The following is a 55,406-nucleotide window of genomic DNA, read 5'->3' as shown; positions in this document are numbered from 1 at the left end:
GGTCGGCCTGTTTCATCGGTGCGCTGCGCCGTGCCGGGCAGAAGTTCGAGATCCGCCTGCCCGAGGGGGTGGCGGTGGACGCCGAAGTGACGCTGGGCAATACCGCCGACGGCGGTTTCGCACTGGCCGCGCGGCTGACCGTACACCTGCCCGGGCTGGCCCAGGAAGACAAACAGAAGATGGTGGCCGAGGCGCACCAGATCTGCCCTTACTCCAAGGCGACCCGGGACAATATCGAAGTGGGCTTCGTGATCGTATAGCCGGTGGCGCCGATTGACGGGGCCGCCAGCCAACGCGGCCCGGCCCTTCAGTGGGCGACCAGACCGGCCAGTGCCTGGCGCAATGACGCAAGGTCGCTGAAGCGGCGCTCGCGCACCACCTTGCCCTCATCGAGCTCCAGCCATTGCACGCTGTCACGGTCGCCGCCGTAACCCTCGGCAACCAGGCCATCGCGGTCGAGCAGGATGCGGTAGCTGGCCGAGCGCATGTTCGGCACCAGCACGCGCTGGATCAGCCCGGGCACCCGGGCGATGTCGGCGATGAAGATCACATTGCGTGCGTCCAGATAGCCAGGCGGGGTGTGCTCCAGGGCGCTGTTGACCAGGCGCGCACTGCCGTAGCTGCGAGCGATCATCAGCACGCGGGTGCCGGTGTCGAGGCGATAGCTGGCCTCGAACTGGTCCTGGAGAACCCAGCCTTCCTGCGCGACCGGCTGGGCACTGGCCTGCAGGCTGCAGCAGGCCAGTGCCAGTGCCAGTGCCACGGCGTAACGGCGCATCACGGCGCCGTGCTCCGACCCCGCACAACCACCGGCACCATCCGCACATAGACCAGCTCGCTCACCAGTTCCACCAGTGTCTGGGTGATTACCGCCGCTGCAGCCAGCGTGCGCAGCTCCTGTGGCAGGGCCAGCGCCAGGGGCAGCACCACCAGCGAATTGCGCGTCGCGGCACTGAAGGCCACCGAGCGTGCTTCGCTCACGGGCAAGCGGAACAACCGCGCCGAAAGCGCGCCGATCACCGGCGCCAGCAGCGCGAATCCGATGTACACCGGGATCACCGGCAGCAGACGCTGCCAATCGCCCAGCACCACGGCGATCTGCGAGCCGATCACGGCGATCAGCACCAGCGCCATGGCCGGCACCGGCATCCATGCCCAGGCAGCGTTCCAGCGCGCAATGGCCTGCGAGCGGCGGGCTCCGGCACTGGTCAGCACGGCAAGGGCCATCGGCAGCGCGATAAGCAACATGAAGGCTTCGACGAAAGGTGCGATGGAGAGCGTGACCGGATTGTGCTCGCCGAGCATCAGGCCCAGGTACAGCGGCAGCAGGGCGAGTTGCACCAGCAGCAGTAGCGGTGTGGCGGCGAGGGTCAGTCGCGAGTCGCCCTTGCCCAGGTGGGTGAACACCACCACGTAGTCGATGCACGGGGTGAGCAGCACCAGCAGGGCACCGATCAGGATCGCCGGATGCTCGACCAGACCACGGGTAACGGCCCACACCAGTATCGGCACCAGTACGAAGTTGGCGAGCAGCAGGGCCGCCATGAAGCGGCGGTTGCCCAGGCCCTGGCGCAGGTCGAGGAAGGGGATCTGCAGGAACATCGCGTACATCAGCACGGCGATGGCGGGCGTTACCAGGGCCTGCAGATGACTGGCGCTTGCGGGAGCGAGCAGGCCGGCGACGATGGCCAGGACCACGGCGGCGAAGTAGAGGGGTATCTGCTGGGTTTCAAGCTGCTCTCGGGTCACGCGGCGTTCCTGTGGGCAAGTGTGAGGCGATGGCTGCTCAGGATAGAGGCTGTCGGGCCTTCGATGCCAGGGTTTGCCGGGGTGCGTCTACAGGTCGGCGGTCTCGGGTTGCGGGCGCTTGGCCCGCGCGCTGGGAGGCACAGGGGCTGGCTCGGCGAACCAGCGCGGCCAGGAGCTCTGGTGGCGCCCTCCCACTTCGACACAGGGGATCAACCTGTCCCTGAGCACCTGTGTCTGCCCGACCGAAACCGCCGTGCGGTACTTGCGGCTGTGGATGCATTCCCGGTCGCCGAATTCGCAGCGGTTCAGTTGCGTGCCGCCGCAGGGCCCATTGGCCAGACCCTTGGGGCAGGTTTCCGGGCAGATGTACAAGGTGTCTTCGAGCCGGCATTGCCCGCAGGTGTCGCAACCGATCAGCGGGCGCTTGAGGCTACGCTCCACGCTGTGCAGCACGCGCGCCGCTGCCGGTGTCGACCACAGCGACCGGCGCACGCTCCAGCCGAATGCCTTGCTCAACAGCGTTTCCCGGCTGAACAGCTGGTGGTGCATGGCCGACAGCAAATGGTAGCGAGCCTTTTCCGTAAACGACGCCTGGACCTGGCGCTGGCCTTGCTGCCAGTGATGCGCGGGTGGATGGAACGTGACCGGCGCCACGCCCGGCATCTGCCAGGCGGCGTCCCAGGCGCTGCGCCATTGCTCGAGGCTGTTGATGCGTGGCAGCCAGTCTTCCAGGGCCTGTTCCAGTTCGAGAAACTGGTCGAGTTCGTGCACGCCGGAGAGGTTGATTCCGGCGTAGCCCAGCAGCCGCAGGCCGATGATCTGCAAGGCCAGGCGCCCGGTGGCACGCTGCCTGGCGTGGGCCTTGGACACCGCCGCTTCGGCGGCGAGCAGCGCACGCATCGCAGGGCTTACGGTGACACCCGCCACATGTTCGAGCATCCCGGCGCGGCCATCGGTCAGCCCCATGATGCAGGCGAGCATGGGGCGAGGCGTGGGCTGGCGCTGCATCCAGTGCATGGCCTCGCGGTACTTCTGGAAGTCGAAGCCCAGTTGCAGGATGAAGAAGTCGACGCCGGCGGCGAGCTTCTTTTCGGCCTTGAAGTATTGCGCGCCGCCTTCTTCCTCGCGGTATTTGAATGGGTTCAATGCTGCACCGAGCAGCCAGTCGGGGCGCGCCTGGCGCACGATCTGCAGGGCTGCGACGGATTCGAGGTAACGCACCGGACGCTGGCCCGGCGTGTGGCCGGGCAGGCGGTCGCCGGTCAGCAACAGGAGCTGGTCAAGGCCTGCGGCGTCCATGCGTGGAAGCTGGGCGAGCAGGTCCTGGCGCTCGCGGTCCTTGCCCGAGAAATGCAAGAGGGTCGGCACTGGCGTGTCGAAGCTGCGGCTGGCGTCGAGCGGCGACATGTCGAGCGCACTGCCGACCCGGTCGCCGATGGACACTGCCAGCGGCCAGCCGCACAACTGTGCACGCGCCATGATGCGTTCCAGCTCGGCGAAGCGCTGGGCAGAAGGCTTGGGAACGAACTCCATGATGCAGACGAAGGAGCGTTCGTTGAGGGCTTGTCTGAGCAGGCTCATGGCAGCTTACCGGATGCGGGCAGGATGACAGTGTGGCTGGATTGGTGGGCAACGGGTTGTCTGCAAGCGTACGCGATTGATCTGGAACAGACACCTCGCTGCGTTGTTTAACATCTGGATACAAGCCGGGCTTTGTCATCGAGCTGGCGGGCTGCTTGGATGCTGCGCTCAGTGGATCGGATCTGCTTATGGTGCTGTCCTGGCATCTTCCCCGAACCTCGATAAATGGAGTTATTGATGAAGACCCTGGTAATCGGCGCCAGCAAAGGGCTGGGCAAGGCCCTGATGCAAGGCCTGGGCAACCCCGGCGACACCCTGATCGGCGTCGCCCGCGCCATTCCCTCGCCCGTCCCCGCCATCGCCGGTATCGACACCCGCTGGATCGAAGCCGACCTCAGCCACCCCGCGGCCGCTGTCGCCACCATCAGCGAGGCTGTGGCCGACCAAGGCATCGATACCCTGATCTACAACCTTGGCATCTGGGAGACCCTGGCTTTCGATCCCGCCTACGATTTTCTCGACGACCAGGACGCCCGGATCGAAACCATGGTGGGGTGCAACATCACGGCGACCATCCTGCTGATCAAGCGTCTGTTGCCACTGTTGCTGCAAAGCCGGCACCCACGCATTGTGCTGACGGGCTCGACCTCGGGCCTGCCGCGCAGCGGGCGGCCGGAAGTGACCTTCGGTGCCAGCAAGTTCGCCCTGCAAGGCATTGCCGACGCCCTGCGCGAGGGCTACCGCGACCAGCGTCTCGGGGTGACCTGCCTGAACCTTGGTTATCTCAATACCGAGGATGGCCTGGAGGTGCCGGTTGCAGAGGCTGCGCGGCGGGGGGAAGGGCAACTGATACCGCTGCACGATGTGGTGCAGGTGGTCAGGACGATTTTGTCGCTGTCGCCGTCCAGCTTCGTCAGGGAGCTGAGCTTGCCGGCGATTCTGGACGAACGGTTCTGAGGTTGGCGGTGTGATCTTCGCGGGCAGGCCCGTGAAGATCACACCACCGATTCAAGCGCAGCCTATCGCTCGATCGCCAACGCCACGCCCTGGCCGCCACCGATGCACAGTGTGGCCAGGCCTTTCTTCGCATCGCGCTTGATCATCTCGTGCAGCAAAGTCACCAGCACCCGGCAACCCGAGGCGCCGATGGGGTGGCCAAGGGCGATGGCGCCGCCGTTGACGTTGACCTTCGTCGCATCCCACGCCAGCTCCTTGCCCACTGCCAGGGCCTGGGCAGCGAAGGCTTCGTTGGCCTCGATCAGGTCAAGATCGGCCAACTGCCAGCCCGCCTTCTGCAGGCAACGCTGGGTCGCCGAGACTGGGCCGATGCCCATGATCGCAGGGTCTACACCGGCACTGGCGTAGCCGGTGATCCTGGCCAGCACCGGCAGGCCCAGGGCCTTGGCCTTGTCGACGCTCATCAGCAGCACGGCGGCGGCGCCGTCGTTGAGGCTCGAGGCATTGCCAGCGGTGACGCTGCCGTCTTTCCTGAAGGCGGCGCGCAGCTTGCCCAGCGACTCTGCGCTGGTGCCCGGGCGCGGTTGCTCGTCGGTGTCGAATACCAGCGCTTCGCCTTTTTTCTGCGGGATGTGGATCGGGGTGATCTCATCCTTGAAACGACCGCCTTCGATAGCGGCCACGGCCTTGCGCTGGGACTCGGCGGCAAAGGCGTCCTGCTGCTCGCGGGTGATGGCGTACTTGTCCACCAGGTTCTCGGCGGTGATGCCCATGTGGTAGTCGTTGAACGCATCCCACAGGCCGTCGGTGATCATGCTGTCGACCAACTGGCCATGGCCCATGCGCTGGCCGGTGCGGGCCGAGGGCAGTACGTAGGGCGCCAGGCTCATGCTTTCCTGGCCGCCTGCGATCACCACCTCGGCGTCGCCGCACCGAATCGCCTGGGCCGCCAGGTGCAGCGCCTTCAGGCCCGAGCCGCAGACCTTGTTCAAGGTCAGCGCCGGCACGGCGTGGGGCAGGCCGGCCTTGACCGCGGCCTGGCGGGCAGGGTTCTGGCCGGCGCCTGCTGTCAGCACCTGGCCGAGGATCACCTCGTCGACCTGCGCGGGGTCAAGGCCAGTCTGCTCGAGCAGGCGCTTGATCACCGCAGCACCGAGGTCGACGGCCGAGACATTGGCCAGCGCCCCCTGGAAACTGCCGATGGCAGTGCGGGTGGCGGCGACGATGGCGACTTCGTTCATTGTTGTTCTCCGGGAGGCGAAGTGGATCGCCACAGCATCACCGGCGAACGCTCATTTGAGAAGTTTGTTTTTCTTTGCGATTGATCGGGTTTGCAAATGAATGACTCTGCCGGGCTGAATCGCCGGTCTGCTCTACAGCTTTGGCTGCAAGGCGCTCGTTGCCCTTCATGACCTGTCACGGCGCATTTTGGCCTGACGCTCGAGTTCAGGTATGATATCGCCCCTTTTTCGATCCCCAGTCAGGCGATTTCCCATGACCAACCAGGCCGCCGAAGTCGCGAAGCGCCGCACTTTCGCAATCATCTCCCACCCCGACGCCGGTAAGACCACCATCACCGAGAAGCTGCTGCTGATGGGCAAGGCGATCTCCGTCGCGGGGACCGTGAAGTCGCGCAAGTCCGATCGCCATGCCACCTCCGACTGGATGGAAATGGAGAAGCAGCGCGGTATCTCGATCACCACCTCGGTGATGCAGTTCCCGTATCGCGAGCACATGATCAACCTGCTCGACACCCCCGGCCACGAAGACTTCTCCGAAGACACCTACCGCACCCTCACCGCGGTGGACTCGGCGCTGATGGTGCTCGACGGCGGCAAGGGCGTCGAGCCGCGGACCATCGCCCTGATGGACGTCTGCCGTCTGCGTGACACGCCGATCGTCAGCTTCATCAACAAACTCGACCGCGACATCCGCGACCCGATCGAGCTGCTCGACGAAATCGAGGCGGTGCTGAAGATCAAGGCCGCACCGATCACCTGGCCAATCGGTTGCTACCGCGACTTCAAGGGTGTGTACCACCTGGCCGGCGACTACATCATCGTCTACACCCCCGGCCACGGCCATGAGCGGACCGAGGTGAAGATCATCGAGAAGCTCGACTCCGATGAGGCCCGCGCCCACCTGGGTGATGAGTATGATCGCTTCCTCGAGCAACTGGAGCTGGTGCAGGGTGCGTGTCATGAGTTCGACCAGGACGAGTTCATCAACGGTCAGCTGACGCCGGTGTTCTTCGGCACCGCCCTGGGCAACTTCGGCGTCGACCATGTGCTCGACGCCGTGGTCGACTGGGCGCCGCGTCCGTTGGCGCGAGTGGCCCACGAACGCACCGTGGAGCCGGTGGAAGAGAAGTTCAGCGGCTTCGTGTTCAAGATCCAGGCGAATATGGACCCGAAGCACCGCGACCGTATCGCCTTCATGCGCATCTGCTCGGGCAAGTACGAGAAGGGCATGAAGATGCGCCATGTGCGTACCGGCAAGGATCTGCGCATCGGTGACGCGCTGACCTTCTTCTCGTCCGAGCGCGAGCAGCTCGAAGAGGCCTACGCCGGCGACATCATCGGCCTGCACAACCACGGCACGATCCAGATCGGCGACACCTTCAGCGAAGGCGAAGCGCTGGGCTTCACCGGTATCCCGCACTTCGCCCCGGAACTGTTCCGTCGCGTGCGCCTGAAGGATCCGCTGAAATCCAAGCAGTTGCGCCAGGGCCTGCAGCAGCTGGCCGAGGAGGGTGCGACCCAGGTGTTCTTCCCTGAGCGCAGCAACGACATCATCCTTGGCGCCGTCGGTGTGCTGCAGTTCGATGTGGTCGCCAGCCGTCTGAAGGAAGAGTACAAGGTCGAGTGTGCCTACGAGCCGATCACCGTCTGGTCGGCGCGCTGGATTACCTGCGACGACAAGAAGAAACTCGAGGAATTCCAGAACAAGGCCATGGAGAACCTCGCCATCGACGGCGGCGGTCACCTGACCTACCTGGCGCCGACCCGGGTCAACCTGTCGCTGATGGAAGAACGCTGGCCGGACATCAAGTTCCGCGCAACGCGCGAGCACCACTGATCGCTTGAACGGGGTGGCTGTGCCACCCCTGGTGCAGAAGCGCCTTCTACAGCAAGGGCCGCAAGCGGCCCTGTTTCAGTTCCCGGCCTTGATACTGGTCCAGATCCGCGTACGAATGCGGTCGATCTTCGCCGGCATCGCCTCCAGGGCGAACAGCTTGCCCATCATGTCCTGGGTCGGATACACCATGGTGTTGTTCTTCAGCGCCGGATCCACCAGCGAATCCGCCTTGGCGTTGCCGTTGGCGTACTGCACCGAGTTACTGATGTTGGCCATCACTTCAGGCTGCAGCAGGTAGTTCATGTAGGCGTAGCCCGCCTTCTCGTCGGGCGCATCGGCCGGCATGGCGACCATGTCGAACCACATCGGCGCACCTTCCTTGGGAATGGCATAGCCGACCTTCACCCCATTCTTCGCCGCATCGGCGTTGCTCTTGGCCTGCAGGATGTCGCCGGAGAAGCCCACCACCACACAGACGTTGCCGTTGGCCAGGTCGCCGATGTACTTGGACGAGTGGAAGTACTCGATGTAGGGGCGCGCCTTCATCAGCAAGGCCTTGGCCTTTTCGTAGTCTTCGGGGTTCTGGCTGTGGTGCGGCAGGCCGAGGTAGTTGAGGGCGATCGGCAGCAGTTCCGGACCGTTGTCCAGCACCGCGACACCGCAACTCTTGAGCTTGCTGATGTTCTCCGGCTTGAAGATCAGGTCCCAGGAGTCCACCGGGGCGTTGTCGCCCAGCACTGCCTTGACCTTGTCGATGTTGTAGCCGATGCCGGTGCTGCCCCACAGGTACGGGAAGCCGTACTGGTTGCCCGGGTCGTTCACCTCCAGCGCCTTGAGCAGCACCGGGTTGAGGTTCTGCCAGTTCGGCAGCTGGCTCTTGTCGAGTTTCTTCAGGGCCTTGCCCTGGGTCTGCCGGGCCATGAAGTGGTTGGAGGGAAACACCACGTCGTAGCCGGAATTGCCGGTCATCAGCTTGCCGTCGAGGGTCTCGTTGCTGTCGTACACGTCGTAGGTGGGCACGATGCCGGTGGCTTTCTGGAAGTTCTGCAGCGTGTCGGGCGCCACATAGCTGGACCAGTTGTAGATCTTTACCGAGTCGGCGGCGCTGGCGACGCCAGCAGCCAGCATCAGGGGGGCGAGGAGGAGTTTGCGCATGTCCGGTTTACCTTGCTTTGTCTGTTGTTATCGAAGAACGGCAGGCGATCAGCGGATCAGAAAATCAGTACGTAGGTCTTGCGCACGGTTTCCTGGATGTCCCAGATGCCAGTGCTGTTGGCCGGTAGCATCACTGCGTCTCCGGCTTCTATGACCAGGGGCTCGCCACCGTCAGGGGTGAAGGTGCAGCGGCCCTTGATGAAGTGGCAGAACTCCTGTTGCACGATCTGCCGACGCCAGCGGCCGGGGGTGCACTCCCAGATGCCGGTTTCGACGCCATCGCTGCGCTCGACACAGGTGACGGAGGTCACTGCGACGGGCTCGCCGAGAGGGACGGCAACCGGGTTGGACGTTTCCAGGACGGCGCTTTCGGTGTGCTTGAACTGGGTGATGCTCATGACTGCAGGGTCTCTTGTGGTAGTGGGTGCAACTCAGTGCATGAAACCTTCCATGAAGCCGGCCAGGCCGCTGGCCAGGCGTCGACGCCACGCCGGGCTGGCCGGGTTGGCGAGGGTGCGGTCCTCGTGGACGAAACTCTGGATGATCGCGTTGTAGCCTAGCCAACGGCAGGGCTCGGGTGGCCAACTGGCCAGGCTCGACAACGGTCGGTTGTCGTGCACCCAGGGCTGGGCGGTCAGTTCGTTGTGCTGGCCGAGAATCAGCGCCGCGAGCGTACGTCCGCCCAGGTTGGTGGCGCCGACACCTTCGCCGCCATAGCCTCCGGAAAGTGCCAGGCCGCGCTGGCGGTCGCACAGCATGTGCGGGCGGAAGCGCCGCGCCATGCCCAGGTTGCCGCCCCAGGAATGGGTGATGCGCACGTTCTTCAAGTGCGGGAACAGGTCGCTGAACAGGTAGCGGCGCAGCTCGATCTCGGCCTCGCTGAGGCTGAAGTCTTCGCGCAGGCGGCCACCGAAGCGATAGCCGCCGCGGGCGCCGAACACCAGGCGGTTGTCCAGGGTGCGCTGGCCGTAGGTGACCTGGCGGCTGCCTTCGCTGAAGGCCTGGCCCTGGCTCAGGCCGATCTGTTCCCAGGTCGACTCGGGCAGTGGCTCGGTGGCCACCAGCAGACTCTGTACCGGCAGTTGATGGCGCCCCAGCGGCGGCAGGCTGGCGGCATAGCCTTCGACTGCCGGCACCACCCACTGGCAGCGCACCTTGGCCTGGGCGGTACGCACCTCGCCGGTCTGCCAGTCGCTGGCCGCGGTGTTTTCATAGATCGGCACGCCCAGGCCTTCGACCACGCGTGCCAGCCCGCGCACCAGCTTGGCGGGGTGGATGGTCGCGACGTGGGGGCTGAAGATGGCGCCGTAGGCATTGCTGACCCGCAGCTGACCGGCCAGTTGCTCGGGTTTGAGCCAGCGGTAGTCGTCTTCGTTCATGCCCTGGCGGTAGAGGTCGTCGAGGTAGGCGCGCAGGCTGCGTTCCTGCTCCGGATAACGGGCCGCGCAGTAGATCACCCCACCCTTGCGGTAGTCGCAGTCGATGCCCTCGCGTTGCAGCACGCCGTGCACTTCGTCGGGAATGGCGTGCAGCAGGTCGATGCTGTCGCGGCGCTGCTGCGGGGAAAGGGTGGCGAGCAGGCGGTCTTCGCCCAGCAGGTTGCCCATCAGCCAGCCGCCATTGCGTCCGGAGGCGCCGAAGCCTGCGGTTTGTGCCTCGAGGATGGCGATGCGCAGGTGCGGAGCCTGGCGCTTGAGGTAGTAGGCGGTCCACAGGCCAGTGTAGCCGGCGCCGATGATGCACACGTCGACGTCCAGGTCCTGTTGCAGGGACGGACGGGCGTCCAGGGGCTCGTCGAGCTGGTCCATCCAGAGGCTGATCGTGCGCCAGGCTTGCATCGGGTACTGCTCCCACTTCCGTTCAAGGTTCTGGGATCGATGCTAGTGGCGTGGCCGCGTGGTTGTCTTACGTGCGTGCACGCAGAGAAATCTGCTTCAGGTAGGCCTTGGGCGAGAGCCCGGTATGTTCGCGGAAACACTTGTAGAAGGCCGACAGCGAATTGAACCCGGCATCGAAGGCCAGTTCGTCGATGGGGGCGCGGCAGTCGGCGCCGTCGAGCCCGGCCAGCAGGTGCTGCAGGCGGGCCTGGTTGACGTAGCGGTAGAAGCTCTGGCCCAGCACCTGGTTGAGCAGGTAGGAGATCTGGTTGCGGCTGTAGCCGCTCTCTTCGGCGACCTGCTGCAGGTCCAGTTCCGGGTCCAGGTAGGGGCGCTGGGCCTGGAAATAGTGCTCCAGGTCCTGGGCCATGGTGCTCAGCTGGCGGGGCGACAGGCCCAGGCGGCTGGTGGCCGGGCGCGGCCCCGAAGTGCTGGCGCCCTTGCCATCGCGGCGGATCAGCGTGCCGTACTCGTTGACCCGCCAGATCAGGTTGTCCTTGACGGTGATCGCCTCGCTGGACTGGAACGCCACCAGACCCTCACCGCCCTGGACCGTCACCTGGTACTGGATGAAGGCAGTGCAACCGTCGACGCGGATACGGTCGCTATGGACGATGTCCTCTCCGGCTTCGTGCGGCAGGGAAACACGTACGTACTCGCGCAGTTCGTCGAAGCCGAGCACGCGGTTCTGGAAAAAGTCGTGGTACTGGACGTCCGGGTGATACAGCGCCATTACCCCGTCCAGGTCACGGTGCTTCCAGCACAGGTGGTAGCGCATGACGACTTCCGCAGTGAGCGGTGTCTGGGCGGGGCCGTCTGGAAGAAGGGTGGCGGTCATGAGCCGATAATGCCTCTGGCCAAGCCAGGCGACAAGGGCGTGCGCCCCGACAGGTGAAGCATCGCGAACACCAGTACTGCATAACGCCCAGTTGCAAACCCGGGGTTCGGGCGATTCGCACGATCCTCGGAAAGCAGGTGCGTGTAACTCTTTGATTCATATGGATGTCATTTTTTGTCACAACTGGCATGGGCGCTGCACTGATCGAGTGGCAAACCAAAGGATGTTTTGCCAACCCTCATAAGGCGCCGAATCATGATTACCACTGCCGATCTGCCAACCGCTGTTTCCGAGGCCCCGAACCGCTCGGGCGTTTCCTGGGCCGCTATCTTTGCCGGTGCCGCTGCTGCGGCTGCCCTGTCGTTGATCCTGGTGATACTGGGCGCAGGCCTGGGCTTCGCGGCCTCATCACCCTGGGCGAACGAAGGGGCCAGTGCCAAGGCGCTGGGGATTTCCACCATCGTCTGGCTGCTGATTACCCAGATCCTGGCCTCTGGCCTCGGTGGGTACATGGCCGGTCGCCTGCGCGTGAAGTGGGCCAACCTGCATGGCGACGAGGTGTATTTCCGTGATACCGCGCACGGGTTCCTGTCCTGGGCCATCGCGACCCTGGTCACCGTGCTGATGGTCGTGTCGTCGGCAGGCGGGCTCGCCAGTGCCGGTGCTTCGGCAGGTGCTGCCGCCGCGTCGGGCGCCGTTGCCAGTGTTTCCATGAGCGATGACAAGAACAAGCCTTCAGGTGCTGCCGACCCAATGGGCTACTACGTGGATCGTCTGTTCCGTGGTGATGGCCCGGTCGCCGTCAGTGAGGATGCGGCCAATGGCGTGGCCAGCCGGATCCTGGTCCGCGGCCTGGCTGCCGACGGTGGCATGGCTGCCGAGGATCGTACCTACCTCGCCCAACTGGTGGCCCAGCGTACCCGCCTGACCCAGGCCGAGGCCCAGTCGCGCGTCGAGCAGGTGTACGAAGAAGCGCGCCAGGACGCGGCGCAGGCCAAGCAAGCCGCCCAGGAAGCGGCCGATACCGCGGCCAAGGTTGCGGCCTGGACCGCCATCTGGACGTTCATTGCTCTGCTGTGCGGTGCGTTCTTCGCAAGCTTCGCCGCGTTGTTCGGCGGTCGCCTGCGTGACCGTGCCCGCTGGATCGAGGAAGACCCTCGTGCGCTGCACGCCTCGACCACTGTTGTCCGTTAATTCGAATTCACCACTGGAGGAAACCTCATGCGCTCGATTCTGCTCTGGATGCTTGGCGTACCAATCCCGGTGATCATTCTGATCGCGATTTTCATGCACTGATGAAGAAGGGCCGCTGATGCGGCCCTTCTTGCAACTGCAAGGCCGCAGGAGCGGCCTTGTGCCGCTTTACAGGAACTGCTCCGCATAGTGGCAGGCCACCTGCCGAGTCCCGACCTGCCTGAATGCCGGAACCTCCTTGCCACAACGTTCCGTGGCATAGGGGCAGCGCTTGTGGAAAGCGCAGCCATCGGGCGGATTCAGCGGGTTGGGCAATTCGCCGGCGATGCGGATCTTCGGCTTGAGCGGATCCGGGTGGATCGCCGGGGTCGCCGAGAGCAGCGCCTGGGTGTACGGATGCAGGGGCTTTTCGTAGATATCCTCCTTCGGCCCCATTTCCGCCGGCCGGCCCAGGTACATCACCAGCACCTGGTCAGCCACATGGCGCACCACCGCGAGGTTGTGCGAGATGAACACGTAGGCGGTGTTGAACTCCTTCTGCAGGTCCATGAACAGGTTCAGCACCTGGGCCTGGATCGACACATCGAGCGCCGAGGTCGGTTCGTCCGCCACCAGCACCTTGGGCTGCAGCATCATCGCCCGGGCCAGGGCGATACGCTGACGCTGGCCGCCGGAGAACATGTGCGGGTAGCGTTGGTAATGCTCGGGCCGCAGGCCGACCTGCTGCATCATCTTCTGCACCTTGTCGCGCCGTTCGGCCTTGCTCAGCGAGGTGTTGATCAGCAAAGGCTCGGCCAGCTGGTCGCCGATCTTCTGCCGCGGATTGAGCGAGGCGTAGGGGCTCTGGAACACCATCTGCACATCGCGACGCAGCTGCTTGCGCTGGGCCCTGTCGGCGCCATTGACCTCGGTGCCGGCAATCTGCAGCGAGCCGGAGGATGGCTCTTCGATCAGGGTCAGGGCGCGGGCCAGGGTCGACTTGCCGCAGCCGGACTCGCCGACCACGGCCAGGGTCTTGCCGGCTTCCAGTTCGAACGACACGCCATTGAGCGCGCGTACCAGTGCATGGCCCTTGAACAGGCCGCGGGAGACTTCGTAGTGACGGGTCAGTTCACGGGCGGACAGAACGACGGTCATCACGCCACCTCCTGGTTCAACGGGTAGAAGCAACGCACCAGGCTGTGGGCCTGGGGATCGAGGGCCGGGCGTTGTGCCCGGCAGTTGTCGCGCACATAGGGGCAGCGTGGTGACAGCAGGCAGCCTTGCGGACGGTCATAGCGGCCAGGGACGATGCCCGGCAGCGTGGCCAGGCGTTCGGCACCGATGCTGTGCTCGGGGATCGCCGCCAACAGTGCCTCGCTGTAGGGGTGGGCGGGCACGTCGAACAGCTCCGGCACCTGGCCTACTTCCACCGCCTGCCCGGCGTACATCACGCACACCCGCCTGGCCGTTTCGGCGACCACGGCCAGGTCGTGGGTGATGAGGATGAGCGCCATGTTGCGCTCCTTCTGCAGGTTGACCAGCAGCTCCATGATCTGCGCCTGGATGGTCACGTCCAGCGCGGTGGTCGGTTCATCGGCGATCAGCAGCTTGGGCTCGCCGGCAATCGCCATGGCGATCGCAACACGCTGGCTCATGCCGCCGGAGAGCTGGTGCGGGTAGGCATCCAGGCGGCTTTCGGCTGCCGGGATCTCGACCTTCTTGAGCAGCTCCAGGGCGCGCTGGCGCGCCGCCTTGCCTTTCAGGCCCAGGTGCTGGCGCAGCACTTCCTCGATCTGGTAGCCCACGGTGTAGCTGGGGTTGAGTGCGGTCATCGGGTCCTGGAAGACCATGGCGATGTCCTTGCCCACCACCTTGCGCCGTTGACGGCCGCTGAGCTTGAGCATGTCGATGCCGTCGAAGGTGAGGCTGTCGGCGGTGATGCGCCCGGGGGCGTCGATCAGGCCCATCAGGGCCATCATGGTCACCGACTTGCCCGAGCCGGACTCGCCGACGATGGCGAGGATCTCGCCGGCTTGCACCGACAGGTCGAGGCCGTCCACCACGGGTACGGCATTGGCGTCGCCGAAGCGCACGTTCAGGTTGTTGATCTGCAACAGTGACATGGCGCTCTCCTCAGGCGGCGTTCTTGAGTTTCGGGTCCAGCGCATCGCGCAGGCCGTCGCCCATCAGGTTGATTGCCAGCACGCTGAGCAGGATCGTCAGGCCAGGCAGGCTCACCACCCACCAGGCACGCTCGATGTAGTCGCGGGCCGAGGCCAGCATGGTGCCCCACTCGGGGGTGGGTGGCTGGACGCCGAGGCCGAGGAAGCCCAGGGCGGCGGCGTCGAGGATCGCCGAGGAAAAACTCAGGGTGGCCTGCACGATCAGCGGCGCCATGCAGTTGGGCAGCACGGTGACGAACATCAGGCGCGGCAGGCTGGCACCGGCCAGGCGGGCGGCGGTGACGTAGTCGCGGTTCAGCTCGCCCATGACAGCAGCGCGGGTCAGGCGTACGTAGGAAGGCAGCGAGACCACGGCGATGGCGATCACCGTGTTGATCAGGCCAGGGCCGAGGATGGCGACGATGGCCACGGCCAGCAGCAGCGAGGGCAGGGCCAGCATCACGTCCATCAGGCGCATGATCGAAGGGCCGAGCAGGCGCGGGAAGAAGCCGGCGAACAGGCCCAGCAGGATGCCCGGGATCAGCGACATCACCACCGAGGACAGGCCGATCAGCAGCGACAGGCGCGCGCCCTGGATCAGCCGTGACAGCAGGTCGCGGCCCAGTTCGTCGGTGCCGAGAACGAATTGCCAGGTGCCGCCTTCGAGCCAGACCGGCGGGGTCAGCAGGAAGTCGCGGTACTGTTCGCTGGGGTTGTGCGGTGCGACCCAAGGGGCGAACAGCGCGCAGAACACGATCAGGCACATGAAGGCCAGGCCTGCCACTGCGCCCTTGTTGCGCGAGAAGGCCTGCCAGAACTCCTTGTACGGGGAGGGGTAGAGCTGGCTGTGGTCGGCGCTCGGGGCCTGGGTCACAGCGTTGGAAGTCGGGTTAGTCATGGCGGGGACCTCAGCGCTGATGACGGATGCGTGGGTTGGCCAGGCCGTAGAGGATATCCACGACGAAGTTGACCAGGATCACCAGGCAGGCGATCAACAGGATGCCGTTCTGGACCACGGGGTAGTCACGGGCGCCAATGGCTTCGATCAGCCACTTGCCGATGCCCGGCCAGGAGAAGATGGTTTCGGTGAGCACAGCACCGGCCAGCAACGTGCCGACCTGCAGGCCGAACACCGTCAGCACCGGGATCAGCGCATTGCGCAGGCCGTGCACGAAGACCACGCGGGCGGGCGACAGCCCCTTGGCGCGTGCGGTGCGGATGTAGTCTTCACGCAGCACTTCGAGCATCGAGGAGCGGGTCATGCGCGCGATCACTGCCAGCGGAATGGTGCCGAGCACGATGGTCGGCAGGATCAGGTGCATGAGCGCGTCCACGAACGAGCCCTCGTCGCCCACCAGCAAGGTGTCGATCAGCATGAAGCCGGTCACCGGCTCGACGTCGTACAGTGGGTCGATACGCCCGGACACGGGCGTCCAGCCCATGCTCACCGACGAGAACATGATCAGGATCAGGCCCCACCAGAAGATCGGCATGGAGTAGCCGGTGAGGGAGATGCCCATGACCCCGTGGTCGAACAGCGACCCGCGCTTGAGTGCGGCGATCACCCCGGCCAGCAGGCCGACCACGCCGGCGAAGATCAGGGCGCAGAACGCCAGCTCCAGCGTCGCCGGGAACAGCGTGGTGAACTCGCTCCAGACGCTTTCGCGCGAGCGCAGCGACTCGCCCAGGTCTCCGTGGGCAAGCTTGCCGATGTAGTCCAGGTACTGGGCCGGCAGGGGTTTGTTCAGGCCCAGGCGTTCCATGGCCTGGGCGTGCATTTCAGGGTCGACCCTGCGCTCGCCCATCATCACTTCCACCGGGTCGCCGGGGATCAGGCGTATGAGCGCGAAGGTCAGCAGGGTGATCCCGAAAAAGGTCGGGATCAGCAGGCCCAGGCGCCGGGCAATAAAACTCAACATCGTCGGAGGTACCTCATCGGCCGGTCAAGGCAGCCGCCGACCCTTGCAGCGGCCGGCGGTCATGTTTTTCTTCTACTTCACCTTGGTGGTGGCGAAGTTGTTATTGGTCAGAGGGTTGATGACATAGCCCTCTACGTTGTCGCGCATGGCCGTGAACATCTTCGGGTGGGCCATGCTGATCCACGGTTGATCCTCATCGTACACCGCCAGCGCCTCGCTATAGAGCTTGGCGCGCTCATCATTGTCGATGATCTCGCGGGCACGGGTGATCAGGTCCTGGAACTTGGGGTTGCACCAGCGTGCATAGTTCTCGCCGGTCTTGGCGGCTTCGCAACTGAGCAGCGGGCTGAGGAAGTTGTCCGGATCGCCGTTGTCGCCGGCCCAGCCGGTGGAGACCAGGTCGGCCTCGCCCTTCTTGGCGCGGCGCAGCATCTCGGCCCACTCCATCACGCGGATGTCGAGCTTGAGGCCAATTTTGGCAAGGTCGGCCTGCAGCATCTCGGCCGAGAGGCGCGGGTTGGGGTTGGTCGGGCCGCCGCCGTTGCGGGTGAACAGGGTAATCACGGTGCCCTCGGGCACGCCGGCCTGCTTGAGCAGGGCGCGGGCATTGTCGAGGTCGCGCGGTGGGTTCTTGTTGGCGGTGTTGTAGCCGATCATGGTCGGCGGGTAGGGGTTGACCCCGACCAGCGCGTTGCCCTTGCCGAACAGCTGGTCGACATGGGTCTGGCGGTCGAAGGCGATGTTGATGGCCTTGCGCACGCGCACGTCGCTCAGGTACTTGTGCTCGGTGTTCATGGCGATGTAGCCGGTCACCAGGGCCTCGATCTCGGCGACCTTGAGCTTGGGATCGGTCTTGATCGCCGGGACGTCGTCGGGTTTGGGGTACAGGGCGATCTGGCATTCGTTGGCCCGCAGTTTCTGCAGGCGCACGTTGTTGTCGGTGGCGATGGCGAACACCAGCGTCTCGCTGGGTGGCTTGCCGCGGAAGTAGTCGGGGTTGGCCTTGAAGCGGACCTGGGCGTCCTTGTTGTAGCGCTGGAACACGAACGGGCCGGTGCCGATCGGCTTGCTGTTGAGCTCGCCGGTCTTGCCGGCCTTGAGCAACTGGTCGCCGTACTCGGCGGAGTAGATCGAGGTGAAGGCCATGGCCAGGTCACGCAGGAACGGCGCTTCGGGGCGGGTCAGGGTGATCACCACGGTGTGGTCGTCGGTCTTGCTCACCGACTTGAGCAGTTGCCCGAAGGCCATGCTCTCGAAATAGGGGTAGCCGACGCTGGTCTTGTCGTGCCACGGGTGCTTGGCATCGAACTGGCGGTTCAGGCTCCACAGCACGTCGTCGGCATTGAAGTCGCGGGTGGGGGTGAAGTAGTCGGTGGTGTGGAACTTCACACCCTGGCGCAGGTGGAAGGTGTAGGTCAGGCCGTCGGCGCTGATGTCCCAGCTATCGGCAAGCGCCGGCTCGATATCGGTGGTGCCGGGCTTGAAGTCGACCAGGCGGTTGAACACGGTTTCGGCCGAGGCATCGGCAGTCACGGCGGTGGTGTACTGGACGATGTCGAAGCCTTCGGGGCTGGCTTCGGTGCACACCACCAGCGGCTTGGCGGCCAGGTTGCCGGCGGCGCCGAGGATGATCGCTGCCAGGGCAGCGCGTAGCGGTAGCGATTTCATGGAACCTCCCTGCGAATGACTCCAGCGTAGACGCCACGACCCGGATCGCCCGGGCCGCGGCGTTGGCGGTCAGAGAATGTTGAACGGAATGGTGGTCACGATACGCAGTTCGTCCAGGCTGCCGTCGGCCTGGGCCTTGCTGGCACGGTGGGCGGTGTAGGTGGCGCGGATGCTGGTATCCTTCAGCGGGCCGCTCTGCACCGCGTAGGTGGTGCCGATGCCCCACTCGTAGTGGGTCTCGCCGTCCATGCCGCGCACGTCGTAGGCGGTGCCACGGTAGTGAGTGCCGTCGATGCCCCAGCCGCGTGCGTTGTACAGGTTGAACTTCAGGCCCGGCACGCCGTATTGCGCCATGTTCAGCACATAGGCGATCTGCAGCGATTTTTCGTTCGGGCCGTTGAAGTCCGAGAGCAGGGAGTTGGCCAGGTAGATACCGTTGGTTTCGTGCAGGTAGTCGAAGTACTCGTTGCCGTTGACCTGCTGCCAGGAGGCGGTGAGCGTGTGCGCCTGGTGGGTGAGGCCGAACGACAGGCTGTAGGTGTCGTTGTCGATGTCGCCCATCTTCTTGCTGCCGGCATCGACCGTCTTGTAGTAGTTCAGGCCGGTGGTCAGGCTCAGCACGGCGCTGTCGCCCAGCACGTGGTTGGCGCCGAAGTAGTACTGGTTCCAGAAGTCGTCGACCTTGGTCGCGTACAGGCTGGTGGTCAGGCTCTTGAACGGCTGGTAGTTGATGCCAGCGGTGCTGGCGCGGTCGGTTTCCACGCCGGTGTTGCTGTATTCGGTGCGGAACTTGCTCAGGCTCTGCTCGGTACGCGGCGATACCCGATCGAAGGTGCCGATGTCGAACGACAGGTTGTCGAACTCGGCGCTGTGCAACGCCACACCCTGGAAGCTCGAGGGCAGGGCGCGGTTGCCGATGTAGGCGATCATCGGCGTGTCCAGCGACTGGCGGCCGACGGTGAGGGTGGTGTTGGAAATGCGCGCCTTGACGTTGGCAAGGCCGGCCTTGCTCCACTGCCCGACAGGATCGCCATCACTGTGGGTCAGGGTCCGGTTGTTCGGCCCGGCGATGGCGGCACGGCCACGCTCCAGGGCGATGGCGTTGTAGGCGGCGAGTTCGGTGGCGAAACCCACGGTACCCTGGGTGAAGCCGGAGCTGTAGTTGAGGATGGTGCCCTGCACCCAGTTGTCACGGCTGTGGGTGTCATGGCGGGTACCATCGCTCTTGTAGTACTTCCACAACGGCGCGCGGGTGGCGCGTTCGCGGGCGTACCAGTTGCGGGTACTGCCGCCCAGGCTCTGGCCCTCGAAGAAGCCGGTGGCGTCGGCCTGCTCGCTGCCTGACTTGAGGCTCAGCGGGTAGAAGTCCTGGCTGACGGGTTCGGCCTGGGCGGCGGCGCAGAAGGCGCCGATCGACAGGGCCAGCGCGGTTTTGGTGGTTCGTTTCAAGGTTAGGCTCCCTTTCTATTCTTATATCTTTGGCCTGGTCTTGTGGGCCGGGCTTGGTTCGGTGACGCGTTGCTGCATCCGGTTGCACCGGGATGGCCGGTGCAGGTTCGGGGTGCTCGGGGACGGGGGCGAACGCTTGCGCGCCCCTGCTGCCGTCTGACGGGGGCGGGTTCAGGTCAATCCACGCTGACACCGGAGAAGACGTTGCGTCCGAAGGGGCTGACCTTGAAGTCCTGCACGCTGAGGCTCAGGGGCTGGTTGACCGTCGAGTGCGCCACCGGCGTGATCGGGACCTGCTGCTTGAGGCGTTGCTGGGCTTGTCGATAGAGGGTCGTGCGCTGTTCGCGGCCGGTGATCTGCTTGGCCTTTTTCACCAGGGTGTCGTACTGCGGGTCGCACCACAGCGAGTAGTTGTTGCTGCCGATGGCATCGCAGCTGAACAGGGTGCCGAGCCAGTTGTCCGGATCACCGTTGTCGCCGGTCCAGCCGATCAGGGCGATGTCATGCTCGCCACTTTTCATGCGCTTGAGGTACTCGCCCCATTCATAGCTGACGATGCGCACCTTGAAACCGAGCTTGCTCCAGTCGGCCTGGAGCATTTCGGCCATCAACTTGGCGTTGGGGTTGTAGGGGCGCTGGACGGGCATGGCCCACAGCGTGATTTCGGTGCCTGGCTTGACCCCGGCCTGCTCGAGCAGTTGCCTGGCTCTCTCCGGGTCGAAAGGCGCGTCCTGGATCGATTCATCGTAGGACCACTGGGTCGGCGGCATGGCGTTGACCGCCAGCTGGCCCGCATCCTGGTACACCGCCTGGATGATCGCCTGCTTGTTCACGGCCATGTCCATCGCCTGGCGCACCTCGAGGCGGTCGAAGGGCGGATGCTGGGTGTTGTAGGCGATGTAGCCGAGGTTGAAACCGGCCTTGGTCATCACCTGCAGTTTCTTGTCCTGCTTCAGTGCCGGCAGGTCGGCAGGACGTGGGTGCAGGGTGACCTGGCATTCATTTCGGCGCAGTTTCTGGATGCGCACCGAGGGATCGGTGTTGATCGAGAACACCAGGTTGTCGATCTTCACCCTGTCTGGCGCCCAGTAGTCCTTGTTGCCCTTGAAGCGGATCTGCGAGTCCTTCTGGTAGCGCTGGAACACGAACGGGCCGGTGCCGATCGGCTTCTGGTTGATGTCGCTGGGCTTGCCGGTCGCCAGCAGGTGCTCGGCATACTCGGCGGAAAGGATGGAGGCGAAGGCCATGGCGATGTTCTGGATGAACGCGGCATCGACGCTGTTCAAGGTGAACTGGACGGTGAGCGGGTCGATCTTCTCGACCTTGGCGATGTTCTTGTCCAGGCCCATGCTGACGAAGTAGGGGAACTCGGTGGGGTAGGCCTTGCGGAACGGCTGGTCCTTGTCGAGCATGCGGTTGAAGGTGAACAGCACGTCGTCGGCATTGAAGTCGCGGCTGGGCTTGAACGCCTTGTTGCCGTGGAACTTCACACCGGGGCGCAGGTGAAAGGTGTAGCGCAGTCCGTCTTCGGAGGCCTTCCAGTCGGTGGCGAGGCCTGGCTGCACTGCGGTGCCACCGCGTTCGAACTCCACCAGGCGGTTGTAGATGGGCTCGGCGGCATCGTTGTCGGTAGCCGAGGTGTACTGGGCGGTATCGAAGCCGGCGGGGCTGCCCTCGGAGCAGAACACCAGGTTGTTGGCCTGGGCGGTGATGGCCTGGCTGAGCAGGCCCAGACCCAGCAGTGTGCCGAGCAGTGTGGTATGGCGCATGGCGATCCCTTCCTCATCCGTATGCTGCGACGTGCTGAAACACGGCAACAGAAGCCCGTTCCTGACGATAGCGGCGTCAGGAAGGGCAAGACAGGTGGTGAATAAGTCTATGGTTGTGGGAAACGTCGCAGGATCGCCAAGAAACTTCGGCTGCCTGCCGACACCCCGCCAGCCCTGTCCGGGGACAGGGCGGCAAAGGGGGTTATTTCTCCACGCTCACGCCATAGAAGGAGTTCAGGCCGAACGGGCTGATCTTGAAATCCTTCACCTTGGCGCTCATCGGCTGGTAGACCGTGGAGTGGGCGATGGGGGTCATCGGCACCTGCTCCTTGATGATGTGCTGCGCCTGCTTGTACAGCTCGGTACGCTTGGCCTGGTCGGAGGTGGCCTTGGCCTGCTTGATGATGTCGTCGTACGGCTTGTAGCACCACTTGGAGAAGTTGTTGCCTTCCAGCGCGTCGCAACCGAACAGGGTGCCGAGCCAGTTGTCCGGGTCACCGTTGTCGCCGCTCCAGCCAATCAGCATGGCGCCGTTCTCGCCACCCTTGGAACGCTTGATGTACTCGCCCCATTCGTAGCTGACGATCTTGGCCTTGATGCCGATCTTCGACCAGTCCGACTGCAGCATCTCGGCCATCAGCTTGGCGTTGGGGTTGTACGGACGTTGCACCGGCATGGCCCACAGGGTGATCTCGGTGCCTTCCTTGATGCCGGCCTCCTTGAGTAACTGCTTGGCCTTCTCCGGATCGTACTTGGCGTCCTTGATGGTGGTGTCGTAGGACCACTGGGTCGGTGGCATGGCGTTGACCGCCAGCTGGCCGGCGCCCTGGTACACCGAGTCGATGATCTGCTGCTTGTTCACCGCCATGTCCAGTGCCTGGCGCACCTTCAGCTGGGCCATGGGGTTGGGCTCGTTGCTGCCCTTGATCTTGTCCATCACGTTGTAGGCGATGTAGCCGAGGTTGAAGCCGGCCTGGTCAGGCATCTGCAGCTTCTTGTCCTGCTTCAGCGGCTCGATGTCGGCCGGGCGGGGGAAAAGGGTGACCTGGCACTCGTCCCGCTTGAGCTTCTGCATGCGCACCGAGGCGTCGGTGCTGATGGCGAAGACCAGGTTGTCGATCTTCACGTCGTCCGGTTTCCAGTAGTCCTTGTTGCCCTTGTAGCGGATCAAGGCGTCCTTCTGGTACCTGTTGAACACGAACGGGCCGGTGCCGATCGGCTTCTGGTTGATGTCGGCGGCCTTGCCCTGCTTGAGCAACTGGTCGGCGTACTCGGCCGACTGGATCGAGGCGAAGCTCATTGCCAGGTTCTGGATGAACGCGGCGTCCACTTCGTTGAGGGTGAACCTGACGGTGTGATCGTCGAGCTTCTCGAGCTTGGCGATGTTCTTGTCCATGCCCATGTCGGTGAAGTACGGGAATTCGGTGGGGTACGCCTTGCGGAACGGCATGTCCTTGTCGAGCATGCGGTTGAAGGTGAACAGCACGTCGTCGGCGTTGAACTCGCGTGATGGCTTGAAGTAGTCGGTGGTGTGGAACTTGACCCCTTCACGCAGGTGGAAGGTGTAGGTCTTGCCGTCGTCGGAAACGTCCCATTTGGTGGCCAGGCCGGGGACGACAGCGGTGCCGCCACGTTCGAACTGGGTCAGGCGGTTGAAGATCGTCTCGGCCGAGGCGTCGAAGTCGGTTCCGGTGGTGTATTGGCCCGGGTCGAAACCGGCGGGGCTGCCTTCGGAGCAGAACACCAGGTTGGACGCGGCGAGGGCCGATGGAGCGCCAGCCAGCAGGCCTGCGCCTACCAGGAACGGAATGACTGCGTGTTTGAGCATGGTGGCCTCATTGTTGTCATTTTTTGATTTGAGGTGGCCTCGTGAGCCGACCTGCGGATACTTATGCAGGGGGTGTACCCATTGCAACACTCAACAGGATAGTCGGCGCCAGAAATGTGGCACGGTCGTACATGGATGTCGCATTCCTGTAAATTTTGCGTAAGTTGAACGTTTGCGCAAGATAAATGCTGGCATTTTGCGACATGTTTCGAAGGGATAAGGTATGTAAGTTGCACCTGAATGGTGCGTAGGAAGTTTCGGATCAACAGTCGTTTGAAGGTTTTCACCGCCGTCATTGCGACCAGGGCGGTGACAGGAGTGGGGCCATCATGGCGATGGCCCCGATCGCTCAGGCGAGCCTGGTGCGGATCACTGCATCTGCACTTCGATCAGGCCGTCGGCGTTCATGTTGACTTCGCTGGTGCCGGCCTCGATGTCCGGCGACACCGACTCGTCCGCAGCCATGGCTTTCATCGCCATTGGTGCGCCGCGCATGTACGGGCGTGGGTAGCCGCTGCTGTTGAGGTTCAGGTTGACCACCTTGTAGCCCTTGCCGCCGAGTGCCTCGGTGGCCAGTTGGGCGCGTGCCTTGAAGGCGTTGACCGCATCCTTGAGCAGCTCGTCTTCGCTGGCCTTGCGGGTGGCGGGGGCGATGGAGAAGTCCATGCCGCCCATCTTCAGGTCTTGCAGCAGCTCGCCGGTGAGCTTGGACAGGGCCGGGAAGTCGGCGCTTTCCAGGCGCAGCTCGGCGCGCTCGCGCCAGCCGGTGATCTTCTGGCCCTTGGTGTCATAGACCGGATAGCTGTTGCGGCTGCCCTGGCTGATCTTCACTTCCTTGACGCCGCGGGCCTGCTGGACCGCCTTGTTCATGGTCTCGGTGATCTGCTTGGCGAGTTTGCCCGGGTCGGTGTTCTGCGCTTCGCTGTAGAGGGTGACGACCATCAGGTCGCGGGCCACTTCCTTGCTGACCTCGGCGCGCAGCGAGACCTGGTTGTAGCGTGGCTCGTCGGCGGCCAGGGCCGGCAGGCTGGCGAGCATGCCACAGGACAGGGCGAACGCGGCGCTGCGACGGGAAATGTGCATGTATGACTCCTTCAGATAGAAAGCGTGGGGATGACGTCCATTCCACGCATGGCCAATCAGACCGGAAACAGTGTAGTGGGTTCAACAATGCCATCATGACTTTGTGACGGAGTGTGGCGCTTTGCCGCATTGCTGCAGCGCGGCGTCCGGCTTCGGTATACTCCAGCCGATTGTCCTGGAGCACTCATCAGGAGAGCTCATGCTCGCCCCCGCACATCCGATGTCCGCCACCCGCCAGAACCTCTGGCGCCTGACCATCATCCGCATCCTGGTCCTGGCCGCCCAGGCCGGCTCCGTGGGCGTGGCCTACTGGACCGAACTGCTGCCGTTGCCATGGCTGTCGCTGGCTGCGACCCTGGCCCTGTCGTCGCTGCTGTGCGCCTTCACCGCCTTGCGCCTGCGCCTGACCCTGCCGGTCACGGAGATGGAATACGCCCTGCAGCTGGCCTGCGACCTGCTGATCCACAGCGCCCTGCTGTATTACTCGGGGGGCTCGACCAACCCCTTCGTTTCCTACTATCTGGTGCCGCTGGCAATTGCCGCGGTAACCCTGCCGTGGATCTACTCGCTGGTGCTCTCGGGCATTGCGCTGGCGGCCTACAGCCTGCTGCTGGTGCAGTTCTACCCGCTGGAGACGCTGCCACTGGCACGCGACACCATGCAGGTCTACGGCATGTGGCTGAGCATCGCCCTGGCCGCAGCGGTCATCACCTTCTTCGCCGCGCGCATGGCCGAAGAGCTGCGCCGCCAGGAGCAACTGCGCGCCGAGCGGCGCGAAGACAGCCTGCGTGACGAACAGCTGCTGGCCGTGGCCACCCAGGCTGCCGGCGCCGCCCACGAACTGGGCACGCCCCTGGCGACCATGAGCGTGTTGATCAATGAAATGCGCCAGGATCACACCGACCCGCAACTGCAAGAAGACCTCGCGGTGCTGCAGGATCAGGTCAAGCTGTGCAAGCAGACCTTGCAGCAACTGGTGCGCGCCGCCGAAGCCAACCGCCGGATGAATGTGCAGGAGCAGGAGGTCACCGCCTGGCTCGACGAGGCGCTCAACCGCTGGCACCTGATGCGTCCGGAGGCCAGCTACCGCTTCCAGCGCCTGCGCGACGGCGAGGTGCCGCGGCTGATTCCGCCGCCCGACCTGACCCAGGCGCTGCTGAACCTGCTGAACAACGCTGCAGATGCCTGCCCGGACGACCTGGAAGTGCGCCTGGACTGGGACGCCCAGGATATCCTGATCAGCATCCGCGACCACGGCGCCGGCGTGCCGGTGGCCATCGCCGAGGCGATCGGCAAACCTTTCTTTACCACCAAGGGCAAAGGCTTCGGCCTGGGCCTGTTCCTGAGCAAGGCCAGCGTGACCCGCGCGGGGGGCTCGGTGAAACTCTATAGTCATGAAGAGGGCGGCACCCTGACCGAGCTGCGCCTGCCCCATGGCAAGCGAGGAGATGAACGATGAGCGATGACAACCAGATCGAAGGCGAAGAGCTGCCGCACCTGCTGCTGGTGGACGACGATGCCACCTTTACCCGGGTGATGGCCCGCGCCATGAGCCGTCGTGGCTTTCGCGTGAGCACCGCCTCGAGTGCCGAGGAAGGGCTGATCCTGGCCCAGCAGGACCTGCCGGACTACGCCACCCTCGACCTGAAGATGGAAGGTGACTCCGGCCTGGTGCTGCTGCCCAAGCTGCTGGAAATGGACCCGGAGATGCGCGTGCTGATCCTCACCGGTTACTCGAGCATCGCCACTGCGGTGGAGGCGATCAAGCGCGGTGCCTGCAACTACCTGTGCAAGCCGGCCGACGCCGACGATGTGCTGGCGGCGCTGTTGTCCGAACATGCCGACCTGGACACCCTGGTGCCGGAGAACCCGATGTCGGTCGACCGCCTGCAGTGGGAGCACATCCAGCGCGTTTTGACCGAGCACGAGGGCAATATCTCGGCCACGGCACGAGCGCTGGGCATGCACCGGCGTACCTTGCAGCGCAAGCTGCAGAAGCGCCCTGTGCGGCGCTGATCGGGCGGTAGACGCAGGCGTCTGTTTCGCGGGCAAGCCCGCTCCCGTGGGAGCGGGCTTGCCCGCGAAACAGACGCTGCGAAACTCAGCTCTCGATCAGCGTCCTGTCCATCCGCACCGCCAGCACACCTTCACCTGGCCCGACCGCGAACGCCACCTCGCCATCGCGCTTCACCTGTGCCCGCCCGATCACTTGCCCGTCGCGCAGCAACTCCAGCGGCATCCCCTGCAGCGACTGGCCCGAAGCCAGCTCCAGTTTGATCCTGATGTTCATCGGTGACCTCCTTGTCACGCGTTACGGTCGATGTAGGTGGTGGCTTGCCCGTCGAGGCGGGCGATCAGCTCGGGTGAACCATCGCGGAACTGGCGGAACAGATTGCGCCCGCGCGCCTGCCCATCGAGTGGCAGTTGCAGGGTCGGGTGGAACTGTTCAACCAGCTCGGCATAGGGGCTCCACGGGCCGATGTAGGATTCGTTGAGGCCATCGTCGATACTGAAGGCATAGCGCACCGCATTGCCCCGGCGCCAGTTCAGGCCGTCGGGCTCACGGCGCTGCCAGCCGCCGGCGACGATGGCCGGCGAGGTTGACGGCGCATCGATGAAGCCGGTCGGGCGGTTGGGCTTGTAGTCCTTGAGCAGCAGGTAAGTGCTCCAGCCCCACCAGTCGCCGGTGTACTGGCGGTCGTTGAGGTCGGCCACGTTCTTGCGTCGCACGACCGTGGCGCCTTGCTGGCGGTAGAGCGCAGCGAAGTTGCCGGCTACCAGGTCCTGTTCGGCAGCACGCAGGTCCGGGGCCAGGCGCAGGGCGCCGTACTGCTCCGGTGGAGTGATCCGGCCCTCGGCGAAGGCCAGGAACACCTCGTCGGCCGAACGCTGTACCGCACGGGTCACCTGCCGTCGGTTGGCCACGTCGACGCTGTCGAAATAGCGCTTGTCGCCGTAGGCCCGCCACTGCTCGCCTTCGGCGTTGCGCACTCGCAGCCCGTACTGGCTGTCTTCGTCGTGCATGAAGCGCGACACCAGCGAGCCGATGTCGCTCGGCGTGACGGTGTCGGCCAGGGCCTTGCGTGGCACGCGCAGGTGGCCGGCGGAAAACAGGTCGGTGAGGAAGTGGTCGGCGAAGGCGTTCATGGCGTAGGCCAACTGCAATGCGCTTTCAGCCCCGCTGTCGCGGGCACGCAAGGCCTGTTGCAGCGCCGCGCCATGACCGGCCTGGTAGGCCAGCACGGCCGATTGGCCGAAGTGATCCCAGTTGCTCGCGGCCAGTTTCAGGTAGCGGCCCAGTGGCAGCAGGTCGGAGATTGCGCTGCCACCGCCGGTGATGCGATTCCAGCGCGCCGACAGTCTGTCGCCCAGAGCGTCATAGGCTTCATGGGGCTGGCGACCGTCCTTGATGGCGCGATTGGCCACTGCGATCTCCTCCTGCATGACCGCCAGGATTTCCTGCGCTTCGGCGCGCGAGGCGGGCAGGCGGGCCAGCGAGTCGAAGGCCTGGAGAAAGCGCTCCAGGCGGGCCGCAGGTGTCGCGCCGTCGGCGATGGGGCGTTCGGCAACGCCGTAGAAGTCGCCCCCCAGGGCAACGACCTGGCCGTAGGTCAGGCTCAGGCCGTTGGGTAGCGGCAGGGGCGCCTGATGGGCGATGACTTGCGGTTGGCCAACCGCGAAGCCGAGCATGACGTTATCGCCGATGGCTGTGTGTTCCGCGCCTTCGAAACGCAGCTCGGGGCCGCCGGGCTCTGGCGTTTCGAGCGGTGGCAGGCGATGGTACTTGACGGTGTGATGACCGTGCATGACCAGGGTCAGATGGCTGTGTTCGTCGCTCAGGGTGACGCCCTCGGGGTCGAACAGCTGGTCGAGGTCCGCGACCACCAGAGTGGCCTGGCCCGTTGTGGGCAGTGATTGTGCTTCTGACATTTCTTGCTCCGTGCGATGTCTGAAAATTCCTATTTAACTGTATGCATGTACAGTATTTCAGATATTAGAGCGGAATTTTCCTACGTCAAGATCTGTTTGTAGGCAGATCCTGCCGCCAAGGCGGACGCAATCAGCCAGCACTGACGTATGATTAGCCCCCTAACGGCAACCCCTTTCAGGATCGCGCGCAATGCTCGCCCTTCTCATCCAGACGCTGAACATCACGGCCCCGGTTTTCGCCATGCTGTTCATGGGCGTGCTGCTCAAGCGCATCCGGCTGATCGACGACAACTTCATCAAGGTCGCCTCGTCGCTGGTGTTCAACGCCTGCATGCCGGCGCTGCTGTTCCTGGGGATCTACCACGCTGATCTATCGACTGCGATCAAGCCGGGGGTCATTCTCTACTTCATCCTCGCCACCCTGGTGGGCTTCGCCTTGTCGTGGGGCCTGGCGATCTGGCGCAGCCCGCCGGCGGATCGCGGCATCTACACCCAGGGCGCGTTTCGCGGCAACAACGGGGTGATCGGCCTGGCGCTGGCGGCCAGCCTGTACGGCGACTACGGAATTTCCCTGGGCGCGGTGCTCGCCGGGCTGGTGATCCTGATGTACAACTCGCTGTCTTCGGTGGTGCTGGCGGTGTACAGCCCGAGCCTGAAGTCCGATCCGTGGAGCATCTGCAAGAGCATCTTCAGCAACCCGCTGATCATCAGCGTGCTGGCGGCCACGCCCATGGCCTACGGGCAGGTACCGCTGCCGAACTGGCTGCTGACCTCCGGCGACTATCTGGCGCAGATGACCCTGCCGCTGGCGCTGATCTGCATCGGCGGCACCCTGTCGCTGGCGGCCCTGCGCGACAGCGGCAAGCTGGCCATCGATGCCAGCCTGGTGAAGATGGTCTGGCTGCCGCTGCTGGGCACACTGGGCGCCTGGCTGTGCGGTTTTCGCGGCGCCGAACTGGGCATCCTGTTTCTCTACATCGGCAGCCCGACCGCGGCTGCCAGCTATGTCATGGCCCGTGCGGCCAATGGCAATCACGAACTCGCCGCGTCTATCATCGTCATCACGACGCTAATGGCGGCGATCACCACCAATATCGGCATTTTCATCTTGCAATGGGGCGGATGGATCTAGATGCTGGCCGCACAATACCAACAACACTGCCTCCTGAAATAAAGGACACTTCATGCAAGACCAGAGCACGCCCGAGGGGTTGCAACGCGGGCTGAAGAATCGCCATATCCAGTTGATCGCGCTGGGTGGCGCCATCGGTACAGGCCTGTTCCTGGGTATCGCCCAGACCATCCAGCTGGCCGGTCCGTCGGTGCTGCTGGGCTACGCCATCGCCGGCCTGATGGCCTTCCTGATCATGCGCCAGCTGGGTGAGATGGTGGTCGAGGAGCCGGTCGCCGGCAGCTTCAGCCACTTCGCCCACCAGTACTGGAGCGAATTCGCCGGCTTCGTCTCGGGCTGGAACTACTGGGTGGTCTACGTATTGGTGGGCATGGCCGAACTCACCGCCGTGGGCATCTACGTCCAGTACTGGTGGCCGGAGTTTCCGACCTGGGCCACGGCGGCGATCTTCTTCGTGGTGATCAACGCCATCAACCTGACCCAGGTGAAGGTCTACGGCGAGATGGAGTTCTGGTTCGCCCTGGTCAAGGTGGTGGCGATCGTCAGCATGATCGGCTTCGGCGCCTGGCTGCTGACCAGCGGTCACGGTGGCCCGGATGCCAGTGTCGCCAACCTGTGGCAATACGGCGGCTTCTTCCCCAACGGCGTCACCGGGCTGATCATGGCCCTGGCGGTGATCATGTTCTCCTTTGGCGGCCTGGAACTGGTGGGCATCACCGCGGCCGAGGCAGACAACCCGCGCCAGAGCATCCCCAAGGCCACCAACCAGGTGGTGTACCGCATCCTGATCTTCTACATCGGCGCGCTGGCGGTGCTGCTGGCGCTGTATCCCTGGCAGAAAGTGGTGCAGGGCGGCAGCCCGTTCGTGATGATCTTCCACGAACTGGACAGCGATGTGGTCGCGACCGTGCTCAACATCGTGGTGCTGACGGCTGCGCTGTCGGTCTACAACAGCTGCGTGTACGCCAACAGCCGCATGCTGTTCGGCCTGGCCAGCCAGGGTGATGCACCGCGCCAGTTGCTCAAGGTCAGCCGCAGCGGTGTGCCCCTGGTTGCACTGGGTGTGTCGGCGCTGGCAACCGGGCTGTGCGTGGTGATCAACTACCTGATGCCGGGTGAGGCTTTCGGCCTGTTGATGGCCCTGGCGGTGTCGGCGCTGGTGATCAACTGGGCGAGCATCAGCATCACCCACCTGAAGTTCCGCAAGGCCAAGCTGGCGGCGGGCATCACACCGTTCTACCGCAGTTGGGGGCACCCGCTGACCAACTACCTGTGCCTGGCCTTCATTGCGCTGATCCTGGTGGTGATGTACCTGACCCCGCCGGTACGCATCTCGGTCATGCTGATTCCGTTGTGGATCGCAGCGCTGTGGGTGGCGTTCAAGATGAAGAAGGCGCGTCAGGCCAAGGGCTGAACATCCGCTGATGCGTCGCTCTTTTCGCGGGTAAACCCGCTCCCACAGGGACCGCGCTGAGGTTGGACACAGCGGTGTGCCTGTGGGAACGGGTTTACCCGCGAAGAGGCCGCTGCGACCTCAGGCCTGGTAACTGTCGATCACTTCCTGTGCCGCGCGGAACGCATCGATCGCCGCCGGCACCCCTGCGTACACTGCGCAATGCAGCAACGCCTCGCGAATCTCCTCCACCGTGCAGCCGTTGTTCAGCGCCCCGCGCACGTGGCCCTTGAGTTCCTGCGGGCACTTCAGGGCCGTCAGTGCGGCCAGGGTGATCAGGCTGCGGGTCTTGAGCGGCAGCCCTTCGCGGGACCAGGTGCTGCCCCAGGCATGTTCGTTGACGAAGTCCTGAAGCGGCTGGCTGAACTCGGTGGCGTTGCCCAGGGCACGGTCCACGAAGGCATCCCCCATCACCTGGCGACGAATCTGCTCGCCGGTCTTGCTGTCATCGCTCATTGCGTATTCCTCAGTGTTGGCGGCGCCAGGCGCGAACCGTGGTGTACAGCAGCACCACCGCCAGCACCGGCATGACGTAGAACAGCATCAGGCGCTCCAGGCGCCCGGCCAGCGGCATGCCGGTGGTGAAGGCCACCACGTGCAGGCCGTAGGCCAGGTACAGCGCCAGGAACACCAGACCTTCGGCCCGGGTGATCCGGTAGCCGGAATAGAACACCGGCAGGCTCAAGGCGGCGACCCCGAGCATGACCGGCAGGTCGAAATCCAGGGCGTTGGGCGAAATCGACAGGGGCTCGGGGGTGACCAGCGCAGTGAGCCCGAGCACCGCCAGCAGGTTGAACAGGTTGCTGCCGATCACAGTACCCACCGCGATCTCGCGCTCGCCGCGCAGGGCGGCGATCAGCGCGGCGGCCAGCTCCGGCAGCGAGGTACAGACGGCGACCACGGTCAGGCCGATGATCCGCTCGGACAGGCCAAGGTCGGTGGCCACTTCGACTGCGGCTTGCAGCAGCAGGTGGCCGGCCAGGCTGAGCAGCACCAGGCCGCACAGGGTCTGCAGCACCACGATGCTCCAGAAGCGCACGGGGCTGCTGTGCACGGTGGCCGGTGCCGGGTAGGTACGGGCATAGTGGCGCGACTGGTGCCACAGCATGTACAGATAGCCCAGCAACCCCGCCAGCAGCAGCCCGCCTTCCAGGCGTCCGAGCTCGCCGTTGGCCGCCAGCAGGTAGACCAGTGCACTGGCGACGATCATCAGGGGAATGTCCAGGCGCACCAGTTGCCGCGACACCCGCAGCGGGATGATCAGCGCGGCCAGGCCGAGGATCACCAGCACGTTGAAGATGTTGCTGCCGATGACGCTGCCGACCGCCACATCCGGCGCGCCCTGGTAGGCAGCCTGGAGGCTGACGGTCAGTTGCGGTGCGGTGCTGCCGAACGCCACCAGGCTCAGGCCGATGATCAGCGGTCGGACGTGCAGGCGCGTGGCCAGGCGCAGGGCGGCACGGATCAGTTGCTCGGCGCCAATGACCAGCAACACCAGGCCCAGGCCAAGTTGCAGGAGGCTGAAGGTGGGGAGGGTGGCCAGGTCGAAAATGGGAGGGCTCCAGTCAGGTCAGTCGCTCAGACCTTGTACCCGGACTCGCGCCGTTCCGCTACGGAGCATGCCGATTTTTTCTGCGGCGGCACGTGACAGGTCGATGAGCCGGCCACGGGTGTGCGGGCCGCGGTCGTTGATGCGGACCACCACGCTGCGCTGGTTGGACAGGTTGGTCACCAGCACCTGGCTGCCGAACGGCAGGTTGCGATGGGCGGCGGTGAGGCCATGTTGATTGAAGGCTTCGCCGCTGGCGGTGCGTTTGCCATGGTGGCGTGCGCCGTAATAGGAGGCCGTGCCGGTTTCGTCGTAGCCGCGCGGGTCGATGTCATGGCTGGCACAGCCGGCCAAGGCAGAGAAAAGAGCCAGGGCGGTGAGGTTTCTTTTTAGCAAGGCAGGTGCACTCCGGTGCTTCCTTTCGCGGGCAAGCCCGCTCCCACCGTTGACACGCCGCTTTACTGGCGGCGATATTCCTGTGGGAGCGGGCTTGCCCGCGAACGAGGGCGTTCAGGTCACCCTTCGAGCTTGGCCTTGAGCAATTGGTTCACCTGCCCCGGGTTGGCCTTGCCTTTGGAGGCTTTCATCGCCTGGCCGACGAAGAAGCCGAACATCTTGCCACGCTTGGCCTCATCGGCGGCGCGGTACTGTTCGACCTGCTCGGCGTTGGCCGCCAGCACTTCATCGAGCATCTTGTCGATCGCGCCGGTGTCGGTCACCTGCTTGAGGCCTTTGCTTTCGATGATGCTGTCGGCATCGCCTTCACCGGCGGCCATGGCTTCGAACACGGTCTTGGCGATCTTGCCGCTGATGGTGTTGTCGCGGATGCGCTGCAGCATGCCACCGAGCAGCTCGGCGCTGACCGGCGACTGGTCGATCTCGACCCCCAGCTTGTTCAGCAGGCTGCCCAGCTCGACCATGACCCAGTTGGCCGCCAGCTTGGCATCGCCGCCGATGCTGGCCACCTGCTCGAAGTAGTCGGCCTGCTCGCGGCTGCTGGCCAGCACGTTGGCGTCGTAGGCCGACAGGCCGTACTGGCTCTGGAAACGTTCGACCTTCTGCGTTGGCAGCTCGGGCAACGAGGCGCGCACGCTGTCGAGGAAGCCTTGCTCGATGACCACCGGCAGCAGGTCCGGATCGGGGAAGTAACGGTAGTCGTTGGCTTCCTCCTTGCTGCGCATGGAGCGGGTCTCGTCCTTGTTCGGGTCGTACAGGCGGGTTTCCTGAACAACCTTGCCGCCGTCCTCGATCAGGTCGATCTGGCGCTGGATCTCGCTGTTGATCGCCCGCTCGATGAAGCGGAACGAGTTGACGTTCTTGATCTCGCAGCGGGTGCCGAACTCGGCCTGGCCTTTCGGGCGGATCGAGACGTTGCAGTCGCACCGCAGAGAGCCTTCGGCCATGTTGCCGTCGCAGATGCCCAGGTAGCGCACCAGGGCGTGGATCGCCTTGACGTAGGCCACGGCTTCTTTTGCGCTGCGCATGTCCGGCTCGGAGACGATCTCCAGCAGCGGGGTGCCGGCGCGGTTCAGGTCGATACCGGTGGCACCGTTGAAGTCTTCGTGCAGGCTTTTGCCGGCATCTTCCTCAAGGTGCGCGCGGGTCACGCCGATGCGCTTGAGAGTGCCGTCTTCCAGGGCGATGTCCAGGTGGCCCTTGCCGACGATCGGCAGGTCCATCTGGCTGATCTGGTAGCCCTTGGGCAGGTCGGGGTAGAAGTAGTTCTTGCGCGCGAACACGTTGCGCGGCCCGATCTCGGCATCGATGGCCAGGCCGAACATGCAGGCCATGCGTACGGCCTCCTGGTTCAGCACCGGCAGTACGCCGGGCATGCCCAGGTCGACCAGGCTGGCCTGGGTGTTCGGCTCGGAGCCGAAGGTGGTGGCGCTGCCGGAGAAGATCTTCGACTGGGTGGCGAGCTGGGTATGAATCTCCAGCCCGATCACAACTTCCCATTGCATGTGTGAACTCCTCAGAAGCCGTTGGGGGCGCGGGTGTGCCAGTCGGTGACTTGCTGGTAACGGTGCGCGACGTTGAGCAGGCGGCCTTCCTGGAAGTACGGGGCCAGCAGTTGCACGCCCACCGGCAGGCCATCGACGAAGCCGGCCGGCATCGACAGGCCGGGCAGGCCCGCGAGGTTGGCGGTGATGGTGTAGACGTCCTCGAGGTAGGCGGCGACCGGGTCGGCGTTCTTCGAGCCGAGTTTCCAGGCCGGGTTCGGCGTGGTCGGGCCGAGGATGACGTCGACCTGTTCGAAGGCGGCCATGAAGTCGTTCTTGATCAGGCGGCGGATCTGCTGGGCCTTGACGTAGTAGGCGTCATAGTAGCCGGCGGACAGGGCGTAGGTGCCGACCATGATCCGGCGCTGGACTTCGCTGCCGAAGCCTTCGCCGCGCGAGCGCTTGTACAGGTCGGTGAGGTCTTTCGGGTTGTCGCAGCGATGGCCGAAGCGCACGCCGTCGAAACGCGAGAGGTTGGAGGAGGCTTCGGCCGGGGCGATCACGTAGTACGCCGGGATGGCGTGCTGCATGTTCGGCAGGCTGATTTCCCTGACCACCGCACCGAGCTTTTCCAGCTCCTTGACGCTGGCCTGGACCAGCTCGGCGATGCGCGGGTCGAGGCCGGCGCCGAAATATTCCTTCGGCAGGCCGATGCGCAGGCCCTGCAGCGAACCGTTGAGGCTGGCGCTGTAGTCAGGGACCGGTTCGTCGACGCTGGTCGAGTCCTTGCTGTCGAAGCCGGCCATGCCTTGCAGCAGCAGGGCGCAGTCTTCGGCGGTGCGGGCCATCGGGCCGCCCTGGTCGAGGCTCGAGGCGTAGGCGATCATGCCCCAGCGCGAGACACGGCCGTAGGTGGGCTTGAGGCCGGTGAGGTTGGTCAGCGCGGCCGGCTGGCGGATCGACCCGCCGGTGTCGGTGCCGGTGGCGACCGGCAGCAGGCGCGCGGCCACCGCAGCGGCCGAACCGCCCGAGGAGCCGCCCGGCACGTGCTCGAGGTTCCACGGGTTCTTCACCGCACCGTAGTGGCTGGACTCGTTGGCCGAGCCCATGGCGAATTCGTCCATGTTGGTCTTGCCCAGGGTGACCATGCCGGCCTCGGCCAGCCTGGCGACCACGGTGGCGTCGTAGGGGGCGGTAAAGCTGTCGAGCATCTTCGAGCCGCAACTGGTGCGCACGCCCAGGGTGCAGAACAGGTCCTTGTGGGCAATCGGCGCACCCAGCAGCGCGCCGGCCTCGCCATTGGCGCGGCGGGCGTCGGCGGTGCGGGCCTGTTGCAGGGCCTGTTCCTCGGTGACGCTGATGAAGCTGTTGAGCTGTGGGTCAAGCTGCTTGATGCGCGACAGCAGCGCGCCGGTCAGCTCTTCGGAGGAAAACGACTTGTCGGCGAGTCCGCGGGCGATCTCGGCCAGAGTGAGTTGATGCATGGCAGGCTCTATCCCTTACTCGATGACTTTCGGAACCAGGTACAGACCGTTCTCGGTCGACGGTGCCACCGCCTGGTAGCGATCACGCTGGTTGCTTTCGGTCACCTGGTCGGGACGCAGGCGCTGGGTGGCTTCGAGCGGGTGGGCGAGGGGCTCGATGCCGGTGGTGTCGACGGCTTGCATCTGGTCGACCAGCCCGAGAATACTGTTCAAGGCATCGGTAATGCGTGGCAGTTCGCCTTCATTGAGGCCCAGGCGGGCCAGATGGGCGATCTTTTCCACGTCACAGCGTTGAAGCGCCATGGGGATCTCCAGGAAAAACAGAAACAGAATGCTTCCGTATTGAGGAACATGCCGGGATTCTGGCGGTCATACGGCCGCGATCATCGGCTGGCGTGCTCGGAAAAACTGCCAATTTAACATATTGGCTCCTTGCCCAAAATCCCTGCCATTGTTAGAGTTTGCCGCACTTTTTTACCCACGCTTTCCCCAGGGTCACTTTCCCATGTTCAAGAAACTGCGTGGCATGTTTTCCAGCGATCTGTCCATCGACCTGGGTACTGCCAACACCCTTATTTACGTGCGTGAGCGCGGTATCGTCCTGAATGAGCCCTCGGTTGTTGCCATCCGTACCCACGGCAACCAGAAAAGCGTCGTGGCTGTCGGTACCGAAGCCAAGCGCATGCTCGGCCGTACTCCCGGCAACATCGCCGCCATTCGTCCGATGAAGGACGGCGTGATCGCCGACTTCAGCGTCTGCGAGAAGATGCTGCAGTACTTCATCAACAAAGTGCACGAAAACAGCTTCCTGCAGCCCAGCCCTCGCGTGCTGATCTGCGTGCCGTGCAAGTCGACCCAGGTCGAGCGCCGCGCCATCCGTGAATCGGCCCTGGGCGCCGGTGCCCGTGAAGTGTTCCTGATCGAAGAGCCGATGGCTGCTGCCATCGGTGCCGGCCTGCCGGTCGAGGAAGCCCGTGGCTCGATGGTCGTCGACATCGGCGGTGGTACCACCGAAATCGCCCTGATCTCCCTCAATGGCGTGGTCTATGCCGAATCCGTACGTGTGGGCGGCGACCGTTTCGACGAAGCCATCGTCACCTACGTGCGCCGCAACTACGGCAGCCTGATCGGCGAATCCACCGCCGAGCGCATCAAGCAGGAAATCGGCACCGCCTATCCGGGCGGCGAAGTGCGCGAAGTCGATGTGCGCGGCCGCAACCTGGCCGAGGGCGTACCGCGTGCCTTCACCCTGAACTCCAACGAAGTGCTCGAAGCACTGCAGGAATCGCTGGCGACCATCGTCCAGGCGGTCAAGAGCGCCCTGGAACAGTCGCCGCCGGAACTGGCTTCCGACATCGCCGAGCGCGGCCTGGTGCTGACCGGTGGTGGCGCGCTGCTGCGTGACCTCGACAAGCTGCTGGCCCAGGAAACCGGCCTGCCGGTGATCGTCGCCGAAGACCCGCTGACCTGCGTCGCCCGCGGCGGTGGTCGTGCCCTGGAGATGATGGACAAGCACGCCATGGACCTGCTCTCCAGCGAGTGAGTCCCGGCACTGTCCAGTGTCCGTTGAAGATCGCCCGGTTTACAGGTGGCACGCACAGTGCTACCTGTATGTGCTGGGCTGGCGTCCGTCGGGCGTCGTTTCCGTCAACCCGCAGGCAGGTGGTTGCATTGACCCTGTGCAATGACCGCCTGAATCGTCGTCCACGAGGAACGGCCCATTAAACCGCTTTTCTCCAAGGGCCCTTCGCTGGGCGTTCGTCTGCTCGTGCTGGTGGTGATGTCGGTCGCGCTGATGGTGGTCGACTCGCGCTTCGACGTGCTCAAGCCGATACGCAGCCAGATGGGGCTGGTGCTGATGGAATCCTATTGGGTCACCGATTTGCCGCAGCGCCTGTGGCAGGGTGTGGCCGGGCAGTTCGGCAGCCGTACCGAGCTGATCGCCGAAAACGAGAAACTCAAGACCGAAGCCCTGCTGTTGCAGGGGCGCCTGCAGAAGCTGGCGGCCCTGACCGAGCAGAACGTGCGCCTGCGCGAATTGCTCAACTCATCGGCGCTGGTGAACGAGAAGGTCGAGGTTGCCGAACTGATTGGCGTCGATCCCAACCCCTTCACCCACCGTATCCTGATCAACAAGGGCGAACGCGACGGCGTGTTCCTCGGCCAGCCGGTGCTCGACGCCCGTGGCCTGATGGGCCAGGTGGTCGAGTTGATGCCCTACACCTCGCGCGTGCTGCTGCTGACCGACACCACCCACAGCATTCCGGTGCAGGTCAACCGCAACGGCCTGCGCGCCATCGCCAGCGGCACCGGTAACCCGGAGCGCCTGGAGCTGCGTCACGTGGCCGATACCGCCGACATCAAGGAAGGCGACCTGCTGGTAAGTTCCGGCATGGGCCAGCGCTTCCCGGCCGGTTATCCGGTGGCCACGGTCAATGAAGTGATCCACGACTCCGGTCAGCCGTTCGCCATCGTGCGCGCCATTCCCACTGCCGCGCTCAACCGCAGCCGCTACATGCTGCTGGTGTTCAGCGACCGGCGCACGCCCGAGCAACGCGCGACCGATGCGGCGATCGCCCAGGAAGAAGCCGATCGCCAGGGCACCACGCCTGCCGCTCCGGCCCCGGCACCGGCGCACGCCCCAGCTGCAGCGCCCGCTGCGGGTACGCCCGCCCAGGCACCGGCCAGCGCGCCCGCCCACGGCACCTCCACCTCGCACCCGGCCGCTGCCCCTGCAGCGCCGACCCAGCCCCGGAGAGAATGATGGCCAGTACCCGTAGCAGAAACGGCTGGGCCATCTGGCTGACCTTCGCCATCGGCCTGTTGCTCAGCGTCACCCCGATGCCGCAGTTCATGGAAGTGTTCCGGCCCATGTGGCTGGCCCTGCTGCTGGCCTTCTGGACCCTGGCAGTACCGAACAAGGTCGGCATGGCCACCGCCTTCGTGCTGGGGCTTGCCGAGGACGTGCTCTATGGCACCCTGCTGGGGCAGAACGCGTTGATCCTCACCTTGATCACCTTCCTGGTGCTGTCCCTGCAGCAGCGCCTGCGCATGTTCCCCATGTGGCAGCAGAGCCTGGTGATCCTGGTGGTGTTCGGCATTGCCCAGCTGATCCAGCTGTGGCTCAGCGCCCTGACCGGTAACCGCCTGCCCACGCTTGCGCTGGTCTGGTCGGCGGTCATCAGTGCCTTGCTCTGGCCCTGGATCAGCTTCGCCCTGCGCGGCATGCGCCGCCGCCTGCATATCCACTGACGCGCCGCCACTGACAGGGAGATGTCCGCATGACTCGACTGCACCTGGCCTCCGGCTCCCCGCGCCGGCGTGAACTGCTGACCCAGATAGGCGTGCCATTCACCGTGGTCAGTGCCCCCATCGACGAAACCCCGAAGCTCGGCGAAGCCGCCCAGGCCTATGTCGAGCGCCTGGCGCAAGCCAAGGCGGTGGCCGGTTTCAAGCTGCTCGATGCCCCGGGGGTGGTGCTTGGCGCCGATACCGCCGTGGTGCTCGACGGCCAGATCCTCGGCAAGCCCGAGAGCCGCGAACACGCCCTGGCGATGCTGGGCGATCTGTCCAAGCGCGAGCACCAGGTGCTCACGGCGGTGGCGGTGACCGACGGCCAGCGCTCCCTGAGCCTGTGCGTGGCGACCAAGGTCCGTTTCCGTACCATCTCCTTCGATGAAGCGTGTCGCTACTGGGACAGCGGTGAACCGCTGGACAAGGCCGGCGGTTATGCGATCCAGGGCCTGGGTGCGGTGTTCGTCAGCGCCATCGAGGGCAGTTATTCGGCGGTGGTCGGCCTGCCCCTGAGCGAGACTGCCGAGCTACTCGAGCAGTTCGCCATCCCCTGCTGGCAGCATGAGGATACCGCGCAAGGCTAGCCAGTCGCCCGACAGCGATCCATCATTACCGAAGACCTTTGACGAGAGCCTGCCATGAGTGAAGAGATCCTGATCAACATCACCCCGATGGAATCGCGCGTGGCGGTGGTGGAGAACGGCGTCCTGCAGGAAGTGCATGTCGAGCGCACCCAGCGTCGCGGCATCGTCGGCAATATCTACAAGGGCAAGGTGGTGCGGGTGCTGCCGGGCATGCAGGCGGCCTTCGTCGACATCGGCCTGGAGCGCGCGGCGTTCATCCACGCCTCGGAAATTTCCCAGCGCGAGGGCTCGGCGGTGGAGACCATCACCGCGCTGGTCCACGAGGGCCAGGCGCTGGTGGTGCAGGTGACCAAGGACCCGATCGGGACCAAGGGCGCGCGGCTGACCACCCAGTTGTCGATTCCCTCGCGCTACCTGGTGTACATGCCGCGCAGCAGTCATGTCGGCATTTCGCTGAAGATCGAGGACGAAGCCGAGCGCGATCGCCTCAAGCAGGTGGTCAGCGACTCGATGAACCAGGAAAACATCAAGGACGCCGGCGGCTTCATCCTGCGCACGGCCGCAGAAGGTGCCCGTGCCGAGGATATCCTGCAGGACATCCGCTACCTGCGCCGCCTGTGGGAGCAGATCGGCAGCCAGATCCAGACCTGCGGCGCGCCTACGGTGATCTACGAGGACCTCGGCCTGGCCCTGCGCACCCTGCGCGACCTGGTCAACCCGAAGATCGAGAAGATCCGCATCGATTCGCGGGAAACCTTTCAGAAAACCACGCAGTTCGTCGGCGAGCTGATGCCCGAGATCGCCGATCGCCTCGAGCACTATCCCGGCGAGCGGCCGATCTTCGACCTCTACGGCGTCGAAGACGAGATCCAGCGCGCGCTGGAGCGCAAGGTGCCGCTCAAGTCCGGCGGCTACCTGGTGGTCGACCCGGCCGAAGCGATGACCACCATCGACGTCAACACCGGTGCTTTCGTGGGGCACCGCAACCTTGAGGAAACCATCTTCAAGACCAACCTCGAAGCGGCCACGGCCATCGCCCGGCAACTGCGCCTGCGCAACATCGGCGGCATCATCATCATCGACTTCATCGACATGGAAGACGAAGAACACCGCCGCCAGGTCCTGCGCACCCTGGAAAAACAGCTCGAGCGCGACCATGCCAAGACCAACATCATCGGCATCACCGAGCTGGGCCTGGTGCAAATGACCCGCAAGCGCACCCGTGAAAGCCTCGAGCAGGTGCTGTGCGAGCCGTGCATGGCGTGCCAGGGGCGCGGCAAGCTGAAAACCCCCGAGACGATCTGTTACGAAATTTTCCGGGAGATCCTGCGCGAGGCGCGGGCCTACCAGGCCGAGGGCTACCGGGTACTGGCCAATCAGAAGGTGGTCGACCGTCTGCTCGATGAAGAATCGGGAAATGTCGCCGAACTGGAAGCCTTCATCGGGCGAACCATTCGCTTCCAGGTCGAGTCCATGTATTCCCAGGAACAATATGATGTGGTGCTGCTCTGACGCGTCTTGATACCTCTCGCCCGGTGGCGAAAACCCCGCTTGCGGCCATAGTTAATGGACGAATCGGAGGGCCATGGCCATGGAACGTCTGAGCCGCGTTCTGGGCGCGTTGACCCGCTGGGGCCTGGGCCTGTGCGCGCTGCTGGCCGTGCTGGTGGCGCTGTATGTCAGCCTGGGGCGGCAATTGGTGCCGCTGGTGGCCGAATACCGCACCGAGCTGGAAGACAAGGCCCAGCAGGCCCTGGGCCTGCCGGTGCATGTGGGTGCCCTCGAAGGGCGCTGGAGCGGGCTGGCGCCGGTGCTGCGCGTGCGCGACCTGCAGTTGGGCGAAGGCGCTGCGGCGCTGCGCCTGGACGACGTGCGCGTGGTGCCTGACCTGTGGGCCAGTCTCAAGGCCCGTGAGGTGCGCCTGGCGCATATCCAGCTCGGCGGCCTGCAACTGATCCTGCACGAAGACCAGCAAGGTGCCTGGACCCTCGAAGGGCTGCCGAAAAAGGACGATGAGCCGCTGGATCCTGCGCAGTTGCTGCAGCGGCTCCAGCAACTGGGCCGGATCGATGTATTCGACAGCCAGGTCACCTTCCAGCCCTGGCGGCGCGACTCGGTCACGCTTACCTACGTCAGCCTCGGTCTGCAGGCAGGTCAGTCGCAACAACGTGTTGAACTGCGCGCGACGCTGCCCGATGGCCAGCCCCTGGCATTGAACCTGCGCAGCCGCGCCACCCCGGATGCCTGGCGCGACGGCCGCGTGCAAGCCTACCTGAGCCTGCCGCAGAGCGACTGGGCCCGCTGGCTGCCGCCGAGCCTGCTTGGCCAGTGGCGGGCCAAGACCCTGCGTGCCGGTGGCGAGTTCTGGGTTGACTGGAACAAAGGCCGGCTGCAGCGCGCAGTGACGCGTGTCAACGCTCCCCAGCTGCGTGGCGCCTACGCCGGGCGCAAGACCGTGACCCTCGATAACCTGGCGCTGTCCAGCTGGGTGCGCTACGGCAAGCAAGGCTATGAGGTGGTAGTCGATTCGCTGGCTGCGAGCATCGGCGACACCCGTTGGGAGACTCATCTGCAGGCGCAGCAGCGTCCGGGCCAGGACGCCTCCGGCGACACCTGGCAGGTCCAGGCCGACCGGCTCGACCTTACACCGCTGACGCCACTGATCGACGGTCTGGCACCGCTGCCGGACAACCTGATGACCGTCGTCGATGCCCTGAACGTGACCGGCACGCTGCGCAACGTGCGCCTCGATGTGCGTCCCCAGGCCGAAGGCGACCAGCGTCTGCAGTTCGCCGCCAACCTCGACAAGGTCGGTTTCGACGCTTATCACGGCGCGCCAGCAGCGGGCAATGTCAGCGGGAGCATCAGCGGCGATCTCGGGCATGGCGAACTTCGCCTGGATACCGATGCCTTCATGCTGCATCTGTACCCTATCTTCGGCAAACCCTGGCACTACCAGAAGGCCAACGCGCGCCTGACCTGGGCGCTGGACAAGGACGGCTTCACCCTCATCGCGCCCTATATCAAGGTGCTGGGCGATGAGGGCAAGATCGCCGCCGATTTTCTCATCCGCTTCAGGTTCCACGAGGAGCAGGCCGACTACATGGACCTGCGCGTCGGCCTCACCGAGGGCGATGGCCGCTACACCGCCAAGTACTTGCCGCAGGTGCTGAGCCCGGCGCTGGACGAATGGCTGCGCAGCGCCATCGTCAAGGGCGCGGTGGACGAGGGTTATTTCCAGTACCAGGGCTCGCTGAATCACAACGCCCCGGCGCATTCACGCAGCATCAGCCTGTTCTTCAAGGTGCATGACGCGGCGCTGGATTTCCAGCCGGGCTGGCCACAGGTACAACAGGTGGACGGCAACGTCTACATCGAGGATACCGGCGTACGCATCAAGGCCAACAAGGGCCTGCTGCTCGACACCCAGGTCAGCGATGTCAGCGTCGACATCCCTCATGTAGAAGGCGACCAGCACAGTCACCTGTACCTGGACGGCGGCTTCGATGGCAGCCTGGGCGACGGCCTGAAGATCCTCAAGGAGGCGCCGATCGGCACCGGCGAAATCTTCGCCGGGTGGGAAGGCGAGGGACCACTGCAAGGCAAGGTCAAGCTCGACATCCCGCTGGAGCATGGCATGCGCCCCAAGGTGCTGGTGGATTTCGCCACCCACGACGCCAGGCTCAAGGTGGAACCGCCTGCGCTCGAGCTCAGCCGTCTGAAGGGCGACTTCACCTTCGACCTCGACAAGGGCCTGAGTGGCAAGGGCATCAGCCTGCAGGCATTCGACCGGCCGGTCACCGCGCAGATTCTCGCCGAAGGGCAGGGCGGCCAGATCCAGACGCGCATCAACGCCAGCGGGCAGGTGCCGCTCAAGTCGCTGACCGACTGGTTGCAGTTCAAGCAGGCGTTGCCAGCGTCGGGCGACATACCCTATCAGCTGCAGGTCAGCCTCGGCAGCCGCGACAACCGCCTGAGCGTCGACTCATCGCTCAAGGGCCTGGCCATCGACCTGCCGGCCCCTTTCGGCAAGGCAGCGGGTGAGGCGCGCGACAGCCGCTTCAGCATGAACCTGCAGGGCGCCGAGCGCCGCTTCGATGCAAGCTACGCCGATGTTGCGCGGCTGGCCTATGCCGCCTCCCTCGACAAGCTCGCCCAGGGCCGTGGTGAACTGGTGCTGGGTGGTGGCGACGCCGGCCTGCCCGGTGGCCAGGGCCTGCGGGTGCGTGGGCGCCTGGAGTCGCTTGACCTGGAGCCCTGGCAGCAACAGATGGACAAATACGCAGGCCAGGACCCGGGTGGCAATGCGCGCCAGAGCCTGCAAGGCGTCGACCTGAGCATTGGCCGGCTGAAAGCCTTCGGTACCGATCTCAACCAGGCGATCGTGCGCCTGGCGCGGGTCGCCAGTGCCTGGGACTTGCGCCTGGACAGCCGGGAAGTGATTGGCAATGCGCGTATTCCCGATGCCAAGGCTGCGCCGATGGTGGTGAAACTGCAGACCCTGCGCCTGCCGCCTGCCGATCCGCAGGAAGCCGAGGCCGAGGACAGCCCCGACCCGCTGGCCGGTTTCGACCCGCGCAAGTCTCCCCCTCTGGACCTGAGCATCGACAAGCTGTATCGCGGCGATGACCTGTTCGGCAGCGTTGCACTCAAGTTGCGCCCCACGGCCCGTGGGGTATCGCTCGATGATATCGACCTCAACCTCAAGGGCCTGCACATCGACGGCAGCGGCGGCTGGGAAGGCGTGCCTGGCAGCACGGCGAGCTGGTACAAGGGCCGCCTGGATGGCAAGGACCTGGGCGATGTCCTCAAGGCCTGGGGCTTCGCACCGACCGTCACCAGCCGCGATTTTCGCATGGACGTCGATGGCCGCTGGCCGGGGTCGCCAGCCTGGGTCAGCCTCAAGCGCTTCTCCGGCAGCCTCGATGCTTCCCTGCGCACCGGCCAGTTCGTCGAGGTCGAGGGCAGCGCCCAGGCCCTGCGCGTGTTCGGCCTGCTCAATTTCAACTCGATCGGTCGACGGCTGCGCCTGGATTTCACCGACCTGTTCGGCCAGGGGCTGGCGTATGACCGGGTCAAGGGCCTGCTGGTGGCCAGCGAGGGCGTCTACGTGACTCGCGAGCCGATTGCCGTGACCGGGCCCTCCAGCAATTTCGAGCTCGACGGTACCCTGGACATGGTCCGCGACCGTATCGATGCCAACCTGCAGGTGACCCTGCCGGTCACCAACAACCTGCCCCTGGCGGCGTTGATCGTCGGCGCGCCTGCAATCGGCGGGGCATTGTTCCTCGTCGACCGCCTGATCGGCGACCGCGTGGCGCGTTTTGCCAGCGTGCACTATCGGGTCGAAGGTCCGGTCAAAGAGCCTAAGATCACCTTTGTGAAACCTTTCGAAAAATCGCGGTAAGGAGTGGCCATGAAGTCAGCAGTGATCCAGATGGTCAGCCAGGACGGGGTTCTGGCCAACCTGCAGCGGGCTCACGTCCTGCTGGAGCAGGCTGCTGACAGCGGGGCAAGGCTGGCGGTGCTGCCGGAGAACTTTGCCGCGATGGGCCGGCGCGACGCCGCTGCGATCGGACGCGCCGAAGCGCTGGGTGAAGGTCCGATCCTGCCATGGTTGAAACGCGCCGCCCGCGACCTCAGGTTATGGATAGTTGCCGGCACCTTGCCGCTGCCTCCAGTCGATGAGCCCGACGCCAAGGCCCATGCCTGCTCGCTGCTGGTCGACGAACACGGCGAGATCGCCGCGCGCTACGACAAGCTGCACCTGTTCGATGTGGATGTGGCCGACAACCGCGGGCGCTACCGTGAGTCGGACGACTACGCCCATGGTGCGCAGGTGGTGGTGGCCGATACCCCGGTCGGACGCCTGGGATTGTCGGTGTGCTACGACCTGCGCTTCCCCGAGCTGTACAGCGCCCTGCGCGCTGCCGGGGCCGAGCTGATCAGTGCCCCTTCGGCGTTCACTGCGGTGACCGGGGCGGCACATTGGGAAGTGTTGATTCGTGCCCGCGCCATCGAAACCCAGTGCTACATGCTGGCCGCCGCGCAGGGTGGCATCCATCCAGGCCCACGGGAAACCCACGGCCATGCGGCGATCGTCGACCCTTGGGGACGAATCGTCGCCGAACATGCGCAGGGCGAAGCGATATTGCTCGCCGAGCGCGACGTTGAAGAACAGGCGTCCATACGGACGCGCATGCCGGTCGTTTCGCACCGGCGCTTTTTCTCGCAGGACGCCTTGCGGCCTGCGCACACCTCGGAGTGACTATGAGCCAGATGTTATCCACCGTCAGCGAACAGCTCCTGGCCCCGGGCGGACTGACCCTGGACAGCCTGCAGGCTGTGCTGGGTGAGTTGGCAGGGCCAGGTATCGACGCGGCCGACCTGTATTTCCAGGGGCAGATTTCGGAAACCTGGGCGCTGGAAGACGGCATCGTCAAGGAAGGCAGCTTCAACCTCGACCAGGGTGTCGGGGTTCGTGCGCTGTCCGGTGAGAAGACCGGCTTCGCCTACAGCAACGCGATCAACCTCGAAGCCCTGACCTCTGCGGCCCGGGCTGCGCGCTCGATCTCCCGCGCCGGCCAGGATGGCAAGGTCCAGGCCTTCCGCAGCCAGGACGTGACGGCACTGTATGCCCCGAACAACCCGCTGGATGTGCTGAGCCGCGCCGAGAAGGTCGATCTGCTCAAGCGTGTCGATGCCGCCACCCGTGCCCTCGACCCGCGCATCCAGCAGGTCAGCGTGAGCATGGCGGGCGTGTGGGAGCGCATCCTGGTGGCCGCTGCCGACGGCAGCCTGGCGGCCGATGTACGGCCACTGGTGCGTTTCAACGTCAGCGTCATCGTCGAGCAGAACGGCCGCCGCGAGCGTGGCGGCCAGGGCGGCGGCGGGCGTACCGACTACCGTTACTTCACCGAAGAGCGCGTCATGGGCTATGCCCGCGAAGCGCTGCGCCAGGCGTTGGTCAACCTCGAAGCGCAACCTGCGCCGGCCGGCACCTTGCCGGTGGTGCTCGGCCCGGGTTGGTCCGGCGTGTTGCTGCACGAAGCGGTCGGCCATGGCCTGGAGGGCGATTTCAACCGCAAGGGCAGTTCGGCCTACAGCGGCCGTATCGGTCAGGCAGTGGCCTCGAAGCTGTGCACCATCGTCGATGACGGCACGCTCGAAGGACGTCGCGGTTCGCTGAGCGTCGATGACGAAGGCACGCCGACCGAATGCACCACGCTGATCGAGAACGGCATTCTCAAGGGCTACATGCAGGACAAGCTCAACGCCCGCCTGATGGGGATGGCAGTCACTGGCAACGGTCGGCGCGAGTCCTACGCGCACCTGCCGATGCCGCGAATGACCAACACCTACATGCGTGCCGGCGAAAGCGACCCGCAGGAAATCATCGCCTCGGTGAAGAAGGGCATCTATTGCGCCAACCTCGGGGGCGGCCAGGTCGACATCACCAGCGGCAAGTTCGTGTTCTCCACCAGCGAAGCCTACCTGATCGAAGACGGCAGGATCACTGCACCGGTCAAGGGCGCGACCCTGATCGGCAACGGTCCGGAGGCCATGAGCCGGGTGTCGATGGTCGGTAACGACCTGGCGCTGGACAGCGGGGTCGGAACCTGTGGCAAGGACGGGCAGTCGGTGCCGGTGGGTGTGGGGCAGCCGACGCTGAAGCTCGATGCGATCACCGTGGGCGGTACCGGGGCTTGATGATGAGCGCTGCCTGCCGGGGCGGCCTGGTGTCGCGAAAGGACCGCAACGCGGTCCCGGCAGGCAGTTGCTGGCGAGGCTCAGCGCAGGCCGCGCTGCAGCTCGTCGAGGTCGCGGATGTACTTGAACACCTTGCGCGCAGCGGCAGGCGGTTTGTTCCGTGCCTTTTCGTGCTGGGCATGGCGAATCAGCGAGCGCAGTTGCTGGCGATCGGTGTCGGGGAACTCCTGGACGAAGCGTTCAAGGTCTTCGTCGTTGCCGTCGATCAACCGGTCGCGCCAGCGCTCCAGGGTGTGGAAGCGTTCGTTGTACTGGCGGGTGGAGCTGTCGATCTGTTCGAGCAGGGCCAGGATGGCGTCGACATCCTGCACGCGCATCAGCTTGCCAACGAACGACATGTGGCGTTTGCGGGCACCGTGGGCGGTGTGCCGGGAGGCCTCTTCCAGCGCCTTGCGCAGCTCGTCGGTCAGCGGCAGGCGTGCGAGGGTATCGGGCTTGAGCGTGGTGAGACGCTCGCCGAGTTCGACCAGCGCATGCAGTTCGCGCTTGATCTGGGTCTTGCTTTTTTCGCCGTCGAAGGCGTCGTCGTATGAATCAACCATGGTGGCAGTCCGCAGGAAATCGCCGCCATGATAACCAGTCGGGGGCCGCTTTGTCCGGCCCGGTCGAAGAATGGCCCTTGCCGAACGCAGAATTTGAGTGGAGAAAACCATGAGTGCAGTCCAGAGCATAGGCCCCAAGGACCTGCCAGCGTTGCAGGAACAGGTCGAAGCGATCGTCGCCGAAGCGCGCCGCCAGGGCGCCAGTGCCTGCGAGGTCGCCGTTTCGCTGGAGCAGGGGTTGTCCACCAGCGTGCGCCAGCGCGAGGTCGAGACGGTCGAGTTCAACCGTGACCAGGGCTTTGGCATCACCCTCTATGTCGGCCAGCGCAAAGGTTCGGCGAGCACCTCGGCGAGCGGGCCTGAAGCGATTCGTGAAACCGTGGCAGCGGCATTGGCAATCGCCAGGCACACCTCCGAGGATGAGTGCTCGGGCCTGGCGGACGCCGCGCTGATGGCGCGCCAGATGCCCGATCTGGACCTCTATCACGACTGGGACATCGAGCCGGAGCGGGCCATCGAGATGGCGCTGGAGTGCGAGGCGGCTGCCTTTGACGCCGACAAGCGCATCCTCAACGCCGATGGCACTACCCTCAACACCCATCAGGGCGTGCGGGTATATGGCAACAGCCACGGTTTCGTCGGCGGCTATGCCTCGACCCGCCATAGCCTGAGCTGCGTGATGATCGCCGAAGGGGGCGGGCAGATGCAGCGCGACTACTGGTACGACGTCAACCGCCAGGGTGAACTGCTCGCCGACCCGCGCAGCATCGGACAACGTGCGGCGCAGCGTGCGGCCAGCCGCCTGGGCGCGCGACCGGTGCCGACCTGCGAGGTGCCGGTACTGTTCGCCGCCGAGCTGGCAGGCGGCTTGTTCGGCAGCTTCCTCTCGGCGATTTCCGGCGGCAACCTGTACCGCAAGTCTTCCTTCCTCGAGGGTACCATCGGACAGCGGCTGTTCCCGACCTGGCTGACCCTCGATGAACGCCCGCACATTCCGCGGGCGCTGGGCAGCGCGGCATTCGACGGTGATGGCCTGGCCACCTACGCCAAGCCGTTCGTCGACAAGGGCGAGTTGGTGTCGTACATCCTCGGCACCTACGCCGGACGCAAGCTCAAGTTGCCGAGCACCGCCAACTCGGGCGGTGTGCACAACCTGTTCGTCACCCATGGTGTCGAAGACCAGGCCGCACTGATCCGCCGCATGGGGCGTGGGCTGCTGGTGACCGAACTGATGGGGCATGGCCTGAACATGGTCACCGGCGACTACTCGCGCGGGGCCGCGGGCTTCTGGGTCGAGAACGGCGAGATCCAGTTCCCGGTCCAGGAAGTGACCATCGCCGGCAATATGAAGGATATGTTCCAGCAGATTGTCGCCATCGGCAGCGATGTCGAAACCCGCAGCAACATCCACAGCGGTTCGGTGCTGATCGAGCGGATGATGGTCGCCGGTAGCTGACCGGGTAGGGCTGCCTGCCCCGATCCTGCCAGGAATGGAAAACCCGGCCATCGCGCCGGGTTTTTTGTGCATGGATTTTCTCTTGAAGTGATTCTATTTATCACTTAATAATGAATATCATTATCCAGTAACCCCGGCGATGATGTTCATGAAAACCGTCCTCCACGAACTGCCCTACCTGGAAAACTGGCGTTGGCTGAGCCGTCGCATCCGCTGCGCCCTCGAGCCCGACGAACCGCGCCTGATCGAGCATTACCTGGCCGAGGGCCGCTATCTGGTGTGCTGCACCGAGACCTCGCCCTGGACCGTGGCCCTGACGTCCTTCCGTCTGCTGCTGGATACCGCCTGCGACCGCATGCTGCCCTGGCATTGGCGCTGCCAGTGCCTGGACCAGGCCTGGCGCCCGCTGCTCGACCTGCGCAACCTCGACCGCTGCGAGCGCAACGAGCGCTGGCAGCCGTATGCGCTGCAACTGGCCAACTGCGTGCTGTTGCCTTCGATTTCCCCCGATGAACTGATGCAAGGATCCGATGATGAGTAATACCCGTATCGAGCGCGACAGCATGGGCGAACTGCAGGTGCCGGCCCAGGCCCTGTATGGTGCCCAGACCCAGCGCGCGGTCGACAACTTCCCGGTCAGCGGCCAGCGCATGCCGCTGCAGTTCATTCGTGCGCTGCTGCTGGCCAAGGCGGCTGCGGCCAAGGCCAACATCGAGCTGGAACAGGTGAGCGCAGGGCAGGGTGGCGCCATCGTCAAGGCCGTCGAGCAGCTGCTGGCCGAGGATTTCATCGCGCATTTCCCGGTGGATGTGTTCCAGACCGGCTCCGGCACCAGTTCCAACATGAATGCCAACGAGGTGATCGCCACCCTTGCCAGTCGCCTGCTCGGTGACAAGGTCAATGCCAACGACCACGTCAACTGCGGCCAGAGCAGCAACGACATCATCCCGACCACCATTCACGTCAGCGCTGCGCTGGCGTTGCACGAGCAGCTGCTGCCGGCGCTGGAGCACCTGGTCCAGGTGATCGAGAGCAAGGCCGTGCAAGTGCATCGCTACGTCAAGACCGGGCGCACCCACCTGATGGATGCCATGCCGGTACGCATGAGCCAGGTGCTCGGTGGCTGGGCGGCGCAGATCAAGGCGGCCCGTGCGCACCTGCAAGCCACGTTGCCAGCGCTGCAGGCTCTGGCCCAGGGCGGCACCGCAGTCGGCACCGGGATCAACGCCCATCCGCAGTTCGCTGCAGGCTTTGCCCGCGAACTGAGCGACCTGACCGGTGTTGCGTTCACCCCCGGGGACAACCTGTTCGCGCTGATCGGTTCGCAAGACACGGCCGTGGCACTGTCGGGCCAACTCAAGACCACCGCCGTCGCACTGATGAAGATCGCCAACGACCTGCGCTGGATGAACTCCGGCCCCCTGGCCGGCCTTGGCGAAATCGAACTCGAGGGGTTGCAGCCTGGTTCCTCGATCATGCCGGGCAAGGTCAACCCGGTGATTCCCGAAGCCACTGCAATGGTTGCCGCGCAGGTCATCGGCAACGACGCGACCATCGCCGTTGCCGGCCAGTCGGGCAACTTCGAGCTCAACGTGATGCTGCCGGTGATCGCCCGCAACCTGCTGGAGAGCATCGAACTGATGGCCAACGTCAGCCGCCTGCTGGCGGACAAGGCCATCGCCAGCTTCAAGGTCAACGAGCCCAAGCTCAAGGAAGCGCTGTCGCGCAATCCGATCCTGGTCACGGCGTTGAACCCGATCATCGGTTACCTGAAAGCCGCCGAGATCGCCAAGACCGCCTACCAGCAGGGGCGTCCGATCGTCGAGGTGGCGCTGGAGCACACCGACCTGTCGCGCGATCAGCTCGAAGCCCTGCTGGATCCGGAAAAACTCACCGCTGGCGGTATCTGATCCGCGTTCCCCGTTCAGGAGACACGTCATGCAGCACTGGAAACGCACCACCCAAAGTGCCAACCGCCTGTTCGAACAGGGCGAGCTGGTCGATGCGCGGGAGCTCTACCTGCAGGCCCTGGCGCTGGCCCAGGTGCTGTTCGAGCGCTGGCATGACGTCGATGAAGCGGTGGCAGCCTTCGTCATTGCCCATCACAACCTGGCCGACCTGCACCTGCGCCTGAACCAGCCCCACGAAAGCGCCGACTACCTGTGCGCCGCGCACCAGCGCCTGCTCCAGGCCAGTCAGGAGCCGCGCCTGCCACAGACCTTGCGCGAGGCCGCATTGCGCCACAGTGGGCGCACCTACACCGAATTGTTGAATTTCATCGCCGAATACGGCCAGTACCCACGCACCGAGCGGCTGCTCGACCGCCACGCCCCGGCGACGAGCGCGCTGGCTGCCCGGCCGGATGTCACCCCCCGTTCACCTGCCTACGGAATCCACTGACATGCCCCATACCTTGCCTGCACTGCCCTACGCCTACGATGCGCTGGAACCGCACATCGACACCCAGACCATGGAGATCCACCACAGCAAGCATCACCAGACCTACGTCAACAACCTCAACGCTGCGATCGAGGGGACCGAGTGGGCCGAGTGGCCGATCGACAAGCTGGTCGGGGCGGTCGGGCAACTGCCCGAGAAGCTGCAGGGCGCCGTGGTCAACCAGGGGGGCGGTCACGCCAACCATGCGCTGTTCTGGACCGTGATGTCGCCCAAGGGCGGCGGCCAGCCCAAGGGGCAGGTGGCGGCAGCCATCGACGGACAGCTGGGTGGCTTCGAGGCGTTCAAGGAGGCGTTCACCAAGGCCGCGCTGACCCGGTTCGGCAGCGGTTGGGCCTGGCTCAGCGTCACCCCGCAAAAACAACTGGTGGTGGAAAGCAGTGGTAACCAGGACAGCCCGCTGATGCACGGCAATACGCCGATCCTGGGGCTGGACGTGTGGGAGCACGCCTACTACCTCAAGTACCAGAACCGTCGTCCGGAATACATCGGTGCCTTCTACAACGTCGTCGACTGGGCCGAAGTGGAACGTCGTTACCTCGAAGCCCTCAAGTGAGTCGACCCGGTATGCGCTCGGAGGTGATGTCTGTCAGCAGTGTGCGCCTGTTCCGCCTGGCGCTTGGGACCTTGCTGTTGCTGGTCGGTACGGCGCTGCTGGTGGCACGGGGCATCGCCTGGCTGGACCTGGAACCACGCATGCTGCGTGCGCTCGAAGGCGGGGCCTTGTGTGCGCTGGGCACGGCGCTGGGCGCGGTACCGGTACTGGTGATTCGCAACATGCCGGTGGCGGTGGCCGATACCCTGCTCGGCTTTGGTGCTGGCGTGATGCTTGCGGCCACTGCGTTCTCGCTGATCATTCCAGGGCTGGATGCCGCGCAATCCATCGGTTTCAGCCCGTGGGGCGCCGGTAGCCTGGTCAGTGCGGGCCTGCTGGCCGGGGCGCTGTGCCTGTTCCTGGTGGATCTGAGGGTATCGAGGGTTTCTCCCGAGTCGCTGGTCAGGCAGGGCAACGAGCCGGTGATTGCGGCGCGGATCTGGTTGTTCGTCGCCGCGATCATTGCGCACAACATCCCTGAAGGCATGGCCGTTGGCGTCTCGGCCGGAGGAGGCATGCCCGATGCCGACAGCCTGGCCATGGGCATTGCCTTGCAGGATGTTCCCGAAGGCCTGGTGATCGCCTTGGTACTGGCGGGAGCGGGCATGCCACGCTTCAAGGCCTTTCTGATCGGGGCGGCATCCGGGCTGGTGGAGCCGGTGGCGGCAGTGCTCTGCGCCTGGTTGGTGAATGTCGCCGAACTGTTGCTGCCGCTGGGGTTGGCCTGCGCGGCGGGGGCGATGTTGCTGGTGGTGACCCAGGAGATCATTCCCGAGTCACGCAGCAATGGTAACCACCGCCTGGCGAGCCTCGGGCTGTGCATCGGCTTCTGCCTGATGATGGTGATGGATACCGCGATGTCCTGACTGTCCGTCAGCGTGGCAAGGCCGCGCTTGCCTGTCGGCTCATTCGCCTTCGTCGAAATAGTTGTTGATCAGCGCCACCAGGGCTTCGAGCGCAGCGTCGTCCTGCTCGCCCTCGGTGGACAGGTGCACCTGGGTACCTTTACCTGCGGCGAGCATCATCACTGCCATGATGCTCTTGCCGTCCACCAGCTTGTCGGGCGCACGGCCGACCCGCACCTGGCAGGGAAACTTCCCGGCCACGCCGACGAACTTGGCCGCCGCCCGGGCATGCAGGCCCAGCTTGTTGATGATGGTGATTTCGCGGGCGGGCATCGTGGGGTGGATCCTGTGGGTTAGAGGTCGCGGTGGCGGACCTGGACGTTTTTCAGGGTTTGCTGCAGCAACTGGCCGAGCCGTTCGGTGATGTAGACCGAGCGATGGTGCCCGCCGGTACAGCCGACGGCGATGGTGACATAGGCGCGGTTGCTGGCGGCAAAGCGCGGCAACCACTTGAGCAGGTAGCTGGAGATGTCCTGGAACATTTCCTCGACATCCGCCTGCGCTGCGAGGTAGTCGATCACCGGTTGTTCAAGGCCCGAGTGGTCGCGCAGTTCCGGCTTCCAGTAGGGGTTGGGCAGGCAGCGTACGTCGAACACCAGGTCGGCGTCCACCGGCATGCCGCGCTTGAAGCCGAAGGATTCGACCAGGAAAGCGGTGCCGGGCTCCGGCTGGTTCAGCAGACGCAGCTTGATCGAGTCACGCAGCTGGTAGAGATTCAGGCTCGTGGTGTCGATCTTCAGGTCGGCGAGGTCGGCAATGGGGCCGAGCAACTCGCTCTCGACCCGGATGGCCTCGGCCAGCGAGCGGTCGGCGTTGGTCAGCGGGTGACGTCGCCGGGTTTCGGAGAAGCGCTTGAGCAGTGTGTCCTCGTCGGCGTCCAGGTACAGCACATCGCATTGGATGTGCCGGGCGCGGGCGTCGGCCAGCAGTTCGGGGAAGCGCGACAGATGGCTGGGCAGGTTGCGCGCGTCGATGGACACGGCAACCTTCGGTTGCAGCAGTTCGGTGTTGATCAGCGCATTTTCCGCCAGCTGCGGCAGCAACCCGGCGGGCAGGTTGTCGATGCAGTAGTAGCCGTTGTCTTCCAGCACATCGAGCGCGGTGCTCTTGCCGGAGCCGGACCGGCCGCTGACGATGATCAGGCGCATGTTCAGTGCTCGTTCTGTGCGTCCAGGACTACCTGGTAGAGGGCTTCGCTGCTGTCGGCGGCACGCAGTCGATCACGGACTTCCTTGCGATCGAGCATGCTGGCGATCTGGCGCAGCAGTTCGAGGTGGGCGTCGGTGGCCGCTTCCGGGACCAGCAGCACGAACAGCAGGTCAACCGGGGCGCCGTCGATGGCGTCGTAGTCGATCGGGGCGTCCAGATGCAGCAGGGCGCTGACGGGGGCGGTACAGCCTTCCAGGCGGCAGTGGGGAATGGCGATGCCATTGCCGAAGCCGGTGGAGCCCAGTTTTTCGCGAGCGATGAGCTTTTCGAAGACGTCTTGCATCGCAAGCTCAGGTACTTGCTCGGCAATGAGGTTGGCGACCTTTTCCAGGGCGCGCTTCTTGCTGCCGCCCGGCACGTTCACGAGGGAACGGCCGGGGGTCAGGATGGTTTCAAGTCGGATCATGGATGAGGGGGATCAGCGGGCAGCTGCACCTTGCAGCAGGCTTTGCTGTTTTTCCTTGTGTTTTTTCAATTGGCGGTCGAGCTTGTCTGCCAGGGCGTCGATCGCTGCATACATGTCTTCGTGTTCCGCGTTGGCGACCACTTCGCCGCCGGGAATCTGCAGCGTGGCCTCGACCTTCTGCTGCAGCTTCTCGACCTTCAGGATGACCTGCACGTTGGTGATCTTGTCGAAGTGACCCTCCACGCGAGCGAGTTTCTCGAGTACGTACTCACGCAGCGGTTCGGTGACTTCTACATGGTGTCCACTGATGTTGACTTGCATACAGCTTCTCCTTTGTTGCCCGTGCATATAAGAGGCAGGTATTGCACCTGCCACTGAAACGCTGTGGCACATCCGGGGGCTACATCAGTC

53 protein-coding genes (2 of these 53 cut by a window edge) are annotated in these 55,406 nt (G+C 64.7%); 22 read left to right on the top strand and 31 right to left on the bottom strand.

Annotated elements, in window-relative coordinates:
- Window positions 1-260, top strand: the 3' portion of a protein-coding gene (locus AC1TXO_RS22210) for an organic hydroperoxide resistance protein (RefSeq protein WP_486403723.1). 163 nt of this gene lie to the left of the window's left edge; only the last 260 of its 423 coding nucleotides appear in the window; its start codon lies off the left edge, out of view; the stop codon is at window positions 258-260.
- A gap of 47 nt (window positions 261-307) precedes the next feature.
- Here the strand turns inward: AC1TXO_RS22210 and AC1TXO_RS22205 are convergent, their stop codons facing one another.
- The 3 genes from AC1TXO_RS22205 to AC1TXO_RS22195 all read right to left on the bottom strand — a co-directional run bounded on the left by AC1TXO_RS22205 (window position 308) and on the right by AC1TXO_RS22195 (window position 3,330).
- Entirely contained in the window at window positions 308-778 is a 471-nt protein-coding gene (locus AC1TXO_RS22205) for a hypothetical protein (protein WP_486406887.1), read from the bottom strand.
- Window positions 778-1,749 carry an arsenic resistance protein gene (locus AC1TXO_RS22200; protein WP_486403722.1) on the bottom strand — a complete coding sequence of 324 codons (972 nt, stop codon included), beginning with the start codon at window positions 1,747-1,749 and terminating at the stop codon, window positions 778-780. Before AC1TXO_RS22200 ends, AC1TXO_RS22205 begins: the two co-directional genes overlap by 1 nt.
- 87 nt (window positions 1,750-1,836) lie before the next feature.
- A complete protein-coding gene (locus tag AC1TXO_RS22195) occupies window positions 1,837-3,330 on the bottom strand; it encodes a methylenetetrahydrofolate reductase C-terminal domain-containing protein (protein WP_486403721.1) in 1,494 nt (497 codons plus the stop codon).
- 237 nt (window positions 3,331-3,567) lie between these two features.
- Here AC1TXO_RS22195 and AC1TXO_RS22190 point away from each other — a divergent pair, with 237 nt between their 5' ends.
- The gene (locus AC1TXO_RS22190; protein ID WP_486403720.1) at window positions 3,568-4,287 is read left to right on the top strand and encodes an SDR family oxidoreductase; all 720 of its coding nucleotides are present in this window, start codon (window positions 3,568-3,570) and stop codon (window positions 4,285-4,287) included.
- Window positions 4,288-4,349: 62 nt separating this feature from the next.
- Here the strand turns inward: AC1TXO_RS22190 and AC1TXO_RS22185 are convergent, their stop codons facing one another.
- Window positions 4,350-5,528 (bottom strand): acetyl-CoA C-acetyltransferase, encoded by a 1,179-nt coding sequence (locus tag AC1TXO_RS22185; protein ID WP_486403719.1) that lies wholly within the window; start codon window positions 5,526-5,528, stop codon window positions 4,350-4,352.
- A 253-nt stretch (window positions 5,529-5,781) separates the two neighbouring features.
- Here AC1TXO_RS22185 and AC1TXO_RS22180 point away from each other — a divergent pair, with 253 nt between their 5' ends.
- Entirely contained in the window at window positions 5,782-7,365 is a 1,584-nt protein-coding gene (locus tag AC1TXO_RS22180; protein ID WP_486403718.1) for a peptide chain release factor 3, read from the top strand.
- Window positions 7,366-7,440: 75 nt separating this feature from the next.
- On the opposite strand, the gene AC1TXO_RS22175 is transcribed toward AC1TXO_RS22180, so the two are convergent.
- The 4 genes from AC1TXO_RS22175 to AC1TXO_RS22160 form a co-directional block, all read right to left on the bottom strand.
- Entirely contained in the window at window positions 7,441-8,520 is a 1,080-nt protein-coding gene (locus AC1TXO_RS22175) for a polyamine ABC transporter substrate-binding protein (protein ID WP_486403717.1), read from the bottom strand.
- A gap of 56 nt (window positions 8,521-8,576) precedes the next feature.
- Window positions 8,577-8,918: a cupin domain-containing protein gene (locus tag AC1TXO_RS22170; protein ID WP_486403716.1), complete on the bottom strand. Its 342-nt coding sequence runs from the start codon at window positions 8,916-8,918 to the stop codon at window positions 8,577-8,579.
- Window positions 8,919-8,951: 33 nt separating this feature from the next.
- On the bottom strand, window positions 8,952-10,358 hold the full coding sequence (locus AC1TXO_RS22165; protein ID WP_486403715.1) for an NAD(P)/FAD-dependent oxidoreductase: 1,407 nt from the start codon (window positions 10,356-10,358) through the stop codon (window positions 8,952-8,954).
- A gap of 67 nt (window positions 10,359-10,425) precedes the next feature.
- Window positions 10,426-11,235, bottom strand: coding sequence for a helix-turn-helix domain-containing protein (locus tag AC1TXO_RS22160; RefSeq protein WP_486403714.1), 810 nt, complete (start codon window positions 11,233-11,235; stop codon window positions 10,426-10,428).
- A 255-nt stretch (window positions 11,236-11,490) separates the two neighbouring features.
- On the opposite strand from AC1TXO_RS22160, the gene AC1TXO_RS22155 reads away from it, so the two are divergent.
- The gene (locus tag AC1TXO_RS22155) at window positions 11,491-12,429 is read left to right on the top strand and encodes a hypothetical protein (RefSeq protein ID WP_486403713.1); all 939 of its coding nucleotides are present in this window, start codon (window positions 11,491-11,493) and stop codon (window positions 12,427-12,429) included.
- Window positions 12,430-12,597: 168 nt separating this feature from the next.
- Here AC1TXO_RS22155 and AC1TXO_RS22150 read toward each other — a convergent pair whose 3' ends face one another.
- The 9 genes from AC1TXO_RS22150 to AC1TXO_RS22110 all read right to left on the bottom strand — a co-directional run bounded on the left by AC1TXO_RS22150 (window position 12,598) and on the right by AC1TXO_RS22110 (window position 24,289).
- Window positions 12,598-13,566 carry a peptide ABC transporter ATP-binding protein gene (locus tag AC1TXO_RS22150; protein ID WP_486403712.1) on the bottom strand — a complete coding sequence of 323 codons (969 nt, stop codon included), beginning with the start codon at window positions 13,564-13,566 and terminating at the stop codon, window positions 12,598-12,600.
- Window positions 13,566-14,534: an ABC transporter ATP-binding protein gene (locus AC1TXO_RS22145; RefSeq protein WP_486403711.1), complete on the bottom strand. Its 969-nt coding sequence runs from the start codon at window positions 14,532-14,534 to the stop codon at window positions 13,566-13,568. Before AC1TXO_RS22145 ends, AC1TXO_RS22150 begins: the two co-directional genes overlap by 1 nt.
- A gap of 10 nt (window positions 14,535-14,544) precedes the next feature.
- The gene (locus AC1TXO_RS22140) at window positions 14,545-15,471 is read right to left on the bottom strand and encodes an ABC transporter permease subunit (protein ID WP_486403710.1); all 927 of its coding nucleotides are present in this window, start codon (window positions 15,469-15,471) and stop codon (window positions 14,545-14,547) included.
- Window positions 15,472-15,481: 10 nt separating this feature from the next.
- On the bottom strand, window positions 15,482-16,492 hold the full coding sequence (locus tag AC1TXO_RS22135; RefSeq protein ID WP_486403709.1) for an ABC transporter permease subunit: 1,011 nt from the start codon (window positions 16,490-16,492) through the stop codon (window positions 15,482-15,484).
- Between the two features lie 72 nt (window positions 16,493-16,564).
- On the bottom strand, window positions 16,565-18,160 hold the full coding sequence (locus AC1TXO_RS22130) for an ABC transporter substrate-binding protein (RefSeq protein WP_486403708.1): 1,596 nt from the start codon (window positions 18,158-18,160) through the stop codon (window positions 16,565-16,567).
- 69 nt (window positions 18,161-18,229) lie between these two features.
- A complete protein-coding gene (locus tag AC1TXO_RS22125; protein ID WP_486403707.1) occupies window positions 18,230-19,609 on the bottom strand; it encodes an OprD family porin in 1,380 nt (459 codons plus the stop codon).
- Between the two features lie 176 nt (window positions 19,610-19,785).
- Window positions 19,786-21,378, bottom strand: coding sequence for an ABC transporter substrate-binding protein (locus AC1TXO_RS22120; RefSeq protein ID WP_486403706.1), 1,593 nt, complete (start codon window positions 21,376-21,378; stop codon window positions 19,786-19,788).
- A 202-nt stretch (window positions 21,379-21,580) separates the two neighbouring features.
- On the bottom strand, window positions 21,581-23,206 hold the full coding sequence (locus tag AC1TXO_RS22115) for an ABC transporter substrate-binding protein (protein WP_486403705.1): 1,626 nt from the start codon (window positions 23,204-23,206) through the stop codon (window positions 21,581-21,583).
- A gap of 369 nt (window positions 23,207-23,575) precedes the next feature.
- A complete protein-coding gene (locus AC1TXO_RS22110) occupies window positions 23,576-24,289 on the bottom strand; it encodes an SIMPL domain-containing protein (RefSeq protein WP_486403704.1) in 714 nt (237 codons plus the stop codon).
- 199 nt (window positions 24,290-24,488) lie between these two features.
- Here AC1TXO_RS22110 and AC1TXO_RS22105 point away from each other — a divergent pair, with 199 nt between their 5' ends.
- Window positions 24,489-25,748: an ATP-binding protein gene (locus AC1TXO_RS22105; protein ID WP_486403703.1), complete on the top strand. Its 1,260-nt coding sequence runs from the start codon at window positions 24,489-24,491 to the stop codon at window positions 25,746-25,748.
- Window positions 25,745-26,305, top strand: coding sequence for a response regulator transcription factor (locus AC1TXO_RS22100; RefSeq protein ID WP_486403702.1), 561 nt, complete (start codon window positions 25,745-25,747; stop codon window positions 26,303-26,305). The genes AC1TXO_RS22105 and AC1TXO_RS22100 overlap by 4 nt, the downstream gene beginning before the upstream one ends.
- Window positions 26,306-26,390: 85 nt before the next feature.
- Here the strand turns inward: AC1TXO_RS22100 and AC1TXO_RS22095 are convergent, their stop codons facing one another.
- Entirely contained in the window at window positions 26,391-26,579 is a 189-nt protein-coding gene (locus AC1TXO_RS22095) for a hypothetical protein (RefSeq protein ID WP_486403701.1), read from the bottom strand.
- Window positions 26,580-26,593: 14 nt separating this feature from the next.
- Complete coding sequence (locus tag AC1TXO_RS22090) at window positions 26,594-28,219, bottom strand: phospholipase (protein WP_486403700.1); 1,626 nt, start codon at window positions 28,217-28,219, stop codon at window positions 26,594-26,596.
- A gap of 190 nt (window positions 28,220-28,409) precedes the next feature.
- Between AC1TXO_RS22090 and AC1TXO_RS22085 the strand changes: the two genes are divergently transcribed.
- Together AC1TXO_RS22085 and AC1TXO_RS22080 are read left to right on the top strand one after the other, a co-directional pair.
- Window positions 28,410-29,351, top strand: a complete 942-nt coding sequence (locus tag AC1TXO_RS22085; protein ID WP_486403699.1) for an AEC family transporter — start codon at window positions 28,410-28,412, stop codon at window positions 29,349-29,351.
- 52 nt (window positions 29,352-29,403) lie between these two features.
- Window positions 29,404-30,765 (top strand): amino acid permease, encoded by a 1,362-nt coding sequence (locus AC1TXO_RS22080; protein WP_486403698.1) that lies wholly within the window; start codon window positions 29,404-29,406, stop codon window positions 30,763-30,765.
- 120 nt (window positions 30,766-30,885) lie between these two features.
- Here the strand turns inward: AC1TXO_RS22080 and AC1TXO_RS22075 are convergent, their stop codons facing one another.
- The 6 genes from AC1TXO_RS22075 to gatC form a co-directional block, all read right to left on the bottom strand.
- Window positions 30,886-31,260, bottom strand: a complete 375-nt coding sequence (locus AC1TXO_RS22075; protein WP_486403697.1) for a carboxymuconolactone decarboxylase family protein — start codon at window positions 31,258-31,260, stop codon at window positions 30,886-30,888.
- A 10-nt stretch (window positions 31,261-31,270) separates the two neighbouring features.
- A complete protein-coding gene (locus tag AC1TXO_RS22070) occupies window positions 31,271-32,296 on the bottom strand; it encodes a calcium/sodium antiporter (protein ID WP_486406886.1) in 1,026 nt (341 codons plus the stop codon).
- A 78-nt stretch (window positions 32,297-32,374) separates the two neighbouring features.
- Entirely contained in the window at window positions 32,375-32,749 is a 375-nt protein-coding gene (locus AC1TXO_RS22065) for a septal ring lytic transglycosylase RlpA family protein (protein WP_486403696.1), read from the bottom strand.
- A gap of 119 nt (window positions 32,750-32,868) precedes the next feature.
- A complete protein-coding gene (gene gatB, locus AC1TXO_RS22060; RefSeq protein ID WP_486403695.1) occupies window positions 32,869-34,314 on the bottom strand; it encodes an Asp-tRNA(Asn)/Glu-tRNA(Gln) amidotransferase subunit GatB in 1,446 nt (481 codons plus the stop codon).
- Window positions 34,315-34,325: 11 nt separating this feature from the next.
- Window positions 34,326-35,777, bottom strand: a complete 1,452-nt coding sequence (gene gatA / locus AC1TXO_RS22055) for an Asp-tRNA(Asn)/Glu-tRNA(Gln) amidotransferase subunit GatA (RefSeq protein WP_486403694.1) — start codon at window positions 35,775-35,777, stop codon at window positions 34,326-34,328.
- Between the two features lie 15 nt (window positions 35,778-35,792).
- Window positions 35,793-36,080, bottom strand: coding sequence for an Asp-tRNA(Asn)/Glu-tRNA(Gln) amidotransferase subunit GatC (gatC, locus tag AC1TXO_RS22050; protein WP_054894398.1), 288 nt, complete (start codon window positions 36,078-36,080; stop codon window positions 35,793-35,795).
- 202 nt (window positions 36,081-36,282) lie between these two features.
- Here gatC and mreB point away from each other — a divergent pair, with 202 nt between their 5' ends.
- From mreB to tldD, 8 genes are all read left to right on the top strand, one after another.
- Window positions 36,283-37,320 carry a rod shape-determining protein MreB gene (mreB, locus tag AC1TXO_RS22045; protein ID WP_003255163.1) on the top strand — a complete coding sequence of 346 codons (1,038 nt, stop codon included), beginning with the start codon at window positions 36,283-36,285 and terminating at the stop codon, window positions 37,318-37,320.
- Between the two features lie 225 nt (window positions 37,321-37,545).
- A complete protein-coding gene (gene mreC, locus AC1TXO_RS22040) occupies window positions 37,546-38,541 on the top strand; it encodes a rod shape-determining protein MreC (protein WP_486403693.1) in 996 nt (331 codons plus the stop codon).
- Window positions 38,541-39,029, top strand: a complete 489-nt coding sequence (mreD, locus tag AC1TXO_RS22035; RefSeq protein ID WP_486403692.1) for a rod shape-determining protein MreD — start codon at window positions 38,541-38,543, stop codon at window positions 39,027-39,029. The genes mreC and mreD overlap by 1 nt, the downstream gene beginning before the upstream one ends.
- 29 nt (window positions 39,030-39,058) lie before the next feature.
- Complete coding sequence (locus AC1TXO_RS22030; protein WP_486403691.1) at window positions 39,059-39,655, top strand: Maf family protein; 597 nt, start codon at window positions 39,059-39,061, stop codon at window positions 39,653-39,655.
- 54 nt (window positions 39,656-39,709) lie between these two features.
- On the top strand, window positions 39,710-41,167 hold the full coding sequence (gene rng, locus AC1TXO_RS22025) for a ribonuclease G (RefSeq protein ID WP_486403690.1): 1,458 nt from the start codon (window positions 39,710-39,712) through the stop codon (window positions 41,165-41,167).
- A 73-nt stretch (window positions 41,168-41,240) separates the two neighbouring features.
- Window positions 41,241-45,062, top strand: a complete 3,822-nt coding sequence (locus tag AC1TXO_RS22020; protein WP_486403689.1) for a YhdP family protein — start codon at window positions 41,241-41,243, stop codon at window positions 45,060-45,062.
- Window positions 45,063-45,071: 9 nt separating this feature from the next.
- Window positions 45,072-45,923, top strand: a complete 852-nt coding sequence (locus AC1TXO_RS22015) for a carbon-nitrogen hydrolase family protein (protein WP_486403688.1) — start codon at window positions 45,072-45,074, stop codon at window positions 45,921-45,923.
- Between the two features lie 2 nt (window positions 45,924-45,925).
- On the top strand, window positions 45,926-47,365 hold the full coding sequence (gene tldD, locus AC1TXO_RS22010; protein WP_486403687.1) for a metalloprotease TldD: 1,440 nt from the start codon (window positions 45,926-45,928) through the stop codon (window positions 47,363-47,365).
- A gap of 80 nt (window positions 47,366-47,445) precedes the next feature.
- Here tldD and yjgA read toward each other — a convergent pair whose 3' ends face one another.
- Complete coding sequence (yjgA, locus tag AC1TXO_RS22005; RefSeq protein ID WP_486403686.1) at window positions 47,446-47,967, bottom strand: ribosome biogenesis factor YjgA; 522 nt, start codon at window positions 47,965-47,967, stop codon at window positions 47,446-47,448.
- A 109-nt stretch (window positions 47,968-48,076) separates the two neighbouring features.
- Here yjgA and pmbA point away from each other — a divergent pair, with 109 nt between their 5' ends.
- The 6 genes from pmbA (at window position 48,077) to AC1TXO_RS21975 (ending at window position 53,341) form a co-directional block, all read left to right on the top strand.
- Window positions 48,077-49,423, top strand: coding sequence for a metalloprotease PmbA (gene pmbA / locus AC1TXO_RS22000; protein WP_486403685.1), 1,347 nt, complete (start codon window positions 48,077-48,079; stop codon window positions 49,421-49,423).
- A 139-nt stretch (window positions 49,424-49,562) separates the two neighbouring features.
- A complete protein-coding gene (locus AC1TXO_RS21995; protein ID WP_486403684.1) occupies window positions 49,563-49,964 on the top strand; it encodes a FagA protein in 402 nt (133 codons plus the stop codon).
- A complete protein-coding gene (gene fumC, locus AC1TXO_RS21990) occupies window positions 49,957-51,333 on the top strand; it encodes a class II fumarate hydratase FumC (protein ID WP_486403683.1) in 1,377 nt (458 codons plus the stop codon). The genes AC1TXO_RS21995 and fumC overlap by 8 nt, the downstream gene beginning before the upstream one ends.
- A 28-nt stretch (window positions 51,334-51,361) precedes the next feature.
- Complete coding sequence (locus AC1TXO_RS21985) at window positions 51,362-51,823, top strand: hypothetical protein (protein ID WP_486403682.1); 462 nt, start codon at window positions 51,362-51,364, stop codon at window positions 51,821-51,823.
- Window position 51,824: 1 nt separating this feature from the next.
- Entirely contained in the window at window positions 51,825-52,436 is a 612-nt protein-coding gene (locus tag AC1TXO_RS21980; protein ID WP_486403681.1) for a superoxide dismutase, read from the top strand.
- An 11-nt stretch (window positions 52,437-52,447) separates the two neighbouring features.
- Window positions 52,448-53,341 (top strand): ZIP family metal transporter, encoded by an 894-nt coding sequence (locus AC1TXO_RS21975; protein ID WP_486406885.1) that lies wholly within the window; start codon window positions 52,448-52,450, stop codon window positions 53,339-53,341.
- A 39-nt stretch (window positions 53,342-53,380) separates the two neighbouring features.
- On the opposite strand, the gene AC1TXO_RS21970 is transcribed toward AC1TXO_RS21975, so the two are convergent.
- From AC1TXO_RS21970 to AC1TXO_RS21950, 5 genes are all read right to left on the bottom strand, one after another.
- On the bottom strand, window positions 53,381-53,653 hold the full coding sequence (locus AC1TXO_RS21970; RefSeq protein WP_486403680.1) for an HPr family phosphocarrier protein: 273 nt from the start codon (window positions 53,651-53,653) through the stop codon (window positions 53,381-53,383).
- Window positions 53,654-53,673: 20 nt separating this feature from the next.
- Window positions 53,674-54,528, bottom strand: coding sequence for an RNase adapter RapZ (rapZ, locus tag AC1TXO_RS21965; protein ID WP_486403679.1), 855 nt, complete (start codon window positions 54,526-54,528; stop codon window positions 53,674-53,676).
- A gap of 2 nt (window positions 54,529-54,530) precedes the next feature.
- Window positions 54,531-54,995, bottom strand: a complete 465-nt coding sequence (gene ptsN / locus AC1TXO_RS21960) for a PTS IIA-like nitrogen regulatory protein PtsN (protein WP_054894383.1) — start codon at window positions 54,993-54,995, stop codon at window positions 54,531-54,533.
- Window positions 54,996-55,007: 12 nt separating this feature from the next.
- Entirely contained in the window at window positions 55,008-55,316 is a 309-nt protein-coding gene (gene hpf / locus AC1TXO_RS21955) for a ribosome hibernation-promoting factor, HPF/YfiA family (RefSeq protein WP_486403678.1), read from the bottom strand.
- Window positions 55,317-55,395: 79 nt separating this feature from the next.
- Window positions 55,396-55,406, bottom strand: the 3' portion of a protein-coding gene (locus tag AC1TXO_RS21950) for an RNA polymerase factor sigma-54 (protein WP_486403677.1). It continues 1,483 nt past the right edge of the window; only the last 11 of its 1,494 coding nucleotides appear in the window; the start codon falls outside the window, past its right edge; it ends in the stop codon at window positions 55,396-55,398.

This window comes from Pseudomonas sp. FA117, assembly GCF_057370475.1.
Note: the sequence above shows the minus strand (reverse complement) of the source record. Positions and strands in the feature narration are given on the sequence as shown.

What these genes read in the sequence shown, in the direction of transcription:
- AC1TXO_RS21980 (WP_486403681.1), top strand. Translation starts at nt 51,825, where the DNA reads ATGCCCCATACCTTGCCTGCACTGCCCTACGCCTACGATGCGCTGGAA.
- AC1TXO_RS22120 (WP_486403706.1), bottom strand. Translation starts at nt 21,378, where the DNA reads ATGCGCCATACCACACTGCTCGGCACACTGCTGGGTCTGGGCCTGCTC.
- AC1TXO_RS22095 (WP_486403701.1), bottom strand. Translation starts at nt 26,579, where the DNA reads ATGAACATCAGGATCAAACTGGAGCTGGCTTCGGGCCAGTCGCTGCAG.
- AC1TXO_RS22090 (WP_486403700.1), bottom strand. Translation starts at nt 28,219, where the DNA reads ATGTCAGAAGCACAATCACTGCCCACAACGGGCCAGGCCACTCTGGTG.
- AC1TXO_RS22115 (WP_486403705.1), bottom strand. Translation starts at nt 23,206, where the DNA reads ATGCTCAAACACGCAGTCATTCCGTTCCTGGTAGGCGCAGGCCTGCTG.
- AC1TXO_RS22170 (WP_486403716.1), bottom strand. Translation starts at nt 8,918, where the DNA reads ATGAGCATCACCCAGTTCAAGCACACCGAAAGCGCCGTCCTGGAAACG.
- AC1TXO_RS21970 (WP_486403680.1), bottom strand. Translation starts at nt 53,653, where the DNA reads ATGCCCGCCCGCGAAATCACCATCATCAACAAGCTGGGCCTGCATGCC.
- AC1TXO_RS22145 (WP_486403711.1), bottom strand. Translation starts at nt 14,534, where the DNA reads ATGTCACTGTTGCAGATCAACAACCTGAACGTGCGCTTCGGCGACGCC.
- AC1TXO_RS22130 (WP_486403708.1), bottom strand. Translation starts at nt 18,160, where the DNA reads ATGAAATCGCTACCGCTACGCGCTGCCCTGGCAGCGATCATCCTCGGC.
- tldD (WP_486403687.1), top strand. Translation starts at nt 45,926, where the DNA reads ATGAGCCAGATGTTATCCACCGTCAGCGAACAGCTCCTGGCCCCGGGC.
- AC1TXO_RS22080 (WP_486403698.1), top strand. Translation starts at nt 29,404, where the DNA reads ATGCAAGACCAGAGCACGCCCGAGGGGTTGCAACGCGGGCTGAAGAAT.
- AC1TXO_RS22135 (WP_486403709.1), bottom strand. Translation starts at nt 16,492, where the DNA reads ATGTTGAGTTTTATTGCCCGGCGCCTGGGCCTGCTGATCCCGACCTTT.
- AC1TXO_RS21995 (WP_486403684.1), top strand. Translation starts at nt 49,563, where the DNA reads ATGATGTTCATGAAAACCGTCCTCCACGAACTGCCCTACCTGGAAAAC.
- pmbA (WP_486403685.1), top strand. Translation starts at nt 48,077, where the DNA reads ATGAGTGCAGTCCAGAGCATAGGCCCCAAGGACCTGCCAGCGTTGCAG.
- AC1TXO_RS22185 (WP_486403719.1), bottom strand. Translation starts at nt 5,528, where the DNA reads ATGAACGAAGTCGCCATCGTCGCCGCCACCCGCACTGCCATCGGCAGT.
- hpf (WP_486403678.1), bottom strand. Translation starts at nt 55,316, where the DNA reads ATGCAAGTCAACATCAGTGGACACCATGTAGAAGTCACCGAACCGCTG.
- mreB (WP_003255163.1), top strand. Translation starts at nt 36,283, where the DNA reads ATGTTCAAGAAACTGCGTGGCATGTTTTCCAGCGATCTGTCCATCGAC.
- AC1TXO_RS22030 (WP_486403691.1), top strand. Translation starts at nt 39,059, where the DNA reads ATGACTCGACTGCACCTGGCCTCCGGCTCCCCGCGCCGGCGTGAACTG.
- AC1TXO_RS22160 (WP_486403714.1), bottom strand. Translation starts at nt 11,235, where the DNA reads ATGACCGCCACCCTTCTTCCAGACGGCCCCGCCCAGACACCGCTCACT.
- fumC (WP_486403683.1), top strand. Translation starts at nt 49,957, where the DNA reads ATGAGTAATACCCGTATCGAGCGCGACAGCATGGGCGAACTGCAGGTG.
- AC1TXO_RS22175 (WP_486403717.1), bottom strand. Translation starts at nt 8,520, where the DNA reads ATGCGCAAACTCCTCCTCGCCCCCCTGATGCTGGCTGCTGGCGTCGCC.
- AC1TXO_RS22100 (WP_486403702.1), top strand. Translation starts at nt 25,745, where the DNA reads ATGAGCGATGACAACCAGATCGAAGGCGAAGAGCTGCCGCACCTGCTG.
- AC1TXO_RS22180 (WP_486403718.1), top strand. Translation starts at nt 5,782, where the DNA reads ATGACCAACCAGGCCGCCGAAGTCGCGAAGCGCCGCACTTTCGCAATC.
- ptsN (WP_054894383.1), bottom strand. Translation starts at nt 54,995, where the DNA reads ATGATCCGACTTGAAACCATCCTGACCCCCGGCCGTTCCCTCGTGAAC.
- AC1TXO_RS22155 (WP_486403713.1), top strand. Translation starts at nt 11,491, where the DNA reads ATGATTACCACTGCCGATCTGCCAACCGCTGTTTCCGAGGCCCCGAAC.
- rng (WP_486403690.1), top strand. Translation starts at nt 39,710, where the DNA reads ATGAGTGAAGAGATCCTGATCAACATCACCCCGATGGAATCGCGCGTG.
- AC1TXO_RS22110 (WP_486403704.1), bottom strand. Translation starts at nt 24,289, where the DNA reads ATGCACATTTCCCGTCGCAGCGCCGCGTTCGCCCTGTCCTGTGGCATG.
- AC1TXO_RS22150 (WP_486403712.1), bottom strand. Translation starts at nt 13,566, where the DNA reads ATGACCGTCGTTCTGTCCGCCCGTGAACTGACCCGTCACTACGAAGTC.
- gatB (WP_486403695.1), bottom strand. Translation starts at nt 34,314, where the DNA reads ATGCAATGGGAAGTTGTGATCGGGCTGGAGATTCATACCCAGCTCGCC.
- gatC (WP_054894398.1), bottom strand. Translation starts at nt 36,080, where the DNA reads ATGGCGCTTCAACGCTGTGACGTGGAAAAGATCGCCCATCTGGCCCGC.
- gatA (WP_486403694.1), bottom strand. Translation starts at nt 35,777, where the DNA reads ATGCATCAACTCACTCTGGCCGAGATCGCCCGCGGACTCGCCGACAAG.
- AC1TXO_RS22105 (WP_486403703.1), top strand. Translation starts at nt 24,489, where the DNA reads ATGCTCGCCCCCGCACATCCGATGTCCGCCACCCGCCAGAACCTCTGG.
- AC1TXO_RS21975 (WP_486406885.1), top strand. Translation starts at nt 52,448, where the DNA reads ATGCGCTCGGAGGTGATGTCTGTCAGCAGTGTGCGCCTGTTCCGCCTG.
- AC1TXO_RS22195 (WP_486403721.1), bottom strand. Translation starts at nt 3,330, where the DNA reads ATGAGCCTGCTCAGACAAGCCCTCAACGAACGCTCCTTCGTCTGCATC.
- AC1TXO_RS22020 (WP_486403689.1), top strand. Translation starts at nt 41,241, where the DNA reads ATGGCCATGGAACGTCTGAGCCGCGTTCTGGGCGCGTTGACCCGCTGG.
- AC1TXO_RS22140 (WP_486403710.1), bottom strand. Translation starts at nt 15,471, where the DNA reads ATGACTAACCCGACTTCCAACGCTGTGACCCAGGCCCCGAGCGCCGAC.
- AC1TXO_RS22075 (WP_486403697.1), bottom strand. Translation starts at nt 31,260, where the DNA reads ATGAGCGATGACAGCAAGACCGGCGAGCAGATTCGTCGCCAGGTGATG.
- yjgA (WP_486403686.1), bottom strand. Translation starts at nt 47,967, where the DNA reads ATGGTTGATTCATACGACGACGCCTTCGACGGCGAAAAAAGCAAGACC.
- AC1TXO_RS22205 (WP_486406887.1), bottom strand. Translation starts at nt 778, where the DNA reads ATGCGCCGTTACGCCGTGGCACTGGCACTGGCACTGGCCTGCTGCAGC.
- mreD (WP_486403692.1), top strand. Translation starts at nt 38,541, where the DNA reads ATGGCCAGTACCCGTAGCAGAAACGGCTGGGCCATCTGGCTGACCTTC.
- AC1TXO_RS22015 (WP_486403688.1), top strand. Translation starts at nt 45,072, where the DNA reads ATGAAGTCAGCAGTGATCCAGATGGTCAGCCAGGACGGGGTTCTGGCC.
- rapZ (WP_486403679.1), bottom strand. Translation starts at nt 54,528, where the DNA reads ATGCGCCTGATCATCGTCAGCGGCCGGTCCGGCTCCGGCAAGAGCACC.
- AC1TXO_RS22085 (WP_486403699.1), top strand. Translation starts at nt 28,410, where the DNA reads ATGCTCGCCCTTCTCATCCAGACGCTGAACATCACGGCCCCGGTTTTC.
- AC1TXO_RS21985 (WP_486403682.1), top strand. Translation starts at nt 51,362, where the DNA reads ATGCAGCACTGGAAACGCACCACCCAAAGTGCCAACCGCCTGTTCGAA.
- AC1TXO_RS22190 (WP_486403720.1), top strand. Translation starts at nt 3,568, where the DNA reads ATGAAGACCCTGGTAATCGGCGCCAGCAAAGGGCTGGGCAAGGCCCTG.
- AC1TXO_RS22165 (WP_486403715.1), bottom strand. Translation starts at nt 10,358, where the DNA reads ATGCAAGCCTGGCGCACGATCAGCCTCTGGATGGACCAGCTCGACGAG.